Source organism: Citrobacter sp. Cy070 (assembly GCF_030332245.1).
Lineage (GTDB): Bacteria > Pseudomonadota > Gammaproteobacteria > Enterobacterales > Enterobacteriaceae > Citrobacter > Citrobacter youngae.
The window spans coordinates 57,672-108,365 of record NZ_JAOWIG010000035.1 but is presented as its reverse complement, the minus strand read 5'-3'; the positions used below and the strand labels follow the sequence as shown (position 1 = coordinate 108,365).

Sequence of the window (50,694 nt, the reverse complement as noted above, 5' to 3'; positions counted from 1 at the left end):
CAGCTGATAGAAACAGAAGCCACTGGAGCACCTCAAAAACACCATCATACACTAAATCAGTAAGTTGGCAGCATCACCTTTAACTGGACCTATTTATTGGGCAGTTATTCAGGATGTCGTACACAAAGATAAAGTGGGTAGCGTCGGTGGCGCCATGCATGGGCTGGCAAATATCTCCGGAATCATTGGCCCTCTGGTCACCGGATTTATTGTTCAGTTCAGCGGTAAATATGATTACGCATTCTATCTGGCTGGTGCTATTGCGATTGTTTCCAGCTGTCTGGTATTCGTATTTGTCAAAAATAAAGGATTAAAAACAAATGAAAGTCAAAGCTGTCTACATCAATAAACCTGGTGAAATTGAAACCCGTTGGGTTGATTATCCAGAAAAGAAAGATAATGAAGTATTAATAAAAGTTGATGCTGCTGGAATATGTGGCTCTGATATAGGTGCATTTCGCGGCACTAATCCCCTGGTGACCTATCCACGTATTATTGGACATGAAGTCACTGGTATTGTTATTAAACAAGGCAATGGCATGCCAGCAAATATTAAGGAAGGTGACCGCGTTATTGTTGATCCTTATATTTATTGTGGCCATTGCTACCCCTGTTCAGTGGGGAGAACAAATTGCTGTGAAAACCTGAAGGTAATTGGCGTACATATTGATGGTGCGATGCAGGAGGTGGTTGCTCACCCCGCGCATTTGATTCACAAAATCCCAGATGACGTCGCCACTGAGATGGCTCCGTTGGCTGAACCACTGACTATCGCACTGCATGCGCTACATCGCGCCAAACTGACGGCCGGGGAGCATATCGCCATTATTGGAGCCGGTGCGATTGGTCTGATGGCAGCATTGAGCGCATTGCGCTACGGTGCGACGCCAATTCTGATCGATATCGTGGACGAACGACTTCAGTACGCAAAATCACTGGGCGTGCCTTACGTCATCAATCCGTCGAACACTCAGGTTGTTGAGGCGATAAAAGATATCACACAGGGGACGATGGCACAGGTTGTCGTCGAAGCATCTGGTGCCAACAGTGCAATTCGCGAAACGCTGGATCTTGCTTCGTTTGCGGGTCGTATTGCTTTCACCGGCTGGCCAAAACAGGAGACATCGTTACCCACTAACCTGATCACGTTTAAAGAGTTGGATCTGCGCGGATCACGTACCAGTGCTGGCGAATTCGAAGAAGCGTTACAGATGCTGGCTACGCTGAACATTAATCCTGCGGATGTCGTAAGCAAGGTGGTGAATATTGATGATGTGCCTGACGCCGTGAAGGAACTCGATCAATACCCGGAACGCTATCTGAAGATCAATGTGACCTTTCATTAATTTTTCCAGGAGATAAAGCGATGGAACAAACCTGGCGTTGGTATGGCCCGAATGATCCCGTGTCGTTGTCCGATGTTCGTCAAGCCGGTGCAACGGGTGTGGTAACTGCGCTGCACCATATTCCAAACGGTGAAGTCTGGTCCGTAGAAGAAATTCTCAAACGCAAAGCGATCGTGGAAAAAGCCGGTCTGGTCTGGTCGGTCGTGGAAAGCGTGCCGATCCATGAAGACATCAAGACCCACACGGGCCAGTACGATCTGTGGATCAAGAATTACCAGCAGACGCTGCGCAATCTCGCCCAATGCGGCATCTTTACCGTGTGCTACAACTTCATGCCGGTTCTGGACTGGACCCGTACCGACCTGGAATATGTGCTACCCGACGGTTCAAAGGCTCTGCGCTTTGACCAGATTGAGTTTGCCGCCTTTGAACTGCATATCCTCAAGCGTCCCGGTGCAGAAGCGGACTACAGCGCAGAGGAAATTGCACAGGCGCACCAGCGTTTTGTGAATATGAGCGAAGAGGACAAAGCTCGGCTGACGCGAAATATCATTGCAGGTCTGCCAGGTGCTGAGGAAGGCTATACGCTGGACCAATTCCGTAGCCACCTTGCAACCTATAAAGATATCGACAAAGCGGCCTTACGGGAAAATTTCGCCTGGTTCCTGAAAGCCATTATTCCGGTAGCGGAAGAAGTGGGTGTACGTATGGCGGTTCATCCGGACGATCCACCGCGCCCAATTCTTGGCCTGCCGCGCATCGTTTCTACTGTAGAAGATATGCAGTGGATGGTGGATACCGTAAACAGTACAGCCAACGGTTTTACGATGTGTACAGGCTCTTACGGCGTACGCGCAGACAACGATCTGGTTGATATGATCAAACAGTTCGGCCCACGGATTTACTTTACGCACCTGCGTTCCACACAACGTGAAGAGAATCCCAAAACCTTCCATGAGGCGGCACATCTCTCCGGGGATGTCGATATGTACAGCGTAGTGAAAGCGATAGTCGAAGAAGAACAGCGACGTAAAGCTGAAGGCAACGCCTCACTTATCCCCATGCGACCAGACCATGGTCATCAAATGCTTGATGATCTGAAAAAGAAAACCAACCCAGGGTATTCCGCTATTGGTCGCCTTAAGGGCCTGGCTGAAGTACGCGGCGTTGAACTGGCTATCCAACGCGCCTTCTTCAATCAGTAACCACATTGCCGCATGGTATCCCTGCCATGCGGTTTTTCACTTTCAGTCAGGACCGGTCTTTGATAGCGCATTATCAAAGAAGATCATCAATGACAGGAGTTTGTCATGGACAAGAATCTCTCCACCGCCCAGATTTCCACCCCACGACCACGCTGGGATCGTTCACGCCTCGTTTCGCGCATCGTACATCTTGGTTGCGGCGCTTTTCACCGCGCTCATCAGGCGCTCTATACACATCATTTGCTGGAAAGCAGTGACAGCGACTGGGGTATCTGTGAGGTCAACCTGATGCCCGGAAACGATGCCACACTGATTCAAAACCTGAAGGCGCAGGATCTGCTGTACACCGTTGCCGAGCGCGGAGCACAAACGACAGAGCTTAAAATCATTGGCGCGATGAAAGAAGCGCTGCATCCTGAATTTGACGGCTGTGAAGCCATTATCCACGCAATGGCACGTCCCGAAACGGCCATCGTTTCGCTGACCATCACCGAAAAAGGATATTGCACAGATGCCGCCAGCGGCGAGCTGGATCTGAATCATCCGTTTATCCAGCACGACATTGCTCACCCACAGTCCCCCAAATCAGCAATGGGTTATATCGTCGAAGCCCTCGCGCTACGCCGTCAGCAGGGATTGAAGGCTTTTACTGTGCTGTCCTGCGATAACGTACGAGAAAATGGCCACGTCGCAAAAACCGCTGTCCTGGGTTTAGCCGCCGAGCGCGATCCGCAGTTGGCTGAGTGGATTGCCGAACAGGCAACGTTCCCATGCACGATGGTAGACCGCATCGTTCCGGCAGCGACAGAAGAGACGTTAGCGCAAATAGCAGAACAGCTTGGGGTAGATGATCCCTGTGCCATTGCCTGTGAGCCATTCCGTCAGTGGGTGATTGAAGATAACTTTGTCAATGGACGCCCGGACTGGGATCGCGTGGGCGTACAGTTTGTAGCAGATGTGGTGCCATTTGAGATGATGAAGTTACGCATGCTCAACGGCAGCCACTCTTTCCTGGCCTACCTTGGTTATCTGGGCGGTTATGAAACGATTGCCGATACGATGACCAACCCGGCGTATCGCAACGCTGCGCGTGCTTTGATGCTCAATGAACAAGCGCCGACACTGTCGATGCCGGAAGGAACAGACCTTGCGGCTTATGCAGAGCTGCTGATTGCGCGCTTTACTAATCCATCACTGAAGCACCGAACCTGGCAAATTGCGATGGATGGCAGCCAGAAACTACCACAACGCTTGCTGGACCCCATTCGACTCCATCTGAAAAAAGGCGAAGATGCTCGCCATCTGATGTTGGGAGTCGCCGGTTGGATGCGCTACATCAGCGGTGTGGATGAACAAGGTCATCCGATTGAGGTGATAGATCCGCTGTCAGCACAGTATCAGGCTATTTATCAACAGTATCCATCAATAGAAGAACGTGTCCGGGCGCTGTTAGCAATTGACACTATCTTTGGGCGAGACCTTTGCGAGAACACAGACTTTATCGAACGCGTAACCGCTGCCTGTCAGCAATTGCACAGCGTAGGCGCACGTGCAGCGGTAGCCGCTCTGAGCCAATAGCGTGGTGTTATTAAAGACCCACGATCTGTCTGACATAGGCCAGATGTTCCAGCGATTTTTGGTAAGCACCGTCAGCATCAGCCTGGCGGATCGCATCCACAATCGCTTTATGCTGTGTATTCATGCTGGTTAATACATCCCGATTGCCGGAACGTTTGTCCAGTCCGGCATACGGGATGTTAACGCGCTGTTCCCACAGCATTCGCGACATATCAAGCAGTACGCGGTTCTGGCTGGCTTCTGATACTGTTAGATGGAATTGCTTATCGAGGGAATAAAAACCATGCACATTGTTTTCGCTAATGGCCTTTTCCATGCTGAGATGCAGTGCTTCAAGCTGGCTAATTAGATCTTCTTTCCCGGCCTGAGCAGCAAGACGCGCACAATGGCTGTCGACCAACTCACGCGAATAGAGGATTTCTTCAATCGTATAATCACTGGTGGAATGCTTTTTATCAGCAACAATCACACCATTACCTGACTGGATGGTGATCCATCCGGAAATCTCCAGCACAATCAGCGCTTCTCTGAGCGATGCGCGACTTACACCGAGTTGCTTCGCCAGCTCACGTTCGGGTGGTAAGAAGCTTCCCGGCGGAAAAATACCATCATTGATGAGCTTAATGATGAGATTGGCTATCTTTTGATAGAGCCGCTCCTGTTTTACCTCAGGAATAACCATGTGTCTCCCGTTCTCTTATCTGTGCGATTTTTAACTGATTTATCATATCATTCCTGGAGTTAAGAAACGCACGTCAGAGTCAGTTCATGTATCACACATCACTATGATATTTTTTCTTATTGTGTGCAGACAGAGTCTTTCACTTATTCAGACATCAAATCCTGTGCACATGCCCAGGCGCTCGACCACGCCCACTGGAAGTTATACCCACCCAACCAGCCGGTGACATCCATCACTTCACCAATAAAGTACAGCCCTGGCACTTTGCGGGCTTCCATCGTGCGCGAAGACAGTTCGTTGGTATCCACGCCTCCCAGCGTGACTTCCGCTGTACGATACCCTTCGGTACCGTTCGGCTGCACCCGCCATTCGGTCAGCGTTTCGACCAGCGATTGCTGGTCGCGCACGTTAAGTTGTTTCAGCGTCACATCCGGGATTTGCCCTAATTGCTGCAGGCATTCCACCAGACGTTTCGGCAACTGCATCGCTAACGTGTTCTTTAAGCTCTGATTTGGATGTGCGCTTCGTTGTTCATCGAGGAAGCTCGCAAGGTCAACATCCGGCAACAAATTAATGCTGACAAATTCGCCGGGCTGCCAAAAACTGGAAATTTGCAAAACGGCCGGGCCTGAAAGCCCACGGTGCGTAAAGAGCAGGTTTTCACGAAATACGGTGCCGTCTTCAGCGGTGATAACGGAAGGAACAGACACGCCTGAGAGTACCTGAAGCTGCTCCAACAGTGGCTTATGCAGCGTGAAAGGCACCAAACCGGCACGGGTCGGCAGAACCTTCAGACCAAACTGTTCGGCAATTTTATAACCAAACGGCGTTGCTCCCAGACCCGGCATGGAAAGCCCACCGGAGGCAATAACCAATTTCTTCGCACCGACCGTCATCCCGTTCAGTTCCAGAATGAAGCCATCATCATCCTGTGCGACGCTCAGGACTTCGCTACGTAAACGCATCGTAACGTTACCTTTTTCGCATTCGGCCACCAGCATATCGACGATTTGTTGGGCCGAATCATCGCAGAACAGCTGGCCGAGCGTTTTTTCATGCCAGGCAATGCCGTGTTTACCCACCAAATCGATAAAGTCCCACTGCGTATAGCGAGCCAGCGCCGATTTGCAAAAATGCGGGTTTTGACTCAAATATGCAGCCGGTTCCACATAAAGATTGGTAAAGTTACAGCGCCCTCCGCCGGACATGAGGATCTTACGTCCAGGCTTTTTACCATTATCAATCAGCAGTACTTGACTGCCTGCTTGCCCTGCCTGCGCGGCACAGAACATACCCGCTGCGCCAGCGCCTATAATAACGGTATCAAACCTTTCCACGTTGCGATCCTCTCTAAAAAGCGGGCGTGAATTGTAAAGATTCCTCAGTGGTCGCACCAGCACCAAACTATCAATAATAGGTATTTACCTGAATTCTATAGGATAATTCTTTAGTGGTGTAAAACAAAGCAGGAGACAAATCAAAAAAACTCTATATTTCACTTTGCCCGCGCCGCCAAAGTCACTGATAATGCGCCGCGTTCATGTCCTCAAAATGGCGTAACGTCCTATGCTACATTTGTTTGCTGGCCTGGATTTACATACCGGGCTTTTATTATTGCTTGCTCTGGCTTTTGTGCTGTTCTACGAAGCAATTAACGGCTTCCACGATACAGCCAATGCTGTCGCAACCGTGATCTATACCCGTGCAATGCGTTCGCAATTGGCGGTGGTCATGGCTGCGTTGTTCAACTTCTTTGGTGTTTTGCTGGGTGGTCTCAGCGTAGCTTATGCCATCGTGCATATGCTACCAACGGATCTGCTGCTCAACATGGGTTCTTCACATGGCCTCGCCATGGTGTTCTCCATGCTACTGGCGGCAATTATCTGGAACCTCGGTACCTGGTACTTTGGTCTGCCTGCATCCAGCTCCCACACGCTGATTGGCGCGATCATTGGTATTGGTTTAACCAATGCGTTGATGAACGGGACTTCAGTGGTGGATGCACTTAACATCCCGAAAGTGCTCAATATTTTCGGTTCGCTGATCATTTCCCCTATTGTCGGCCTGGTGTTCGCTGGCGGTCTGATCTTCTTGCTGCGTCGTTACTGGAACGGCACCAAGAAGCGGGCACGTATTCACCTGACGCCAGCAGAGCGTGAAAAGAAAGACGGTAAGAAAAAGCCGCCGTTCTGGACGCGTATCGCGCTGATCCTCTCCGCTATCGGTGTGGCGTTTTCTCATGGCGCTAACGATGGGCAGAAAGGTATTGGTCTGGTAATGCTGGTACTGATTGGCGTAGCGCCTGCAGGCTTCGTGGTGAATATGAATGCTTCTGGTTACGAAATTACGCGTACCCGTGATGCTATCAATAACGTCGAAACCTACTTCCAGCAGCGTCCTGATCTGCTCAAACAGGCGACCGGCGTTGATCAGTTGGTTCCGTCTCCGACGGAAACGGCGACAACAACACCGGCAGAGTTCCATTGTCACCCGGCAAATACCATCAACGCGCTTGAGCGTGCAAAAGGTATGCTGGCGAACCTGGAAACCTACGACAAGTTAAGCGTTGAGCAGCGTAGCCAGCTGCGTCGCATTATGCTGTGCATCTCTGATACCACCGATAAAGTCGTGAAACTGCCTGGCGTAAGCAGCGACGATCAGCGACTGCTGAAGAAACTGAAAACCGACATGCTGAGCACCATTGAGTACGCACCCGTCTGGATTATCATGGCTGTTGCTCTGGCTCTGGGCTGCGGTACGATGATTGGCTGGCGTCGCGTGGCGACCACTATTGGTGAGAAAATCGGTAAGAAAGGCATGACCTATGCTCAGGGGATGTCGGCACAGATGACTGCCGCAGTCTCTATCGGTCTCGCCAGTTACACCGGTATGCCTGTTTCCACCACTCACGTTCTCTCCTCTTCTGTTGCAGGGACGATGGTTGTTGACGGTGGCGGTTTGCAGCGTAAAACGGTAACCAGCATTCTGATGGCCTGGGTCTTCACCCTGCCAGCAGCGATTATCCTTTCCGGGGTCCTGTACTGGCTCTCCCTGAAGTTAATCTAAATGCATGCACAGTAAAAAAGCGGGTCAGGAAACTGACCCGCTTTTTTTATATCTGTCGTAGAAATCAGTGCCAGATAATCAGCGCGACCATACTGATTAACACCAGCCCACATAACGCGCTGGTAAGGATGAACTGACCGCGAACCCGCTCACAGCGGCGAATAAACTCATCGTCATGATGATCACGGTAACGCTGAGCGTAGATATACCACACCAGACGCATCTGCTTGTTAGGTTGCCCATGCGAGGTAAAAAAGCCGCCCCCATCGACATACTGGTAAAGTAATGGATCGCAACCACGAAGTACCACTAACAGTGCGCGTAGCGAAGAAAAATAACGCGCCATATTAACAATGCAAACGACACATAAAGCCCAGAATAACGCAATGGTGCTTATCATATCTCCTCCCCGGCGACCCGCCCACGGAACGCCTTTCCGGGACTACCGCTCCCCAATACCCTGCCAAACCATTCAGTGAAGAGTACAACCGAAACCGCTCGTGTTAGTGTCACGCATCCGAGCGCCTCTCTAAATAGTGTAGGAGATTAGTTAATTTTTTTGCCAGAAGGTTAATCACTATCAATGCAATTAACTAAAAAATTTGTTTAACTACTTGGCAAGCAAGGCGGATTGACGGATTATCCCGGTCGCTATAATGTAAGGATAGTCCTTAAAAGGTACGTTTTTACGACTGGGCTAGCCCCGCGCATAAAGTTCGCAGGACGCGGATGACGCGGCGGCAAATGAACGCCAGCAGGCTAGTCATCGACAACTTATGGAAGGAGTAACACTATGGCTTATAAACACATTCTTATCGCGGTTGATCTTTCTCCAGAAAGCAAAGTTCTGGTTGAAAAAGCGGTCTCTATGGCACGGCCTTACAATGCGAAAGTCTCCCTTATCCACGTTGACGTAAACTATTCCGACCTGTACACCGGGCTAATCGACGTGAATCTGGGCGACATGCAGAAACGCATTTCTGAAGAAACCCACCACGCGTTAACCGAGCTGTCCACCAACGCAGGCTACCCTATCACCGAAACCCTGAGCGGTAGCGGCGACCTGGGTCAGGTTCTGGTTGATGCCATCAAAAAATACGACATGGATCTGGTCGTTTGTGGTCATCACCAGGATTTCTGGAGCAAACTGATGTCCTCCGCGCGTCAACTGATCAACACTGTTCACGTCGACATGTTGATTGTTCCGCTGCGTGACGACGAAGAAGCATAAAACGCTGGCCGTCGGGAGATAACCCGGCGCGCTGCAAGTCGTTAAGCCTGTAAACGCCCGCCTGCGCGGGCGTTTTTGTTTTTATCATTCAGACACAATTAGTACATCAATCCAACAAATAAATCATAATTAGTGTGATCAACTAATTGGATCGAAAACTATCTCTATAATAATCTACCCTTACGGCTAATCGCCGCAGTCTATAACAAAATAAGACTTTTTCGGCGCGTTTAAGCATACGCGTTCATACTTTTCGGGATGGCTTTGAAAGGCGAAGGAATATGAATACTACTGCACCTACGGGCTTGCTGCAGCAACCTCGTCCGTTCTTCATGATCTTCTTTGTGGAATTATGGGAACGATTTGGCTATTACGGCGTTCAGGGCATCCTGGCGGTATTTTTTGTTAAGCAACTCGGATTTTCTCAGGAACAGGCATTTGTCACCTTTGGCGCGTTTGCGGCATTGGTATACGGCCTGATATCCATCGGCGGCTACGTCGGCGACCATCTCTTAGGGACCAAACGCACGCTGGTACTCGGCGCCATTGTGCTGGCGATCGGCTACTTCATGACCGGGATGTCACTGCTTAAGCCCGACCTGATTTTTATTGCTTTGGGTACCATTGCCGTCGGTAACGGGCTGTTTAAAGCCAACCCGGCAAGCCTGCTGTCAAAATGCTATCCGCCGAAAGACGCCCGTCTGGACGGTGCTTTCACCCTGTTTTATATGTCGATTAACATCGGTTCGCTGCTGTCACTGTCACTGGCGCCGGTGATTGCCGATAAGTTTGGCTACGCAGTGACCTACAACCTGTGCGGAGCCGGGCTTATCGTTGCACTACTGGTCTACTTTGCCTGTCGTGGCATGGTGAAGAATATCGGTTCAGAGCCGGACCATAAGCCGCTGAATTTCCGTAACCTGCTCTATGTGCTGGCCGGTACGGTTGTGATGGTCTTTATCTGCGCCTGGCTGATGCACAATGTACAGGTTGCCAACCTGGTGCTGATCGTCCTGTCGATTGCCGTAACTATCATCTTCTTCCGCCAGGCATTCAAACTGGATAAAACCGGGCGCAACAAGATGTTCGTGGCCTTTATCCTGATGCTGGAAGCGGTGGTGTTCTACGTGCTGTACGCGCAGATGCCAACTTCGCTGAACTTCTTTGCTATCAATAACGTGCACCATAAAATTCTTGGTTTCGCCATCAACCCGGTAAGCTTCCAGGCGCTGAACCCGTTCTGGGTGGTACTGGCGAGTCCGGTGCTGGCCGCTATCTATACCCGTCTGGGAAACAAAGGCAAAGACCTGACCATGCCGATGAAGTTTACGCTTGGCATGTTCCTGTGCTCACTAGGCTTCCTGACTGCCGCCGCAGCCGGGATGTGGTTTGCCGATGCTCAGGGGCTGACGTCGCCGTGGTTTATCGTGCTGGTGTATCTGTTCCAGAGCCTGGGTGAACTGCTGATTAGCGCCCTGGGGCTGGCTATGGTCGCCGCGCTGGTGCCACAACACCTGATGGGCTTTATTCTTGGGATGTGGTTCCTGACGCAGGCAGCAGCCTTCCTGATGGGGGGTTACGTCGCAACGTTTACCGCAGTACCGGAAAACATTACCGACCCACTCCAGACGCTACCTATTTATACTAACGTGTTCAGTAAGATAGGCCTGGTGACCCTGGCGGTAACGGTTGTAATGGCGATTATGGTGCCATGGCTGAACCGCATGATTAATACACCGAGCACCGAGCAATAACCTTCAGTGCCGGATGGCGGCTATTGCCCTATCCGGCCTACATTCAATATGCCCGATCGCCTTGCGCTATCGGGCATTTTAACTCGCTATCCTTTGCGAGCATCAATCCACTCCTGTACTTCCACCACGAAGGTATCTGGCGCTTTGCGGTACATTTTGCGCGCCAAGTCCAGAATCGTATGCTGGCCAAGCGCTTCTTCCATGCGCTGCTGCGCCATGTCCATGACCGAGCGCACACCGCAAATACCTTCACAAGCCCACTGGGGCGGATGCTCCTCAAAAACGGCTAAACGCTGGCGAATTTCACGACATTCAAAAATACGCTTATCGCCATCTATGGCATTGACCACATCCAGCACGGTGATGTCTTCCGCGGGTTTGGCCAACTGGAACCCGCCGCCCTTACCCTCGATACTGCGCACCAGACCTGCTTTCGACAGACGGGTGAAGATTTTTGCCAGATAGTCATACGGCACGCTTTGTAGTTCGGCAATTTCCCGCACGCTCATATCCCGCGCGTCGCCTTTGCTATCGACCATACACATCAGGCTATGGATGCCGTACTCAACCCCGGAACTGTAAAATGCCATTTTTTATCTCAGCCAAAATGAATCTGAGTTTATTGTAGCTTTTTCATCTAAGGCATTCCAGATAACAGAGCAACCCCGCATGAACATAAAAATATAAATAGATATTTATCAAACAGATAATAAAACACCCTGGCGTAATACTGAAAAAAGGATCAGGATCGCATTGCAATCCTTAACTACGACAAATAAAATCCGAGTAAATGATTCGTAGTCACCAGTGAGAAAAAACCAATGCATAAACAAATTCTGATCGTGGGCGCCGGCTTTGCCGGTATGTGGGCAGCACTAAGCGCCGCGCGACTGGCGGACAAACACCAGCAGACCATTGATATTACGGTGATTGCGCCACAGCCAGAGCTGCGTGTCCGCCCGCGCTTTTATGAAAGCGCCGTGCAAACCCTGGTCGCACCACTGCAACCGCTGTTTGACGTTACTGGCGTCAACTTCCTGCAAGGTCACGTCGAGCAGATCCTCCCGGACTCTAAAGAGGTGAGCTGGAAAGATGCCAACGGTGACATTCATCTGCGCCGCTACGACCGCCTGGTGCTCGCCAGCGGCAGCCACGTAAACCGCGATATCGTTGCCGGTGCCGCCGAGCACGCGTTTGACCTTGACCAACTTGAAAGCGCCGCCGTCCTGGAGCAGCACATTAACGATCTGGCATTACAACCGGAAAGTGAGGCTCGCAATACGGTAGTGGTCTGCGGCGGCGGCTTTACCGGCATTGAAATGGCGCTGGAATTACCAGGTCGTTTGCGAGAAATATTGGGCGCTGATGCTAAGACCAGAATTGTCGTAGTTGAACGCGGCGCTCAGCCAGGCGGACGCTGGAGCCAGGAATTACGCGACGTGATTATCGAAGCCTCCGCTGAACTGGGCGTTGAATGGCGGGTGAATACGGAAGTGGAGTGCGTAGATGCGTCCGGCGTAACGCTGAAAGATGGGCAGACCATTGCCTCACAGACCGTTATCTGGACGGTTGGCGTACAGGCAAACGGGTTAACGGCGCAAATTGACGCACCGCGCGATCGTCAGGGCCGTCTGCATGTAAATGCCAATCTGCAGGTTGTAGGTCACGATGATATATACGCCACTGGCGATGTGGCTTACGCCGCCACCGATGATAAAGGTAATCACGCGCTGATGACCTGCCAGCACGCTATTTTGCTGGGCAAATTTGCCGGAAATAACGCGGCAGCCAGCTTGCTAAACGTTGCGCCACTGCCGTACCGTCAGGAAAACTACGTCACCTGTCTGGATCTTGGCGCATGGGGTGCGGTGTATACCGAAGGATGGGATCAGCAGGTGAAACTGACGCGTGCAGAAGCGAAAAAGCTGAAGGTATCTATTGTCAGCGAGCTGATTTACCCGCCGAAGGCGGACCGCGCGGTAGCGTTTGAGATTGCCGATCCGCTGGCTCCATTCGTGTAGTCGAATCGCCGGATGCGGCTACCGCCTTATCCGGCCTACTAACGGCACCGAACTGTAGGCCTGATAAGCGCAGCGCCATCGGGCACTATAGCTCACCATCTGGCCTATGCCGTTCCCGCATAAATATCAAACCGATGCCCTTTCGTGACTACCGCATTGGGTGTCGCCACATCAGCGAGCGGCGGCGCGTAATCCGGGCGCTTCACCACGACACGTTTAGTCGCCAGCTGACGTGCTGGCGCCAACAAACCATCGGCATCTAAGTCTGGCCCCACCAGCGACTGAAACACGCGCATCTCTTTTTTCACCAGCGCGCTTTTCTGCTTATGTGGAAACATCGGGTCGAGATACACCACCTGCGGGCGCGGCGTAATATCCGTTAACGCCGTCAGGCTTGAGGCGTGAATCAACTGCAAACGCGCCTGCAACCACGGGCCAATTTCCGGGTCGGCATAGCCGCGCGCCAGGCCATCGTCGAGCAGTGCCGCAACCACCGGATTACGTTCCAGCATCCGTACATGGCAGCCCACCGAGGCCAGTACAAACGCATCGCGTCCCAGCCCGGCGGTCGCATCGACCACGTCCGGCAGGTAATCGCCTTTAATGCCGACCGCCTTCGCCACCGCTTCACCGCGGCCACCGCCAAATTTGCGCCGATGGGCCATCGCACCGCCGACAAAATCAACGAAAATGCCGCCGAGTTTCGGCTCATCACGCTTGCGCAGCTCCAGGTGTTCCGGCGTCATTACCAGCGCCATCAGGTTATCTTCATCGTGTTCCAGCCCCCAGCGGGCGGCCAGAACAGATAAGGCGCCGTCTCCGGCGCCTGTTTCATCAATTAAGCAGATTTTCAATTCCGCTTTACCCTAAATAATTCGAGTTGCATCAAGACAACAAGTGAAGGAATCCCTGGGAACGTACAAATAGTACGTGACCAGGGTGAGTGAGCGCAGTTGCCGAAGAGGCAGCTTGAAGTATGACGGGTAAATCAGCCTTTAATCCCGTAATGCTCAAGCATCGCATCAAGCTGTGGTTCACGACCACGGAAGCGTTTGAACAGCGCCATAGGCTCCTCAGAACCCCCACGGGTAAGGATGTTATCGAGGAACGATTGTCCGGTTTCGCGGTTGAAAATCCCTTCATCTTCAAAGCGAGAGAACGCGTCCGCCGCCAGGACATCAGCCCACAGATAGCTGTAGTAGCCTGCTGCGTAGCCGCCCGCAAAAATATGGCTGAAGGCATGTGGGAAACGGCCCCATGTCGGCCCTGGCACCACAGCAACCTGCTTTTTAATCTCTGCCAGGGTTTCAAGGATTTTCGCCCCCTGCTGCGGGTTAAATTCCGCGTGCAGACGGAAATCAAACAGGCCGAATTCCAGCTGACGCAGAATAAACAGCGCCGCCTGGTAGTTTTTCGCTGCCAGCATTTTATCCAGCAGTTCCTTCGGCAGCGGTTCACCGGTCTCAAAGTGACCAGAGATAAACGCCAACGCTTCCGGCTCCCAACACCAGTTTTCCATAAACTGGCTCGGCAGTTCGACCGCATCCCATGGCACACCGTTAATACCGGAAACGCCCGCGGTTTCGATACGGGTCAGCATATGGTGCAGACCGTGGCCGAACTCGTGGAACAGGGTAATCACTTCATCGTGGGTAAACAGCGCAGGTTTGCCGTTCACAGGACGGTTAAAGTTACAGGTCAGGTAGGCGACCGGTTTTTGCAACGAGCCGTCACTTTTACGCATCTGGCCGACGCAGTCGTCCATCCACGCCCCGCCGCGTTTATGTTCACGGGCATACAGGTCGAGGTAGAAGCTGCCGCGCAGCTCGTTGTTTTCGTCGTACAGCTCGAAGAAACGAACTTCCGGGTGCCAGACGTCAACATCGGTGCGCTCTTTGGCAGTGATGCCATAAATACGTTTAACCACTTCAAACAGGCCGTTAACCGCTTTGTTTTCCGGGAAATATGGGCGCAGCTGCTCGTCGCTGATGCTGTAGAGGTGCTGTTTTTGTTTCTCGCTGTAGTAAGCGATATCCCACGGCTGCAGCTCATCAACACCAAATTCCGCTTTCGCGAAGGCGCGCAACTGAGCCAGCTCTTTCTCCCCCTGCGGACGGGCACGTTTCGCCAGATCGGTCAGGAAGTCGAGGACCTGCTGCGGGTTTTCCGCCATTTTGGTAGCCAGAGATTTAAAGGCGTAGCTTTCAAAGCCCAGCAGCTGTGCCAGTTCGTGGCGCAGCGCGAGGATCTCTTCCATTATCGGGCTGTTGTCCCATTTGCCCGCATTCGGCCCCTGGTCAGACGCGCGCGTGGAGTAAGCGCGATACATCTCTTCACGCAGCCCCTGGTTGTCACAGTAGGTCATCACCGGCAGGTAGCTTGGGATATCCAGCGTTAACAGATAGCCTTCCTGCTCTTTGGCTTGCGCCTGAGCCTTCGCCGCAGCCAGCGCGCTTTCCGGCATACCAGCCAGCTCGGCTTCATCGGTGACTAACTTCGTCCAGCCCATCGTGGCATCCAGCACGTTATTGCTGTACAAGTTGCCGAGCTCAGACAGGCGGGTGGCGATCTCACCATAGCGCTGCTGTTTTTCCTTCGGCAGACCAATACCAGAAAGCTCAAAATCGCGCAGCGCGTTATCGACCGCTTTTTTCTGCGCGGTGTTCAGGGTGGCGTAATGATCGCCATCACGCAGGTCGCGGTACGCTTTGTACAGGCCTTCATGTTGTCCAACCCAGGTGCTGTATTCAGACAGCAGCGGCAGCGTTTGTTCGTAGGCTTCGCGCAGTTCCGGGCTGTTTTTCACCGAGTTCAGATGGCTGACCGGAGAGAAAATACGCCCCAGCACGTCGTCAACTTCCGCCAGAGGCTGGCAGAGATTTTCCCAGGTGTACGGCGCGCCCTGCGCAACCACGCGTTCAACGTTTTCGCGGCAATCGTTCAGCGCCTTAGTGACGGCAGGCACAACGTGCTCAGGCTGAATTTTAGAAAACGGCGGCAGTTCGAAGGGAGTCAGCAATGGATTGGTCATTAGCGCGGTCCTGTTGAAAAGAGTGAATGAAGCGCGTATCCGGCGCTGTGCATATTAATTTGTACAATGGGGTTAAGTGTAGAGGATTTCAATGCTAACCGTGACGGAAAGACGCCCGGTGGTGCTGCGCTTACCGGGCCTACGGGTAATCTGTGCCGATCTGCTGTAAACTGTGGCAAATCGTCATTTCAGCGGAATTTCATTACCCATGCTCAGTTATCGCCACAGTTATCACGCAGGCAACCACGCCGACGTCCTGAAACACACCGTCCAGAGCCTGATCATCGAGTCGCTCAAAGAGAAAGAAAAACCGTTTCTCTATCTGGATACCCATGCTGGCGCTGGCCGTTATCAGCTGAGCAGTGAGCATGCCGAACGTACCGGTGAATATCTGGAAGGGATCGCCCGTATCTGGCAGCAGGACGATTTGCCAGCCGAACTGGAACCCTACATTGGCGTGGTGCAGCACTTCAACCGCAGCGGTCAGTTGCGCTACTACCCTGGCTCTCCGCTGATTGCCCGCCAGTTGTTGCGTGAGCAGGACAGCCTGCAGTTAACTGAACTGCACCCGAGCGACTTTCCTCTGCTGCGCGGCGAATTCCAGAAAGATGAGCGCGCGCGCGTGGCCAAAGCCGATGGTTATCTGCAGTTAAAAGCGAAATTACCGCCGGTTTCCCGTCGCGGGCTGATCCTTATCGATCCACCCTACGAAATCAAAAGCGACTACCAGGCGGTGGTCACCGGTATTAACGAAGGCTACAAGCGTTTCGCGACCGGCACCTATGCGCTGTGGTATCCGGTGGTTCTGCGCCAACAAATCAAGCGCATGATCCACGATCTCGAAGACACCGGCATCCGCAAAATTCTGCAAATTGAACTGGCGGTGCGCCCGGACAGCGATCAGCGCGGTATGACAGCGTCCGGCATGATTGTGATTAACCCGCCGTGGAAGCTGGAGCAGCAGATGAACAACGTCCTGCCGTGGTTGCACAGCAAACTGGTTCCGGCAGGAACCGGTCATACCTCGGTAAGCTGGATCGTGCCGGAGTAATCGCAGCCATCGGTGGAACCTTTTAATATCAGGTATACAATCGCGAATATTTTGGCGGATGGCGTAACGCTTCTCCGCCCTACAATGAACATGAAGGAGCGGTCATGACCAAGCACTATGATTACATCGCTATTGGCGGCGGCAGCGGCGGTATTGCCTCCATTAACCGTGCGGCAATGTACGGCCAGAAATGCGCGCTGATTGAAGCCAAAGAGCTGGGCGGCACCTGCGTTAACGTTGGCTGCGTACCGAAGAAAGTGATGTGGCATGCCGCACAAATCCGCGAAGCGATCCATATGTACGGCCCGGATTACGGTTTCGACACCACCATCAATAAGTTCGACTGGGATAAACTGATCGCCAGCCGTACCGCCTATATCGATCGCATTCATACCTCGTACGACAACGTGCTGGGTAAAAATAACGTCGATGTCATTAAAGGTTTTGCCCGCTTCGTGGACGCTAAAACCATTGAAGTGAACGGTGAAACCATTACTGCCGATCATATTTTGATTGCTACCGGCGGTCGCCCGAGCCATCCGAACATTCCGGGTGTGGAATACGGGATCGACTCCGACGGTTTCTTTGAGCTGCCCGCGCTGCCGAAGCGCGTTGCGGTCGTCGGCGCAGGTTACATCGCTGTTGAACTGGCAGGCGTGATTAACGGCCTGGGTGCCCAAACGCATCTGTTCGTGCGTAAACACGCGCCGCTGCGTAGCTTTGACCCGATGATTGTCGAAACCCTGGTTGAGGTGATGAACACTGAAGGCCCGACCCTGCATACTCACGCGATTCCGAAAGCGGTCGTTAAAAACGCTGACGGCAGCCTGACCTTGCAACTGGAAGATGGTCGTAGCGAAACGGTAGATTGCCTGATTTGGGCAATTGGTCGTGAACCAGCCACCGATAACTTCAACCTGGCAGTTACTGGCGTAAAAACCAACGAAAAAGGCTACATCGTCGTGGATAAATTCCAGAACACCAGCGTGCCGGGTATTTATGCCGTCGGCGATAATACCGGCGCCGTTGAGCTGACGCCGGTTGCCGTTGCCGCGGGCCGTCGCCTGTCTGAGCGTCTGTTTAACAACAAACCGGAAGAACATCTGGACTACAGCAACATCCCGACCGTGGTCTTCAGCCATCCGCCAATTGGCACCGTAGGCCTGACCGAGCAGCAGGCTCGTGAACAGCACGGCGATGACCAGGTGAAAGTGTATAAATCATCGTTTACCGCGATGTACACCGCCGTCACCTCACATCGTCAGCCGTGCCGCATGAAGCTGGTTTGCGTCGGTCCGGAAGAGAAGATTGTCGGTATTCACGGTATTGGTTTTGGAATGGACGAAATGCTGCAAGGCTTCGCGGTCGCACTGAAAATGGGCGCAACCAAGAAAGACTTTGATAACACCGTTGCGATTCACCCAACGGCAGCAGAAGAGTTCGTTACCATGCGTTAATCGCACTTCATGAGTGTTAAAGGGCAAAGAGGGGTTAGCTCTTTGCCCTTAGTTACGTTTCCGCTATCAGTTCAAAAGTTGCAGCAGATAGCGGATCAGCTCCAGCAACGCGATTAACGCACCCAGAACGATGATTGCTTTATCAATCACCCGTTTTCTCCATCAGATGGAGTGAGAATGCACCCACTTACTCATCCATTGCCTGTCACGGGGCATGCTCCATTGTTAGATGATAACTATCTCACTCCGGCCAGAGCATCGGCCAACGGCACCACCCGTTTCGCCGATCAGGACTTAGAAAGCGTTTAGCGCGCGTCCGGAAGGGATAAGTTACAGAGCCAACTGGATAAGTATACAGTTCTTTTAATCGTAACTGCCAGCGCATTCTTGCAATAGTACCGTTAAGGTAATAGGATTGAAGCGTTAGATGATAACTATCTCACTTCGGCCAGAGCCACCAACTCGGGCTGAAGCGTAAAAAAACCGACGTGAAGTCGGTTTTTTTACGTCCGAATCAGGACCAGGGCAAAGTCTATTTACCCTGCATATACGGCGTATACACCCCGTTCAGACTCTCAAGGAACGCCACGATATCGTCAATATCTTCCTGCGGCAGTTCTTTACCCACCTGATAACGCAGCATCAGTTTTACCGCACCATCAAGTGTTGGCACATCACCGCGATGGAAATAAGGTGCAGTCAGCGCAACATTACGCAAGCCAGGGACTTTTTGACGCAGCTTGTCACGTAATTCATTAGTGACGTTCATGCGGCCAATATCTGCGGCAGTGACCTCGCCGAAGTTAAAGTCCTTTTTCAAACCCAATGGTTCAAATGAACGTCCGCCTAAAATAATACCGCCATGACAGGTTGCGCACTTATTATCTTTAAACAACTGATAGCCATGTTTCTGCTGGGCAGTTAACGCCGCTTCATCACCACGTAGCCATTTATCAAACGGCGAATTTGGCGTAATCAGCGTTTTCTCAAACTCAGCAATCGCATCGGTAATATTATCTCCGCTGAATCCCTGCGGATAAACCGCGATAAACTCTTGTTTGAGTTGCGGATCCTTATCCAGTTTCTGGATAATTTCATCCCAGGATTTAGACGCCATCTCGATAGGGTTCAACGGCGGGCCGCCTGCCTGCGCCTGCAATGTTGGTGCTCGACCATCCCAGAATTGTTCCACATTGAAGACCGAGTTAAATACCGTCGGCGCATTGATAGGGCCAACCGCGCCGCCTACGCCGATTGACGTTTTGCGGCCATCCACGCCGCCTGCGTTCAGGGCGTGGCAGTGCGCGCAAGAAATCGTGCTGTCACCGGAAATACGCGGGTCGTGGTAAAGCGTAAAGCCCAGCGCCACTTTGCGGGCATCGGTCGGGATATTTTCCGGTATCGGCTGCACAGGCTCATTACGATGCTGCGCAGCGGTATCGTTACTGGCGTAATACTGCTCGCGTTGTTTTGCAATCCAGCCCAGGATCTCTGCTCGCTCCGTATCGCTTACCTTGCCAGCCCAGTGCAGCGCGGTATAACGCGTTGGCGGCATGGTGTCGTACTGCATCACCCATTCAATTTTATTCAGATCGCTTTGCGAAACGGGTTTATCCGCGACCAGTGCCGCACGCACGGCTTCAAGATTGAAGGATTTATATCCCAGTTGAATATCGTAATTCATCAACTGTTTAGCGACAGGAAAAGAAGAATAGAAAGGTAATTCCGCTGAAGGGGTATGACAATAATCGCATCCTTTTTCGCGTAAAAACCCTAATACTTTATTATTTTCTTCCAGCGTAGAGGCCTGAACATCAGCCTGTTTACTCCGTTGATTATCGTGATACCACACATAACCGGATAATCCAAAATAACAAATCACGACGCCAGCTATAGCTATCGCGGTAAGACGGGTAATGATTTTCATTATTTTACCCTCACCGTTGTGAGTTATTGTGACCCAGAAAAATTAGAATAATGAGTGCATAGTCTTTATCAGACTTAACCATCATAGAAAGTAAGGGATTTATTATTTTGATAAGTATCAAGCAATTACATGGGGGATAACTATCAATAGAATAGCCTGTGCCTATTACGGAGATAAGCTGTTATGGTTTTCCGTTCACAACTCGTTGCAATCGAATGTTCTGAAAATGAAATATCTTCAGGTCACGCAGGATTATGAATTCTTCATTATATTCATTGGGATAGTCTTATTTTCTAAATAATATGCAGCACTAAAATGTGATCAACCGCACGCTTTACTCACCAGACACCGAAGCGAATGTCTACGCTTAACTGACGACCGGGCAATAGCCTTAATCTTTCAACGTCCATCGGAGGTCTTTCTCATTATGCTCAACCAGAAACTACCCCACGCCCCTTCAGAAGAAATGACGATCGATATCGATCTGCTTTATGAAATGGATCCGTGCGAGTTAAAGCTGGATGAAATGATTGAGGCAGAGCCAGAGCCGGAGATGATTGCAGGGTTACCCGCGTCAGATGCGTTAACCCCCGCCGATCGTTACCTCGAGCTGTTTGAACACGTCCAGTCATCCAAACTATTTGCTGATAGCAAAACCTTCCCTGATTGTGCGCCCAAAATGGACCCACTGGACATTTTAATCCGCTATCGCAAAGTTAAACGCCACCGCGACTTTGACCTGCGACGCTTTGTCGAGAACCATTTCTGGCTGCCGGAAACCCCCACCAGCGAATATGTGTCCGATCCGGCAAGCTCGCTGAAAGAACATATCGATCAACTGTGGCCTGTGCTGACGCGCGAGCCGCAGGATCATATTCCCTGGTCTTCGCTGCTGGCGTTACCGCAGTCATATATTGTGCCCGGTGGACGTTTTAGCGAAACCTACTACTGGGATTCCTACTTTACCATGCTGGGTCTGGCAGAGAGCGGCCGCGAAGATCTGCTGAAGTGTATGGCGGATAACTTTGCCTGGATGATTGAAAACTATGGTCACATCCCCAACGGTAACCGTACCTACTACCTGAGCCGTTCGCAGCCGCCGGTCTTTGCGCTGATGGTGGAACTGTTTGAAGAAGATGGCGTGCGCGGCGCGCGTCGCTACCTTGAACATCTAAAAATGGAATACGCATTCTGGATGGATGGCGCCGATTCCCTGGTGCTCAACCAGGCCTACCGTCACGTGATCAGAATGTCGGACGGCTCTCTGCTCAACCGCTATTGGGACGATCGTGATACGCCGCGCGATGAGTCCTGGCTTGAAGACGTAGAAACGGCTAAGCATTCAGGCCGACCACCTAATGAGGTATATCGGGATTTGCGCGCGGGCGCGGCCTCCGGCTGGGATTATTCCTCGCGCTGGCTACGCGATGCAGGCCGCCTTGCCAGCATACGCACCACTCAGTTCATCCCGATTGATCTGAACGCCTTCCTCTACAAGCTGGAAAGCACCATCGCCAATATTTCCGCGCTGAAAGGCGACAAAGAAACGGAAGCGCAGTTTCGCCAGAAAGCCAGTGACCGCCGCGATGCGGTGAACCGCTATCTGTGGGACGATGAAAACGGCTGCTATCGCGATTACGACTGGCGGCGCGAACAAATGGCCCTTTTCTCTGCCGCCAGTATTGTGCCGCTGTATGTCGGTATGGCAACACATGAACAAGCCGACCGACTCGCCAACACGGTACGCAGCCGCTTACTCACGCCAGGCGGGATTTTAGCAACCGAGTATGAAACCGGCGAGCAGTGGGATAAACCCAACGGCTGGGCACCGCTGCAGTGGATGGCGATTCAGGGGTTTAAACTGTATGGCGATGACCATCTCGGTGATGAAATTGCCCGTAACTGGCTGAAAACAGTTAATGTTTTTTATCATGAACACCACAAGCTAATTGAAAAGTACCATATCGCTGACGGCACGCCGCGCGAAGGCGGCGGCGGGGAATATCCGCTGCAGGACGGATTTGGCTGGACGAATGGCGTGGTGCGCCGATTAATCGGTTTGTACGGTGAACCGTAAATGTCTGACGGCCTGATGCCACGAAATGCATCGGGCCGTTAGTTAATGGCATCGTACAGCGCGGTGTGGATTTTCTGCCATTTTTTGTTCTCTGCATTTGGATCTGCGCGCACACGCAGTTGGGCCTGTTCCATATCATACTGCTGACGAGCAACGACCTCCGGTGTCGAGCAGAAACTTTGTAGGTAGCTTTTATGCAGTGACGTCAGTGATGCGCCATTCGACATGGCATGACTGAGCGTAGTCATAAACTGCTGGCAGGGTTTAGCCTCATCCATCTGTGAGGGATACCGCAGCAGCAGCTTCAGAACTGCGGTGTTCCCCGCGGAAAATGCCTGCTCCGTCCACGCCAGCTTCCAGTCCATACCTCCTTGCAGGAACAGCGACGTGACGCGGGTATCGTTGCGATCGATAGCCGCCCGCATATTAAAGGTATCCCATGTAATGCCCATCCGGGTCACCGATTCTCGCGCAGAAGGCGCATCACGCCGCGGCTCTTCCTGCACTATCTCAACAGTTTGCCCTGAAGATGCTTGCGGTGCAGGTGCATTGAATAGCCAGAAAGCGCCCAGCGAGATCGCCAGAACCATAACACCGACAGCCACCCACAACATGCCGGAAATCAGCTGTTCGCGCTCTTCGGCCGTACGCTGCGCTCGCTTCTCAGGAGGATCGATACTGTCAGCAATTTCCTTTTTATCGCCTCCAGCCTGCTCGTCTTTTTGCCTTGCCGTTTCCCAGAATTGACGAACCGTCGACTCATCAGATTCCAGATACGATGCAGGATTGATACGCGTTCGGCGCTCTTCAAACGCTCGCTGCACAGAATGCGTAATTTGTTGGTACTGGTAATTTAACAGCATCAGCTGTACTGACGTCAGCGGTTGCTGAGCAATGACAGCGTTTCGCGCCTGTCGGCAATCATCCAGAAACATTCGCAGCGTTAAGCGCGGTTCGACAAACAGCATCAACACTGACGTATCATTAAAAATCTGCGTAAAGTGGCGAACAAATAGTTTCTTATCGACCACCATCAACGCCAGTTCGCTAAACAACATGCCGTCCAGCGCATCACGTCCTTCGCCCAGCTTTAACCAGCGACGCAAGCGTTCGGCACCAAAGTGCTGCTTCAGAAAACTGTTTAGCGGATGCTGATCTGGCCATACCCGTGCGACGAGGGCTTTGAGCGTTAACTCTATTGCGCGAAGCTGACGCTGCGCCCGCATCTGCGCATCCTGCCCCCCGATGTCGATATCGGTTTGATAGTTCAGGAGCGGCTGTTGCTGGCGTAATTGCTCCAGTGCTGCTACAAAACGCAGCGCGGAAATCAGCTGGTTTTCACTGACATCCTGACCGCTTTCATACTGAGGCACACTCTGTTGAAGATGGCGTAAACGCAACGTGAACTGGCTGAGTTGCGCATCATTCATCTGCAAGCGTCTGGCGACAGCCCCCCAACCGCCCAGATTCAGTCGGGCCTGATCGAGTTGCTCCAGAAACCAACGCGGATCTTTGCCCTCTGCCACATGTACGCCTAACAGCAGCAAAATTTCCACCGACGCCTGACGGATGATCCCCAAACAGTGTTCAAATGGCGCACATGTCGCCTGTAACGCGCTATTGGTCATTATCTTCCCTAAAAGAGCCCAGAAAGGTGCGGCCTCACGATGTATTTCGTTATCTTTTTATAAACGTGGCACAGCGCAGAATTATGCCGCTGTAGACTAGAACACATTCATATAACAAATAAATGCGTTTTGCAGTGACAACGGCAAAATCATTGAAATTTATTCTGGAGATAAATCCGTGTCGGTGTTGAAAACAGCGCGACTACCCCTCAATGACGGGGGGTGACTGGTTATGCCTGGCGATACGCAATAGCATATCGGGAAAAGTGCCTGAGATGACAGGATGTTTAGCCGGTTACAACGTGAATGCCGCCCCTTAAGTCGTAAGGCGTTTATGGCCAAAAATGGCCATATGGCAACTACGTCTGCTGATAATTATCTTTATACTGTTTTTCTTTTAAGAGAAATCATTATGCCGCATCGCGCCGCTCACTTTACCTCCGCCGGTATTGCATTTATCAAGCAATGGCAGGGCCTGTCGCTGGAAAAGTATCAGGATAAAAATGGTGTATGGGTCATTGGCTACGGGCATGAAATTACACCCGATGAAACCTTTATTGCCCCCATTTCAATGGCGCAGGCAGAATCCCTGCTGCTCACAGATCTGGATATCTGCCAAGCATTAATACGCACAAATAAACCTCAGCTTAACGACCCGTTTCAACAAGAAGTCTTTATTGCGTGGATGCTAAGTGTTGGGATAACGCGCTTTTGTCACGCAGAAAGGTGGCCGGTTAATATTTCACAGCCAGATAGCGTCTGACCGTGAAATAAATATCAATTATAGAAATTCATTTAACATCATTGCCGCCTGAGTACGGTTTTTAACTTCCAGGCGCTGATAAAGTGACTCAAGGTGGGCTTTTACCGTTCCGGTACTGATATTTAACAGCCGACCAATTTGTTTATTTGACTCACCAGCCGCCAGCATGGTCAGGATCTCCCGCTGGCGGGCGCTTAATGTTTTTATATTTTGCCGACTGCTATCGTTTGTCGCTAAGTGATCCCTGGGAAGAAACATCATGCCCATCGCAACGCTGTTAAGCGCCAGAGTAAAGGTTTCTGCATCAGAGTCACGCGGCACAATGGCCAGCACGTTTAATTGCGTCACATCCTGCAGCCATTTCTTACTGCAATCAGTGGCAGAGATCAGCACCTTCACCGTTGAAAAAGAGTGTGCAATCTGTTGCAGCAAGCTGCAGCAAAACTCACCGTCGAGATCACCGTCCAGCATGAGCAGCGCATCTGGGGTATTTTCCAGTTTTTGCCAAAGGTCATCTGCCTGACTGACACCCTGAACATTCACTCCTGGAATTCGTTGCTGCAAACTTATATTCATTCCATGAATAAATATTGACTGCCTGTCAAACATTATTACCTGCATTATTAACTCTCCGTCTAAAAAATAGTAGTCTTGAGACGCGAAAGGGTATTCTTCACGAGGAAAAATAATAACTCACCATTTGGCAGGGGTCATTCTACCGATAAGCGAAGAATAAAAAAGCAAGAGTTATGAAAAGTTACAGCTCAAGAAAAAGGATTACACAAAGCGGGCAGAACAGGATAGATTTCTGAGACATTCCTCATTTATCGAGGGGCAGAATTCCTTATTAATATTAATTTTCAGAGAATACATTTTTAGCTGAAAATAAGATATCCTGAAAAAATAATAAATATGTTACAAATTACAATATAGCATTAAGTGCTCATTCAACAGCTACCGCAGCCTATTGAATAAGCACGTTGCACGTTACAGGAACATCCCGCCAGATACCTCAATACGCTGTGCAGTCATCCAGGCGAGTTCATCGCTGAGCAACGCGGCGATGGCATCACCGATATCATCCGGTAACCCGACGCGTCCCAGCGCCGTTTGCGAGGCAATATATGCATTCAGTTGCGCGTTATCACGCACATTCCCACCGCCGAAATCAGTTTCAATCGCGCCCGGCGCAATAATATTTGCCGTAATACCGCGTTCCCCCAACTCTTTAGCCTGATACCGGGTAAGCACTTCCATCGCCCCTTTCATGGCGGCATAGGCGCTGTAGCCCGGTAGAGCAAAACGCGCCAGGCCGGTCGAGACATTGAGGATCCTTCCCCCCTTGTTCATCAGCGGAAGAAGACTCTGCGTCAGGAAAAATGGCCCCTTAAACTGGATGCTCAGCAATTGGTCAAATTGCGCTTCGGTGAATGCAGAGTACGGCGCAGTAATGCCGATTCCGGCGTTGTTCAATAAATAATCAAACCCTTCGCTTTGCCACTGTGCCTTTAAGGTGTGCTTCATCTGTTCAACGAAGGATGGGAAAGTTGAAATATCCCCGACATTTAACGGTAATGCCGCTGCTTTTCCACCAGATTGCCGAATTTCATCCACAACCTGCTGCGCCTCTTTTTCATTGCTGTTCCACGTCAGGACGATACCTATTCCTTTGTTCGCCAGCTTAAGTGCCGCGTTTTTACCGAGCCCACGACCGCCACCGGTCACTAATGCGATACGTTGCGTCATAAGAAACCTCATTTCAGATGTTGTGATGATTGAGACAAAGCTTATTAGGTGGTAGAAGAACAATAAATATCGCTAATTGCGCATTACTGTTTCATTCAGAACAACAATAGGGCATGGGAATGGATAAAATTCACGCAATGCAGTTGTTCATCCGCGTCGCAGAACTGGAGAGTTTTTCGCGTGCGGCAGACACCCTTGGACTTCCTAAAGGTAGCGTATCGCGCCAAATCCAGGCCCTGGAAAATCATCTGGGTACGCAGCTTCTGCACCGCACTACCCGCCGCGTTCAGCTCACACAAGACGGCATGATCTATTACGAACGTGCAAAAGATCTGTTGAGCAATCTGGATGAACTGGATGGGTTGTTCCATCACGATCCAGCCAGTATCAGCGGTAAGCTGCGCGTCGATATGCCGGTTGGCGTGGCGAGAAATCTGGTCATGCCCCGCCTGCCCGTCTTTTTGCATCAGTATCCAGGGCTGGAGCTTGAACTCAGCAGCAGTGACCGCCTGGTAGACTTAATTCGTGAGGGTTTCGACTGCGTCGTACGCGTTGGCACACTGAAAGATTCGGGGCTGATTGCCCGACCGCTGGGGAAACTCACGCAGATTAACTGTGCCAGTCCACAGTATCTGGCCCGCTTTGGTTATCCGGAAAGCCTGGAGGATTTGGCCTCACATGCCGTGGTGCATTATTCGGTCAATTTGGGAACACGCGCACAGGGCTTCGAGGTGGCTACAGACAATGGGACTGCATGGGTAAAAACGGGCGGCATGCTGACCGTGAACAGCACAGAAACCTATCATGCGGCATGTCTTGCCGGGCTGGGCATTATTCAGGTACCACGCGTCGGGGTGCGTGAAGCCCTTCGCGCCGGTACGCTGGTTGAAGTGTTACCGCAATATCGGGCCGAACCCATGCCCGTTTCTTTGCTCTATCCACATCGCCGGAACCTTTCCCGCCGGGTACATCTGTTCATGGAATGGTTGACCGGTGTGATGAAAGACTATGTGGATTAGCCCATTTTTCGGGAAGTGGGTCTGAGCGGCTATAATGTCATGAGTAAACAAAATAAGGACTACCGATCGGATGACGCAGGAACACGACGCAAAGCACCCTACGCCTGAACAACAGCAAACCGCCACAACGCCGGTGAAAAACGCCACAGCGAACCAGGCGCTGAAAACAGTCATAACCTTCGCAGATAAAATTCAACGTCAACCTGTTATCGCCCACCTGATCCGCGCAGCAGAGCGTTTTAATGACCGAATGGGAAATCAGTTTGGCGCAGCCATCACGTATTTCTCGTTCCTGTCGATGATCCCTATCCTGATGGTGTCGTTTGCGGCGGCCGGTTTTATTCTCGCCTCACACCCCACGTTATTACAGGATATCTTCAGCAAAATATTGCTCAACGTTAGCGATCCGACGCTGGCCTCGACGCTGAAAAACACCATCAATACTGCCGTTCAGCAACGTACCACCGTGGGTCTGGTGGGGCTTGGAATCGCCCTCTACTCTGGTATTAACTGGATGGGAAACCTGCGCGAAGCTATTCGTGCACAGTCGCGGGACCTCTGGGAACGCACACCGCAGGATCAGGAAAAAATATGGGTTAAATACCTGCGTGATTTTGTCTCATTGATTGGATTGCTGATTGCGCTGATCGTTACGCTGTCGATTACCTCCATTGCCGGTTCTGCCCAGCAAATGATCATCTCGGCACTGTATCTCGACGGTATTGAGTGGCTGAAACCCGCGTGGCGATTGATTGGTCTGGCGATCTCCATTTTCGCCAACTATTTGCTGTTCTTCTGGATTTTCTGGCGGCTACCGCGTCACCGACCGCGTAAGAAGGCGCTGATTCGCGGAACATTTATTGCGGCTATTGGCTTTGAGGTGATTAAGATCGTCATGACCTACACGCTGCCATCGTTGGTAAAATCCCCCTCCGGCGCGGCGTTTGGTTCGGTGCTTGGGCTGATGGCATTCTTTTACTTCTTCGCGCGTTTGACCCTGTTCTGCGCCGCCTGGATTGCCACAGCGGAATACAAAGACGACCCGCGTATGCCGGGGAAAACGCAATAGCCACCGCCGGATTAGTTGTGAATTGCCGGATAAGCGCAGCGCCATCCGGCAATTATAATGCCGCCTGCTCTCACCGATTTAGTGAATAAATCCAGAACGTAACTTTTATTTAACCAAAAACCAGTTTTATCAACTAAGTTTTAAATTGTGTGAAGCATTTCATGGAAGTGAAATCTCAAGCCTAAAAATTATCCCCTTTTTGCTCCATTTTTGACCGATCTCAAAGTTTGTTACAGATTGAAATGTCTCTTTTGCTGTGCGTAATATGGCCTTTCGTTCGACCCAAAATAAGAAAATATTATGCAAGCAACCGCCACAACACTCGATAACGAACAAGAACACGCCCCGGTCAATTCGCGCAATAAAGTCGTCGTCGCTTCGCTCATCGGCACTGCCATTGAGTTCTTCGACTTCTATATTTACGCGACCGCGGCGGTGATCGTGTTCCCCCACATCTTCTTCCCGCAGGGTGACCCCACGGCGGCCACACTACAGTCGCTGGCTACCTTTGCTATCGCCTTCGTGGCCCGCCCGATCGGCTCCGCCGTATTCGGCCATTTCGGCGATCGTGTTGGACGTAAAGTCACGCTGGTTGCTTCACTGCTCACCATGGGGATTTCAACGGTTGTGATTGGCCTGCTGCCGGGCTATGAAACAATCGGCATTTTCGCCCCCTTGCTGCTGGCGCTGGCGCGTTTTGGTCAGGGTTTAGGTCTGGGCGGTGAATGGGGCGGCGCGGCGTTGCTGGCAACGGAAAACGCACCACCGCGTAAACGCGCGCTGTACGGTTCATTCCCGCAGTTGGGTGCGCCTATCGGTTTCTTCTTCGCTAACGGCACGTTCCTGTTGCTCTCCTGGCTGTTGACCGACGAACAGTTTATGAGCTGGGGCTGGCGCGTGCCGTTTATCTTCTCTGCCGTACTGGTCATTATCGGTCTCTACGTCCGTGTTTCTCTCCACGAATCGCCGGTATTTGCCAAAGTCGCCGCAGCGAAAAAACAGGTGAAAATCCCGCTGGGTACTCTGCTGACAAAACATGTTCGTGTGACGATCCTTGGCACATTCATCATGCTGGCGACCTATACACTGTTTTATATCATGACCGTCTATTCGATGACGTTCAGCACTGCCGCAGCCCCCGTAGGGCTTGGCCTGCCGCGTAATGAAGTGTTGTGGATGCTGATGATGGCGGTTATTGGCTTTGGCGTTATGGTACCAGTGGCTGGCCTGCTGGCCGATGCGTTTGGTCGTCGCAAGAGCATGCTCATCATCACCACGCTTATCATTCTGTTTGCGCTGTTTGCCTTTAAACCGCTGCTCGGTTCTGGCAATCCGGTGTTGGTGTTCGCTTTCCTGTTGCTTGGCCTGAGCCTGATGGGTCTGACATTCGGCCCGATGGGGGCACTGCTGCCGGAGTTGTTCCCGACTGAAGTGCGCTATACGGGAGCGTCGTTCTCATACAACGTCTCGTCAATTCTCGGTGCCTCTGTTGCCCCTTATATTGCCGCATGGCTGCAGGGGAACTACGGTCTGGCGGCGGTCGGTACGTATCTGGCATCGATGGCGGCTTTAACGCTGATTGCGCTGCTGTTAACCCATGAGACACGGCATCAATCGCTGTAATTTGATTGCCTGATGGCGCTATGCTTATCAGGCCTACAGACTGCAATCCCCCGTAAGCCGGATAAGGTGTTTACACCGCATCCGGCGCGCTCATCACTTCTTCATCTGCGACAGGATCGTCCGGCACTGATTCGTTTCGTTTTCAGACGGAGAAATTAGCGCCAGCAGCGCCGCCGCTGGCGTAACCAGCGTTGCCAGCGCGGCAGCCACCGCACCGCGTGCAATCAGCGGCCCGGCCTTCACGCCAGCCTGTGGATTTTTAAAGGTCCCACGGACATACAGCGGCGAACGCAGGGTAATAATACGAATGCCTTTGCTCTCCGGGTCGATGGTTAAATCCAGTTGCTCAGATGCAAAGCTTGCAGTCCCGGTCACGTTGATCACCGCGTTTTCCGTGTCGAACGCGAAAATTTGTGGGCGCGCGATGCCATTGACGATATCCAGATTTGCCACTGCGCAGTTCACCCGTACTTCGTCATCACCGAATATTTGTCCGACGATATAGTTACCCAGATTCAACCCAACGATCTCCATCAGATTGCGACTGACCAATCCATCATTCATCAATAGCTTCAGGTTACCGTTGCTGTTACCCAGCAGCGCAGCCACTGAATTTCCGCTACCGCTCAACCTGGCGTCACCGTTCATCTCACCGAGCGTTTTCTGCATCAACTCCACGTCCGGCATCAGTGCTTTTAGCTTCAGGCGGCGAGCCTGAATATCCGCCTGCCCCCGCATCGGCTTTTTATCCCCTTCCAGATGAATGCTGGAAACAATACTGCCCCCTGCGAGGCCAAATTTCAGTGGCTGCAGGCGCAAGTCAGCTTTTTTCAGGAGGATATGGGTGGAGAGATCGCTGATTGGCAGGCTACTGCCGTGTTCGATACGCCGTCCTTTGAAACGCACATCAGCATCCATTACGTTCCATTTGTCGGTTTCAAAACGGTCATACGGCAACACCTTGTCAGCAGGCTGAACGCTCTTCTCACCTTTGCGCTGTTCAGATTGTTTTGCCCGTTCTGCCCCTTTGCCTGAATCCACACCGATCAGCGGCCCCAAATCCGCCAGCCTCAGCTGGCGTGATTCCACATCGCCCTTCAGCATGGGTCGCGGCTTGCCGGTGGTGTAGGCCAGCGTCCCGTGAATATCGCTATCGCCAATGCGACCATTAAAATGGCGGTATTCAAAAAGAGAGGACTTTTCCGGATCGATTTTCGCCACCAGACGCCCGTCCGTTTCAAACGGTGGTGTATCCGGTAACAGCACACCGGTCAAATCGTATAAATCCCCAAGTGAATCCCCAGAGAATTTAAGCCGTAGATCGACACCGCCCATATTCATCGGGTCATTTATCGTGCCGCTAAATACCACGCGCGTGTTGCCCGAGCGAAAGTCTGCCTGTATCGGAAAAGGGGTACCTTCGCCACGTAACGCCAACATCCCGCCAATTTTTCCCGTTCCGGTTAGCGGCTCACCGTTGTAGCGGCCCTGGGCTTTCAGACCAAAAATGTAATCCTCAACGCTGGCGCCCCCTTCTTTGCTGTTGGTGCCTGTCACTTCGCTAAACGGTAACGGCTTGCCTAGTGGATCGACCAGGATCTCAAGCTCCGACTTCGTCACCTTATCATTAACAGCGATACGCCCTTGATCGAACAGAATGTTATCCAGCCTGAAAGACCACGCGGGTGGCGGCGCATTGGGATCGCGTTTTTCATCCCCGGCGAAGTTAAAGGTCCAGTTGTTGTTTTTCTCCGACAACCGAATGAGCCGCGCATCGGGTTTCACCATCTTGACCCACGGGAGCCAGACGGTTTTTGTCAGCAGTGCCAGTGGGGCGAGCGTAGCTTCAACACGCGGGAGATGCACCATGGTAACGTCGGGAATATCTGGCGGGTTGCCGAGGATGATATCTTCAGCATGAACATGCGGCCACGGAACCCAACTGCGCCAGCCGGTTTCCTGCTTCTGGCGTTCCCAGACGACGCCCAGATCACCGCGTATGGCGAATGGACGGTTGAGTTCAGTAGAGACTTTCTGGTTGATGGTCGGTTTGAGCCGGTTCCAGTCAAATGTCGCAATCACAATGATGAGCACGACGATCAGCAACAAGAAAAACCCTACTACGGATGCGGCTATTTTGCTTGTTTTCGTCACGTTTTCCTCCTGACCTCCTCCCTTGCCTGTCCTAAAGATAGTCCAGCAGGGCGAAAAGGAGGCACGCTACATCCGCATCAAAGCGACAGAATCACCTCTTCCAGGGTACTCAGTGGCACCGGACGAGAGAGGAAATAGCCCTGAGCAGCAAAAGCCGGTGAGTTTTGCACATCGCGCCACTCTTCCAGGGTTTCAACACCTTCGACAATCACGCCACGGCAATAGCGGTTCATAAGCTGGAGCAGCAAAGTGAAGAGGTTACGGCCTTCCGGCGTCTGACGCAGCATGACAAACAGATCCCGCGCCACTTTGATGTAGTCGTAACTCACTTCGCTAAGGGCCGAGAAATTGGCCATCCCGGTACCAAAATCATCCAGCCAGAGCGGGCCGAACTCGCACATCGAGGCAAACGACGATCCCTTCGGTAAGCGGATATGCTCAACCAACTCAAAGCGTAACCAGGGCAGGCATTCAATGATTTTCAGGATCTCGGGGTCCTGGCGCATCGCAATGAGCGTCGGGCCATCGACATTGACGGAGGCCAGCAGATCGTGGGCTCTGAAAAAATCACTTTTCAGTTCAAGTTGTTCAAGCTGCTCTTTCACTACCTCAACGCGATGCCGAACAGCAACTTCAGCAAAATAACGGTCTGGCGCAATGCGTTGAGCAGGGTTATCAGGATGGCTCACGACGGTTAGCAGCTCTACGGCCATCAGCCGACCATTGGTCTGGTAAATGGGCTGATAAGTGTAAGCACGCTCGCACTGCAGCCAATAGCGTCGCTCCTGCAAGCATTCGATACTCGCATCTGGCGTAATTAGCTGCTGGGTGACCTGCTTTATCATCTGAGGTGTCCTGTAAATAAGAGTGTGACTGACCGGACTCGTCAAAGGTTATCGGCGCTCAGGCGCAGAACTTTACGTTCAGCAGTACGCAAAATAAAAACAGCGGTAAAAACGACACAGAACACGTTCTGGCTCAAAAAAATAATGGAACGTTGTTTTAATATAGTTGACCACTTAACACCCACAGCGCACACTAACGCTAATTTTTTTCAGAGCAGGTTACGACTATGTCCAGGAAGATTGCCGTGATTGGCGAATGCATGATTGAGCTGTCACAGAAAGGCGCCGACGTTCAGCGCGGATTCGGTGGCGACACGTTGAATACATCCGTTTATATTGCCCGTCAGGTCGATTCTGCGGCCCTTTCCGTACATTACGTCACGGCGCTGGGCACTGACAGTTTCAGCCAGCAAATGCTGGAATCCTGGCAGGGAGAAAACGTCGATACGTCATTAACCCAGCGTATGGAAAACCGTCTGCCGGGTCTCTATTACATTGAGACTGACAGTACTGGCGAGCGCACCTTCTATTACTGGCGTAATGAAGCGGCGGCAAAATTCTGGCTGGAGAGCGAACAATCCGGCGCCATTTGCAAAACGCTGGCGACATTCGACTACCTGTACCTGAGCGGAATCAGCCTGGCGATTTTAAGCCCGGCCAGCCGTGACAAACTGCTGTCGCTGCTGCGCGAGTGTCGCGCCAACGGCGGCAAGGTCATTTTTGACAACAACTACCGCCCGCGTCTGTGGAGCAGCAAAGAAGAAACTCAGCAGGTGTATCAGCAGATGCTGGAGTGCACCAATATTGCGTTCCTGACGCTGGACGATGAAGACGCGCTGTGGGGTGAAAAACCCGTAGAGGACGTAATTGCCCGGACTCACGCAGCTGGCGTACAGGAAGTGGTTGTGAAGCGCGGCGCAGACTCTTGCCTGGTGTCCATCGAGGGTGAAGGACTTATCGATGTACCGGCTGTAAAATTACCGAAAGAAAAAGTGATCGATACCACGGCGGCAGGAGACTCCTTCAGTGCCGGGTATCTGGCAGTGCGTTTAACCGGTGGCGATGCCGCTGAAGCCGCAAAACGTGGCCACCTGACAGCAAGCACCGTTATTCAGCATCGCGGGGCGATTATCCCACGCGATGCCATGCCGCAGTAACGTCGATTATCCGGTCTGCATACCGTAGGCCGGACAAGCAAAGCGCCCCCGGCATCTCCAATGCCGGATAGCGGCGTAACCCCCTTATCCGGCCTACAGGTTACTGTACTGGCGGGATATCCGTCACTTCAGGATGTGATTCATCCGTTTCAGCCGACGTTGCCGCTGCGGTAACCGGCGCCATTATGCTATCCCATGTCGCCTGCAGATCCTTCATGTTGAACTCAGGTTCCCCTTTCGGCTGAAGAAGAATGAGAGCCATATCCTGCGATAGCTGCTGACGCAAATCCTGATTCAGCATCTCAACGGTCAGGCCATTAAGGAAGTTCTGCCGTAAACGCTGATACTGTTCTGGCGCGATATCCACCACCTGGTTTTGCAACGAGCGCAAACGCTGGCTGATCAAAATATCGGTATCGGTGCGGCCGTAGGTGGCAAACAGTTTCTGCAATTCCAGATTTTTTTGCGCTACCAGCGCATTGAACTCTTCTTCCGGCAGGCCCTTGTCCCGCACTTTCGCCAGTTCACGAGCCACCGTGCCCAGGTTCGCATTCAGCTTATCGTTCGGCGATTCAACGTTAATAGCGCACTGTGCACGCAGGAACAGCACCCGACAGTCAAAGCCGAGGCCGATGTCTTTCGCGTTGTTCCTGGATAACGTCTGCTGGATATGCCAGAACAGCGCTTCACGGGCTAAATCGGCACGCCAGTAGCGTAACAACGCGGCGGATTCACGAATAGGTTGCCACGGCGCGTCCCACATGATGGAAAGACGATCCTGGCGTACCGCATCGGTCATAATGCTTACCGCTTCCGCACGCAGTGGAGAGAGCGTAGGCACCGGAGCCGGCGTTTCACGTTTTCCTTTTAACTCGCCAAAGGTTTTATTGATTTGCTCAGCCACGCTACGCGCATCAACGTTACCGACGATAATCAGCGTCATCGCATCCGGGGTATACCATTTCTGGTAGAACGACTGAATTTTTGCTGCATCAATCGGCTTTTTCAGCGGATCGGCAGGATCGTGCCCTAACAGCGTGGAGCCTTTCAGACGATAACGCCACCATCCCTCTTTGGTATCTGACGGCCAGGTTGCCACCATATCTTCGCTGCTCAGTGCATGGTTAACCGTTTCAGGGGTAATGGTCAGCTTGCCGGAAATATTCGCCAGGTAAGAAAGTGACTCTTTCAGTAGATCGTTACGGCTGTTTGGCAGACTGAGGTTGTACAACGTGGAATCATAGGAAACGATAACGGGCGGCATGGGGCGTTTAGGATCGAACCCCTGCTGCCACAATGAACGGGCTTGCGTGGCATCAAGGCCACCGCTTTGCGTCAGCGCGATACGTGGGATCGCATGGCTGAAACCACTCTGTTGCGTACTTTCGGTGAGTGAACCGGTATTAACCAGCAGGCGAACCTCAATACGGTCGCTGGGGCGCTGGGGAGTGGCTAACACTTGCCACTGGAGACCATTTGCCAGCGTGCCCTGTTGCCACGCCGGGTCAGGCTGGAGCGCATCTGCCTGCACATAGCCGGCAGTGGCCATCATCAGCAAGCCGCCCGCTAAAAGTCGAATTTTTGTGCCCTGCATGTGAACCCCTGATCAACTATCCTGGAAATAAAAAGACAGCCCTGAGAAGGACCCTCTGAATATGACGTTAAAAACACTTCGTGTTAGACCGCAAGAACATAAAAATGTCACGGAAGAAGTGAAAAAATCCCGAAACCGTCGAACAGACAGTTTCAGGCACAGGGGGTAATTATGCGCAAACGCCCGCAGTCCTGGAAGGGACTACGGGCATAAGTGGAGAGATTAAGAGGATATTTCGTGCGTTTTGCCATCCGGCGCACGATTATTCAGCACATCATCAAGCTTTTTGTGGTCCAGTTCTTTCACCCACTTAGCCACAACGACCGTTGCCACCCCGTTACCGACCAGGTTAGTCAGCGCACGCGCTTCAGACATAAAGCGGTCAATACCCAGGATGAGCGCCAGACCCGCTACCGGCAGATGCCCTACTGCGGAAATTGTCGCTGCCAGCACGATAAAGCCACTTCCGGTCACGCCCGCTGCGCCTTTCGAGGAGAGCAGCAGCACCACCAACAGGGTTATCTGATGGAAGATATCCATATGACTATTGGTGGCCTGCGCGATAAACACCGCCGCCATAGTCAGATATATCGATGTCCCATCAAGGTTAAACGAGTAGCCCGTGGGTATAACCAACCCGACAACCGACTTCCGGCAGCCCAGTTTTTCCATCTTATCAAGCATACGCGGCAGCGCGGATTCAGAAGAAGACGTACCCAGTACGATCAGCAGTTCTTCACGGATATAGCGGATGAATTTGAAAATGCTGAAGCCGGTTGCGCGAGCAATGGAGCCCAGAACCACGACCACAAACAGGATACAGGTAATGTAGAAGCAGATAATCAACTGACCCAGTTGCACCAGCGTTCCGACGCCATACTTACCGATGGTAAAGGCCATGGCACCGAAAGCACCTATCGGCGCAAGGCGCATGATCATGTTGATAATGCCGAAAATAACCTGCGAGAAACTTTCAATTACGTTGAAAATCATCTGGCCTTTGCTGCCCAGACGGTGCAGAGCAAAACCAAACATCACCGCGAACAACAATACCTGCAGGATGTTGCCGCTGGCGAACGCGCCAATGACGCTACCCGGGATAATATCCATCAGGAAGCCCACGATCCCCTGGTCTTTTGCCTGCTCGGCGTAGATCGCTACCGCTTTGGCATCCAGCGTTGCCGGATCGACGTTCATCCCGGCGCCGGGTTGCACCACGTTGACAATGATAAGACCAATGATCAGCGCAATCGTACTAACCACTTCAAAATAAAGCAGTGCAACCGCACCTGTGCGGCCAACTGCTTTCATACTTTCCATACCTGCAATGCCGGTAACGACAGTACAGAAGATAACAGGTGCGATGACCATCTTAATGAGCTTAACGAACGCGTCGCCAAGCGGTTTCATTTGGGCGCCTAATTCAGGGTAGTAATGGCCAAGGAGGATACCAATGGCAATTGCTGTCAGGACCTGAAAGTAAAGGCTTTTGAAGATAGAGGTTTTCATAGGGTGTCCTTAAAGTAAAAACCACAGGTCTTGTAAGGTTTTGTTTAACCTGCGGCCTTAAAGTAACACCCACACAACATGACAGAAATGCACCTGGATCATAATTGATACAAATTTGTTAAAAATTTTGAACTGGCTCGCACAAGCGCTACCTTTTTTAACTTTTGTAATCAGCTGATTCCTTCGCTAAATAGCGTTCTTCGAAGATATCTGCCGGAACCGGACGGGCAAACAGGAATCCTTGCGCGACGTCCACCCCTGCCTGTGATAACCAGTCGCGTTGCGCTTCGGTTTCAACGCCTTCCGCAATCATTTGCAAATTGAGACTGTGAGCCAGCTGAATAATGGCAGAAATCATACTGCTATCTTCTGGCAGGCCTTCAACAAACATCTTATCGATTTTGAGCACATCAACTGGCAGTGACTTCATATGCTGCAACTGTCGCAGACCCGCATAGCCCATACCAAAGTCATCCAACGCAATGCGTACCCCCGCATTGCGCAGTGGGCGCAGGATAGCGACAGCGGCGTTTGGATCATCTATATGCCGGCTTTCGGTAACTTCCAGAATCAAGGTACCGGGCTTAATGCGATATCGGTTTAACAACTCCAGCAGATCCGACACCATACTGGGGTGCATGAGCTGTAGCGCAGACAGATTCACCGACAGCGGTAACATCAGACCACGTTCCTGCCAGGCCGCAAGCTGGCGACAAGACTCCTCCAGCACCCAATATCCAACCGTCACCATCAGACCGCAGGATTCAATCCTGTCGATTAACCCTTCCGGTAATTCCCAGCTTCCGTCTGCCTGCTGCATCCGCAATAAAGCTTCAGCACTCAACATCTTGCCGCTGGCGATCTCTACCTGCGGCTGCATCCACAGCGCAAATTGCTGGTGATCAAGCGCGGTCAGAATGTCGTTCTCTTCGGTCAAACGCTGCTGTGCTTCTTCCATTTGCTGCGGATCAAAGAATTGGATCTGATTTTTACCCTTGCGACGCGAGGTTAGCACTGCCGATAGCGCGCGACTGTATAGCTGTTCCGCCGTCAAATCGCCGTAGTACATCGCCACCCCAATGTTGCAGCTCGGGCGAAGCTGAATACCCTGAATGGGCAACCGTTCATTCATGATAGTAAGTACTTGCTGACCTAATGTGATTGCATGCCAGGGTTCCTTCACACCGTGCGCGATAATCGCGAAGTCATAGCCGCTCACCTGAGTAAGCACCATTCTGGGCGCCAGCACCGATCTCAGTTTCTCAACCAGCGTCAACAGCAGGATTTCCCGCTGGGTCTCGGTCAATACACCGGCGGTATCACGCAGGGTTTCGCAGGTGACAATCATCAACGCAGTTGTTTGCGGGCCAGTAACAATCTGCTCAAGTAGCCCCATTAAGAACGTCTTATTTGGCAGTTCAGAGACCGGAAAGCGCATCGAATTGTCGTTCTGCTCTTCACTGTGGCGCAGGACCAGTTGCTGATTCAGGTTGTAGCTACGCACCAGCATCCCAATCTCATCATCCTGATGCATAGGCGGTAATGCCAGTTGATAGCCGATCAGCTCCTGCTGCGGAATATCGTTCAGTTCGCGAGCAATTTTGCGTAACGGGTGCACAATCAGGCGGTTAATACACCAGGAGATGGCTACCGACAGGATTAACGACAAAAGTAAGTAAATGGTCACTAACGTTGAAAGCGTGCTCGTCACGAATTTGTACATGCGGTATGAATCCGCCTGTAACACCAGATACGCCAGCGGCTGTGGGTTGGCAGAGCGCTCAAGAGAATAGACCGGGAGCGAAATCTGCACCGGCAGTTCAAACAGTCGGGTCACCGTAACCGGAACGGGGCGTTCAGGGATAAAGCTCATCCGCAATGCCTGAAACTGGTTGGGCAGTACCACATCCGCGCGACTGACCACACCAGCGGGCTGGATACGGCTTAAAATCATTTCTGCTTCGGGGATATCCCCCTTCAGGATGGCAGCCGACAGAGGTTCACGGACGGAGCGAGCGATGCTTTCCAGTTGCGTAGCCGTGTTATAGCGGTTCTGCTGGACCAAATGGAACAACAAAACGGTGCAAAAAATAAAAACAAACACCATGACAACGGCCGCAACCATCGCCATCTGCTTAATTGTTAACGAGCGACTGACACGCAAACTGACTCTCCACGGATAGACGAAACTGCCGTCAGAGTATACCCGATCGTAGCGGTATTAAGAGAGGCGGTATCTGAAAACTTCCCAGCGTGCATTATCGCGACAGGATAGGCACCTGGCGACGAGATTTATCTGCATTTAAGCCGAAAAAGGCCGCAAGGTTAACCCCTGCGGCCTGGTTCGGGCGCATGTTGCCATTACGGCAGGCAGACACCCATAGAGCACATTACTTCCGGTTATGTAGCCAGTTCACAATCAGGCTGGCGATAATGCCAGCGATGATCGGCGCTGCCAGATCGTGCCAGAAGGCTGTGCCCAGTTGCATGAGCGTCATATAGCCGCCTGTGTTGCAATGGCAACTGTTCGCGGCTATTCTTGAGTTGTTGAGGTTCAAGTTAGCCCCCGTTTTGTTGCCAGGTTTATACCGAACAACGTGCGGGGGTTTTCTCTTTCCAGCAACCTATGCCGCCGGGGATCAAGCCCCCGCAACATTGCGCCTCACCGGGTAAACCCGGCTTGCTGCTGATTCTACGGTAACACTTCCGTCTCATCACCCCGGAGTGATCCAGTCTGCGTAAAGCCTCGCAATTACGGCTTAATAAATCCGCCAAGCCCTGGAAAGTTTCTTGCCAACTGGCAACTTTCCTGACGGCTACCCGCACGATAAAACCACTAACGTATTGATATCTATTAGTTTATTTTCTGGCACAGCGATTGCTATATGACTGTGAGCTGTTCTGTTCCGAATCAAAGGAGATATCATGTCTGACTGTCGTACTTACGGATTCAACACCCAGATCGTTCACGCGGGGCAACAACCCGACCCTTCAACTGGCGCGCTCAGTACGCCTATTTTCCAGACTTCAACGTTTGTTTTTGACAGCGCCGAACAAGGTGCCGCCCGCTTTGCGCTCGAAGAGTCCGGGTACATTTATACCCGTTTGGGCAACCCTACCACCGATGCGCTGGAGAAAAAGCTGGCGGTGCTGGAAAGAGGTGAAGCCGGGCTGGCTACCGCGTCCGGTATTTCTGCGATCACCACAACGCTGCTGACGCTGTGCCAGCAGGGCGACCATATCGTTTCCGCCAGCGCGATTTATGGTTGTACTCACGCATTTCTGTCGCACAGCATGCCGAAGTTCGGCATTAACGTGAGTTTTGTCGACGCCGCGAAACCGGAAGAAATCCGCGCCGCCATGCGCCCGGAAACCAAAGTTGTGTATATCGAAACGCCCGCTAACCCGACGCTGTCGCTGGTCGACATTGAAACGGTAGCCGGTATCGCCCATCAGCAAGGCGCATTGCTGGTGGTGGATAACACCTTTATGTCGCCGTACTGTCAGCAGCCTCTGCAATTGGGCGCAGACATCGTGGTGCATAGCGTCACTAAATATATCAACGGTCACGGAGACGTGATTGGCGGCATCATTGTCGGGAAACAGGAATTTATCGACCAGGCGCGGTTTGTCGGTTTGAAGGATATTACCGGTGGCTGTATGAGCCCTTTCAACGCCTGGCTGACGCTGCGCGGCGTTAAAACATTGGGCATTCGTATGGAACGTCACTGTGAAAACGCGCTAAAAATCGCCCGCTTCCTCGAAGGGCATCCGTCCATTACCCGCGTTTATTACCCTGGCCTGGCTTCGCACCCACAGTATGAACTGGGCCAACGGCAGATGAGCCTGCCAGGGGGAATTATCAGCTTCGAAATCGCCGGCGGCCTCGAGGCTGGCAGACGGATGATCAATTCTGTAGAATTGTGCCTCCTCGCGGTCAGTCTCGGTGATACCGAAACCCTCATTCAGCACCCAGCGTCTATGACACATTCGCCCGTTGCGCCAGAGGAACGGCTTAAAGCAGGTATTACCGACGGGCTTATCCGTCTTTCTGTGGGTCTTGAAGATCCAGAAGATATTATTAACGACCTTGAACACGCCATCAGAAAGGCAACATTCTGACCATTACGGCCTGAACCGACGACGCTCGGTTCAGGTCGTTGAGCATCAAGGCACAACAGTCTGGCTATACGCGCGCTCCTTTTTTGGGGAGAACGGGTATTTTGGGCAGGGGGTTCTATGCAGGACAACACAATACAATTAAGCAACAATACAGCAACCGCCGTACCATTCTCAAAGAAAATACCGTTTACAAAATACGATTTTGGCTGGGTATTACTCTGCATCGGCATGGCAATTGGTGCGGGTACAGTTCTGATGCCGGTACAAATTGGCTTAACCGGCATTTGGGTTTTTATTGTCGCCTTTATTATCGCTTACCCGGCAACGTACATTGTGCAGGACATTTATTTAAAAACATTATCCGAAAGTGAAACCTGCAATGACTACACCGATATTATAAGTCATTACCTTGGGAAAAACTGGGGTGTATTCCTCGGTGTGATTTACTTTTTGATGATTATTCATGGAATATTCATCTATTCATTATCGGTGGTTTTTGACAGCGCCTCGTATATCAAAACTTTTGGGCTAACCGATACCGACCTTTCGCAGTCAATCATCTACAAAGTGGCCATTTTTGCCGTACTGGTAGCCATTGCTTCCGGGGGAGAAAAGCTACTGTTCAAAATCTCCGGTCCGATGGTGGTGGTAAAAGTCGGCATTATCATCATCTTCGGCTTTGCGATGGTTCCGCACTGGAACTTCAGCAATATCAGCGCCTTTCCTGAAGCATCGGTGTTCTTTCGCGATGTGCTGCTGACTATCCCATTCTGCTTCTTCTCGGCGGTGTTTATTCAGGTGCTGAACCCCATGAACATTGCCTACCGCAAACGGGTGGCGGACCGGGTACTGGCCACACGTATGGCTATACGCACGCATCGGATCAGTTACATTACGCTGATTGCGGTCATCCTGTTTTTCTCCTTCTCTTTTACCTTTTCGATTAGCCATGAAGAGGCCGTGTCGGCCTTCGAACAGAATATTTCTGCACTGGCTCTGGCGGCGCAGGTTATTCCTGGTCAGATTATTCACATCACCTCAACGGTGTTAAATATCTTCGCTGTATTAACCGCATTCTTTGGTATTTATTTGGGATTCCACGAGGCGATTAAAGGAATTATTCTTAACGTTCTGAGCCGCGTTATTGACGTGGAGAAAATTAATCCTCTGGTGCTTACGCTGGGTATTTGCACATTTATCGTTATTACGCTGGTTATTTGGGTATCGTTTCGCGTATCGGTACTGGTGTTCTTCCAGTTAGGCAGCCCGCTGTACGGGATTGTGTCGTGTATTATTCCGTTTTTCCTGATCTATAAAGTCACACAGCTGGAAAAACTGCGCGGGCTGAAAACCTGGCTAATCCTGCTGTACGGGATCCTGCTATGCCTGTCGCCATTACTGAAGCTGATTGAATAACCCGCGTAAACTGCGCCGTCAACACCTGGCGGCGCTTAGCTCACACTCTCCAGTTGATAGCTGCGAATTTTATTCAGTACCGTGGTATGTGACACCCCCAGCGCTTTGGCGATATGCCGTGACGACACATTCTCCTCCACCATCTGTTCAATTAACTGACGCTCGGCGCACTGGACCTGCTCTTTAAAAGGACGTTCTGTCGGGCCTTGCTTAACGGCGGGAAAATTCACTATTCCTAATTCTTCCCGCGTTATGACATCGGACTCCGCCATTAGCATCAGGCGAATAATGGTATTTTCCAGTTCGCGCACATTTCCCGGCCAACTGTGATGATGCAGGGCATCAAAGCAAGCTTTATCCAGAATGATCCGCCGCTGGAACTCCTTCGCGTATTTCTGCACAAAGTGGCGAATCAACAGACTGATATCCTGCGGGCGCTCCCGCAAGGGTGGAATAGTCAGGGAAAGTACATTGATGCGGTAATAGAGATCGGCGCGCAGCAGGCGTTGCTCCACCATCTCTTCCAGATTGGCGTTGGTTGCCACAATAATGCGTACATTAACCGGAATAATTTGCGCCCCGCCAACGCGACGGATCCCGCCATCCTGCAGGACGCGCAATAATTTAGCCTGTAAGCCCAGCGACATTTCACCAAATTCATCGAGAAAAAGGGTGCCTTTCTCGGCCATTTCAAACAACCCTTTTTTACCTTTACAGTCTGCGCCGCTAAAAGCCCCTTTCTCATAGCCAAAGAATTCACTCTCCATCAACGACTCAGGTAGCGCAGAGCAGTTAACCGGAATAAACGGATAAAAACGCCGCTGACCGGAATTATGGATAGCCCGGGCCAGCAATTCTTTGCCAGTGCCCGTATCACCACGGATCAGAACGGTATATTTGCTGTCAGCAATTTTTATCGCCTTTTCGATAAGCGAGTGCATGCTCTGGCTGCTGCAAATAATGTCAGAGAAATAGCGCGGGCGTTCCGGCTCAGACATCGACAACTCGCTTATCTCTTCACATAGGTAAGCGACGTTAATAATATCGGCACGTCGGCTTAAACAGGATTGCACGCAGGAAATATCCTGTAACTGGCGACACCAGGATTTAATCAGGATCCGTCCAGGTGTGACTTTCATGGAGATGATATTGATATCACAACAGGAAAATTCCTTCAGGACATCCTCAACCATCGACAGACGATCAATTGTTTTAATATCCCAGCGTATCGTGACCACATTTGCTCCTGGTAGTTAGCAACTGCGAAGTAGATATTTCTGTGCCGTCCAAAAATCTGACTATATTCTAGACACTATGGAATAATGTTCTGCCAATGGACTCACATTGTGGGAGTAAAAACGAATTATAAAAAAACCGGAGCACAAGGCTCCGGTTATCGGGTCATAACCCACGTTTATTGCTGTGGGTTTTCGTCCTGGTCAACGGCGAAACAGGCTACCAGTTGACCACCATAGTCTTTTAACTGTGGCTGAAGCTGAGTACACGGACCAAAGCGACGACGGCAACGGGCGTTGAACGCACAGCCCGGTGGCGGATTCAGCGGGCTTGGCAGCTCACCAGTCAGCTTGATACGCTCGCGGCGATCGTCCGGGTTCAGGCGCGGCGTTGCGGAAAGCAGCGCCTGAGTGTACGGATGACGTGGATTATTGAAGATCTGATCCTTGGTTCCTTTTTCCACGCAGCGGCCCAAATACATCACCATCACTTCATCAGCAATGTGCTCTACCACCGACAGGTCGTGCGAGATAAAGACGTAGGACAGCCCCAGTTCCTGCTGCAAGTCCATCATCAGGTTCAGCACCTGCGCACGTACGGAAACGTCCAGCGCCGAGACCGGTTCGTCGGCAATCACCACATCCGGGTCAAGCATTAAACCGCGGGCAATGGCGATACGCTGACGCTGACCGCCGGAGAACATATGCGGATAGCGGTCGTAGTGCTCGGTTTTCAGTCCCACTTTCGCCATCATCGCCAGCGCTTTTTCACGACGCTCCTCTTTGCTGAGCGTCGTGTTGATCAGCAACGGCTCTTCCAGAATCTGCCCAACTTTCTTACGTGGGTTCAGGGAACCGTAGGGGTTCTGGAATACTATCTGGATTTTCTGCCGACGCAGCTTCTGCGCATGCGGGTCGTGCTTGAGTAAATCCTGTCCCTGGTAATACAGCTCACCGCCGGTCGGGATTTCAATCATCGTCAGCAGACGGCCAAGGGTGGATTTTCCACAGCCCGACTCACCGACCACCGCCAGCGTTTTACCGCGCTCCAGAGTAAAGGAAACACCATCCAGCGCTTTCACCAGGCGTTCCGGGGCGAACATGCCCTTTTTCACCGGGTAGTGTTTTTTCAGGTCAATGGCCTGCAACAGCGGCTGTTGCGCGGCGGCCTTTTGCGTACTCATAGCCCAGGCCTCCCGGCATCATCAAGTGGGTAGTGGCATTTCGACTGACGACCGCCTTCCAGCAGGTTCAGTTCAGGTTCTTCAGCGCGGCATTTGTCAGTCGCATAGGGGCAGCGCGGGTTCAACAGACAACCGTTCGGGCGGTCATATTTCCCTGGCACCACGCCCGGCAACGAGGCCAGACGCGCTTTATCCTGTGCAAACTCCGGCAACGCACGTAGCAATGCCTGGGTATACGGATGACGCGGCGCGCGGAAGATATCCTGCGCGGCCCCGGTTTCCACGACCTGCCCGGCGTACATCACGATGATTTTGTGCGCCGCTTCCGCCACCAGCGCCAGATCGTGGGTAATCAAGACCAGCGCCATGTTCTCTTTTTGCTGCAATTCCAGCAGTAGCTCGATGATCTGCGCCTGAATGGTCACATCCAGCGCCGTTGTCGGTTCATCGGCAATCAGCAGCTTCGGACGACAGGCAATCGCCATCGCGATCATCACGCGCTGACTCATCCCACCGGACAACTGGTGCGGATAGACATCCAGGCGCGAGGCCGGATCGGGGATCCCCACCAGCGTCAGCAGGTCAATTGCCCGCTGAATACGCGTTTTTTTGTTGCCGCCCTGGTGCACCTTGATGGCTTCCATAATCTGGTAGCCGACGGTGTAGCAGGGGTTAAGACTGGTCATCGGGTCCTGGAAGATCATTGCCACTTCCGCACCCACCAGTTGGCGACGCTCTTTCTCAGAGATGCGCTTCAGGTCGCGACCATTAAACTCCAGATTTTCGGCCATAACGCGGCCAGGGTAGTCAATCAGCCCCATAATCGCCAGCGAGCTGACGGACTTACCAGAACCAGACTCCCCAACAATGCCAACCACTTCACCCTGATTCACACTGTAGCTAATGCGGTCTACGGCGCGGAATTCGGAACCTACGTCGCCGAAATGCACCGATAATTTATCTACATTTAATAACGCCATCTCGAACCTCTTACTGCTTCAGTTTGGGATCGAGCGCGTCACGCAGACCGTCACCCATCAGGTTAAATGCCAGCACCGTCAGCAGGATCGCCAGACCCGGGAAGGTCACGACCCACCAGGCGCTTTGAGCGAACTGCAGCACGTCAGAGAGCATGGTGCCCCACTCTGGCGTCGGCGGCTGTGCGCCCATCCCCAGAAAGCCGAGGGCAGCCATATCGAGAATGGCGTTAGAGAAGCCAAGCGACGCCTGAACAATCAGCGGCGCAAGACAGTTAGGCAGAATATTGACGAACATCTGGCGCATCGCACCGGCTCCGGCCACGCGGGATGCGGTGACATAGTCGCGGTTCACCTCCACCAGTACGGCGGCACGCGTCAGACGCACATAGTGCGGCAATGCCACGAACGTCAGCGCCAGCGCGGCGTTGCCAATCGAGGGACCAAATACCGCCACCAGCACCAGCGCCAGTAACAGGCTCGGCAGCGCCAGCATGATATCAACCACGCGCATGATGACGTTATCGACAATCCCGCCAAAGTAACCGGCGATAAGCCCGAGAACCACGCCCATCAGCAGGGAAAGCACCACCACCAGACAGCCAACCAACAGCGACAGACGCGCCCCGTACATCAGGCGGGACAGCACATCGCGGCCCACATCATCAGTACCAAGCAGGTGCGCCATGGAACCGCCTTCCTGCCATGCCGGCGGAGCCAGCAGCGTATCGCGGAACTGGTCTGCCGGGTTGTACGGCGCGAGAACGTTGGCAAAGACCGCAATCAGGATCATCACCACCACGTACACCAGCCCAACGACCGCGCCTTTGTTGCGTTTAAAATAGTGCCAGAACTCCTGCAGCGGGGTCATGGGCACCGGTGCAGCAATAACTTTATTTTCAGTAACCTGTGACATGATGGCCCCTTACTTCTTATGCCGAATACGCGGGTTCACCACGCCGTACAGCAGGTCTACCAGCAGGTTGACGAGGATAATCATCGTCGCGACCAGCAGTACCCCACCCTGCACTACCGGATAATCACGGCGTTGCAGCGCATCTATCAGCCAGCGTCCCAGACCCGGCCACGAGAAGATAGTCTCGGTCAGGATCGCCCCTGCCAGCAGCGTGCCGACCTGCAGGCCGATAACGGTGACAACCGGCAGCATCGCGTTACGCAGAGCATGAATGATGATGACGCGCATGCGGGTCAAACCTTTAGCGCGCGCGGTGCGGATGTAATCCTCACCCAACACTTCCAGCATCGATGAACGGGTCATACGCACAATGACCGCCAGAGGTATAGTGCCCAGCACCATTGCCGGCAGAACCATATGCGCCAGCGCATCGATAAAATTGCCCTCTTCACCCCAGATGGCGGTGTCGATCAACATAAAACCGGTCAGCGGATTGGAATCATCAAGGAACACCATGTCGCTCACCCGACCGGAAACCGGCGTCAGGTTCCACTGTACGGACACCAGCATGATCAGCATCATGCCCCACCAGAAGATCGGCATGGAGTAACCGGTCAGCGCCAGGCCAACGGCGGTATGATCGAAAATGGAGCCGCGCTTAACGGCAGCAAGAACACCCACCGGGATACCTATTGCGACGGCGAAAATCATCGCGCAGACGCCGAGTTCCAGCGTCGCTTTGAAGCGAGGCACGAACTCTTCCCACACCGGTAAGCGGCTTTTCAGCGAGATACCTAAATCACCATGCATAACCCCCCAGATATAGTGGAGGTACTGCTGCCACATCGGCTTATCCAGACCGAGTTCAGCCAACAGTTGAGCATGACGCTCAGGGGAGATCCCACGTTCACCCGCCATGATCATAACCGGATCGCCGGGGATCATATGGACGAAGGCAAAGGTGAGAAGAGTGATACCGATAAACGTGGGGATGACGAGTCCCAAACGTCGGAGAATGAACTGCAACATAACCCGGATTCTCTCTAATGACGCACGGCCTGGAACCGTGAGTCTGTATTGCTCACAAATCTTATCCCACGCAAACTGCATCGTGGGTAAAGCATTACGCCGGAGGGCGCTGCGCTTATCCGGCCTACACAATACCGGGGCGCAGCGCTTCCTTGATTGCTTTTAATTATTCGACAGAGACGTTTTCGAAGTGGTGTTTGCCTAATGGATCAACCACATAGCCTTTTACTTCTTTACGCACTGGTTCATACACGGTGGAGTGAGCAACAATCAGAGCCGGGGCCTGATCGTGCATAACAACCTGAGCTTGCTTGTACAGTTCAATACGTTTGTTGTGATCGTCGGTCGCACGCGCCGGTTGGATCAGGTCTTCAAACGGTTTGTAGCACCAGCGAGAGTAGTTAGAACCGTCTTTCGCTGCCGCACAGCTGAACAGGGTGGCGAAGAAGTTGTCCGGATCCCCGTTATCACCGGTCCAGCCCATCATCACCGCCTGATGTTCACCCGCTTTGGCGCGTTTCAGATACTCGCCCCACTCGTAGGTCACAATCTTGGCCTGAACGCCAATTTTCGCCCAGTCAGCCTGAACCATTTCCGCCATACGACGGGCGTTCGGGTTATATGGACGCTGTACCGGCATAGCCCACAGCTCAACGGTAAAGCCTTTGTCCTGACCGGCTTCCTTCAGCAGTGCTTTGGCTTTCTCAGGATCGTAGGTGTAATCTTTAATGTCGTCGTTATAGCCCCACATGGTCGGTGGGATCAGGTTTTTCGCGGCAACGCCAGCACCCTGATAAACCGCTTTAATGATCGCGTCTTTGTTGACCGCGTAGGTCAGCGCCTGACGGACTTTCACGTCATCAAACGGTTTCTTCTCGGTGTTGAAAGAGAGGTAGCCAACGTTCAGACCGGCCTGCTCCATCAGATTGATGTTTTTATCCTGCTTCATGCGCGCGATGTCTGCCGGGTTCGGGTACGGCATCACCTGGCACTCGTTCTTCTGCAACTTGGCATAACGCACGGAAGCGTCAGGCGTAATGGAGAAGACCAGACGGTCGATCTGCGGCTTAGTGCCCCAGTAACCTTCGAATGCTTTATACAGAATACGGGAGTCTTTCTGGTACTGCTGCAGCTGGAACGGACCGGTACCGATTGGGTTCAGATCCACTTTCTCCGGGGAACCGGCTTTCAGCATGTTGTCCGCATATTCTTTGGAAAGAATAGAAGCGAAGTCCATCGCCAGGTCAGCCAGGAACGGTGCTTCCGGGCGAGTCAGCACGAACTGAACGGTTTTATCATCCACCTTTTTCACTTCGGAGATCAGATCCGGCAGGCCCATCCCTTCGAAGTATTCATAGCTGCCGCCAGAAACTTTGTGGTACGGGTTCTGGGCATTTTTCTGACGATCGAAAGAGAACACCACGTCATCGGCGTTGAAATCGCGCGTCGGTTTGAAATCTTTGTTGTCCTGCCACTTCACGCCAGGGCGAAGGTGGAAGGTATAGGTTTTACCGTCTTCGCTGATTTCCCACTTCTCAGCAAGTCCCGGGATCACTTCAGTTGTGCCGGTTTTGAACTCGACCAGGCGGTTATAGATCGGCACGGAGCTGGCATCATAGGTGGTACCAGAGGTGAAAAGCTGCGGGTTAAAGCCTTCAGGAGATCCTTCTGAACAATAAACCAGAGTTTTAGCCTGTACGCTTGCTGCGACGGTCATAGCCACCAGGCTCAGACCAAGCTTCAGCATCCCTGACTTCTTCAAGGAAATACTCATTCTTCTGCTCCAAATGTGATGTTTGTTGTTTTACCCTTTGCAGTGGGTTTGCACCGCCTGGCCTTTTTTGTTTTTTACCCGGCCGGGTCGGCGTTAAGAGGATGGGGATTCCGTTCACATAAGCGACTGAGTTGCAGCGCGGATTCTCCATGAAATGCCCCTCATGCCCTACAATCTGTCAACAGAATGTGAAAACGTCAATACAGGTAACCGCGATTTACACCAACGGTGAGAATTGGCAAACAAAGATTAAAAAAAGTGCAGGCGGGTATTTTCAGCAGGGAAATTTGTGCTACGCGCACTATGCCAGAATAAATATCTTCATATTCAGAAACATTTGGTGATTAACATTTATGCAAATTATGAAAATTTTCTCAACACATGCTGCATATCTGAGCGATTAATACCATGAACGTTAAAACGCACAGCGGAAAATGCTGGGTTCAGCCATAAGTAACGCAAAAAAAGATTCAAGCAAATATAAAAAAAGGCAATGGAATATGTCACA

Annotated in this window: 42 protein-coding genes and 1 pseudogene (1 of these 43 cut by a window edge); 19 read left to right on the top strand and 24 right to left on the bottom strand. The window is 52.1% G+C overall.

What is annotated here, in order from left to right; translation table 11 throughout:
- Nucleotides 1-79: 79 nt before the first annotated feature.
- The 4 genes and pseudogenes from OGY19_RS02865 to OGY19_RS02850 form a co-directional block, all read left to right on the top strand.
- Nucleotides 80-349 (top strand): annotated as a pseudogene (locus OGY19_RS02865) (MFS transporter); the annotation flags it as partial.
- Nucleotides 321-1,346 carry a zinc-binding dehydrogenase gene (locus OGY19_RS02860; protein WP_101742790.1) on the top strand — a complete coding sequence of 342 codons (1,026 nt, stop codon included), beginning with the start codon at nucleotides 321-323 and terminating at the stop codon, nucleotides 1,344-1,346. The pseudogene OGY19_RS02865 and the gene OGY19_RS02860, both read left to right, overlap by 29 nt.
- A 20-nt stretch (nucleotides 1,347-1,366) precedes the next feature.
- Complete coding sequence (gene uxuA / locus OGY19_RS02855; RefSeq protein WP_048213621.1) at nucleotides 1,367-2,551, top strand: mannonate dehydratase; 1,185 nt, start codon at nucleotides 1,367-1,369, stop codon at nucleotides 2,549-2,551.
- A 105-nt stretch (nucleotides 2,552-2,656) separates the two neighbouring features.
- A complete protein-coding gene (locus OGY19_RS02850; RefSeq protein ID WP_115601339.1) occupies nucleotides 2,657-4,129 on the top strand; it encodes a fructuronate reductase in 1,473 nt (490 codons plus the stop codon).
- A gap of 10 nt (nucleotides 4,130-4,139) precedes the next feature.
- Here OGY19_RS02850 and OGY19_RS02845 read toward each other — a convergent pair whose 3' ends face one another.
- Together OGY19_RS02845 and OGY19_RS02840 are read right to left on the bottom strand one after the other, a co-directional pair.
- The gene (locus OGY19_RS02845) at nucleotides 4,140-4,811 is read right to left on the bottom strand and encodes a FadR/GntR family transcriptional regulator (RefSeq protein WP_048213623.1); all 672 of its coding nucleotides are present in this window, start codon (nucleotides 4,809-4,811) and stop codon (nucleotides 4,140-4,142) included.
- A gap of 143 nt (nucleotides 4,812-4,954) precedes the next feature.
- Nucleotides 4,955-6,148 (bottom strand): BaiN/RdsA family NAD(P)/FAD-dependent oxidoreductase, encoded by a 1,194-nt coding sequence (locus OGY19_RS02840; RefSeq protein WP_115601338.1) that lies wholly within the window; start codon nucleotides 6,146-6,148, stop codon nucleotides 4,955-4,957.
- Between the two features lie 229 nt (nucleotides 6,149-6,377).
- On the opposite strand from OGY19_RS02840, the gene pitA reads away from it, so the two are divergent.
- Entirely contained in the window at nucleotides 6,378-7,877 is a 1,500-nt protein-coding gene (gene pitA / locus OGY19_RS02835; RefSeq protein ID WP_048213627.1) for an inorganic phosphate transporter PitA, read from the top strand.
- Nucleotides 7,878-7,941: 64 nt separating this feature from the next.
- Here the strand turns inward: pitA and uspB are convergent, their stop codons facing one another.
- Entirely contained in the window at nucleotides 7,942-8,277 is a 336-nt protein-coding gene (uspB, locus tag OGY19_RS02830) for a universal stress protein UspB (protein ID WP_003023371.1), read from the bottom strand.
- A 393-nt stretch (nucleotides 8,278-8,670) separates the two neighbouring features.
- Here uspB and uspA point away from each other — a divergent pair, with 393 nt between their 5' ends.
- Entirely contained in the window at nucleotides 8,671-9,108 is a 438-nt protein-coding gene (gene uspA / locus OGY19_RS02825; RefSeq protein ID WP_003023368.1) for a universal stress protein UspA, read from the top strand.
- Between the two features lie 281 nt (nucleotides 9,109-9,389).
- Nucleotides 9,390-10,862 carry a dipeptide/tripeptide permease DtpB gene (gene dtpB / locus OGY19_RS02820; RefSeq protein WP_115601337.1) on the top strand — a complete coding sequence of 491 codons (1,473 nt, stop codon included), beginning with the start codon at nucleotides 9,390-9,392 and terminating at the stop codon, nucleotides 10,860-10,862.
- An 86-nt stretch (nucleotides 10,863-10,948) separates the two neighbouring features.
- Here dtpB and OGY19_RS02815 read toward each other — a convergent pair whose 3' ends face one another.
- Entirely contained in the window at nucleotides 10,949-11,452 is a 504-nt protein-coding gene (locus tag OGY19_RS02815; protein WP_048213629.1) for an RrF2 family transcriptional regulator, read from the bottom strand.
- Between the two features lie 231 nt (nucleotides 11,453-11,683).
- Between OGY19_RS02815 and OGY19_RS02810 the strand changes: the two genes are divergently transcribed.
- The gene (locus OGY19_RS02810; protein ID WP_286596221.1) at nucleotides 11,684-12,883 is read left to right on the top strand and encodes an NAD(P)/FAD-dependent oxidoreductase; all 1,200 of its coding nucleotides are present in this window, start codon (nucleotides 11,684-11,686) and stop codon (nucleotides 12,881-12,883) included.
- Between the two features lie 104 nt (nucleotides 12,884-12,987).
- On the opposite strand, the gene rsmJ is transcribed toward OGY19_RS02810, so the two are convergent.
- Together rsmJ and prlC are read right to left on the bottom strand one after the other, a co-directional pair.
- Nucleotides 12,988-13,737 carry a 16S rRNA (guanine(1516)-N(2))-methyltransferase RsmJ gene (gene rsmJ / locus OGY19_RS02805; RefSeq protein WP_101742792.1) on the bottom strand — a complete coding sequence of 250 codons (750 nt, stop codon included), beginning with the start codon at nucleotides 13,735-13,737 and terminating at the stop codon, nucleotides 12,988-12,990.
- A 134-nt stretch (nucleotides 13,738-13,871) separates the two neighbouring features.
- A complete protein-coding gene (gene prlC / locus OGY19_RS02800; protein WP_115601335.1) occupies nucleotides 13,872-15,914 on the bottom strand; it encodes an oligopeptidase A in 2,043 nt (680 codons plus the stop codon).
- 208 nt (nucleotides 15,915-16,122) lie between these two features.
- Here prlC and OGY19_RS02795 point away from each other — a divergent pair, with 208 nt between their 5' ends.
- The gene (locus OGY19_RS02795) at nucleotides 16,123-16,965 is read left to right on the top strand and encodes a 23S rRNA (adenine(2030)-N(6))-methyltransferase RlmJ (protein ID WP_115601334.1); all 843 of its coding nucleotides are present in this window, start codon (nucleotides 16,123-16,125) and stop codon (nucleotides 16,963-16,965) included.
- Nucleotides 16,966-17,069: 104 nt separating this feature from the next.
- Entirely contained in the window at nucleotides 17,070-18,422 is a 1,353-nt protein-coding gene (gorA, locus tag OGY19_RS02790; RefSeq protein ID WP_115601333.1) for a glutathione-disulfide reductase, read from the top strand.
- Nucleotides 18,423-18,488: 66 nt separating this feature from the next.
- Here gorA and dinQ read toward each other — a convergent pair whose 3' ends face one another.
- A complete protein-coding gene (gene dinQ, locus OGY19_RS02785; protein WP_003837776.1) occupies nucleotides 18,489-18,572 on the bottom strand; it encodes a damage-inducible type I toxin DinQ in 84 nt (27 codons plus the stop codon).
- Between the two features lie 27 nt (nucleotides 18,573-18,599).
- Here dinQ and OGY19_RS02780 point away from each other — a divergent pair, with 27 nt between their 5' ends.
- A complete protein-coding gene (locus OGY19_RS02780) occupies nucleotides 18,600-18,731 on the top strand; it encodes a hypothetical protein (protein ID WP_005122496.1) in 132 nt (43 codons plus the stop codon).
- 223 nt (nucleotides 18,732-18,954) lie between these two features.
- On the opposite strand, the gene OGY19_RS02775 is transcribed toward OGY19_RS02780, so the two are convergent.
- The gene (locus OGY19_RS02775) at nucleotides 18,955-20,349 is read right to left on the bottom strand and encodes a cytochrome-c peroxidase (protein WP_061066775.1); all 1,395 of its coding nucleotides are present in this window, start codon (nucleotides 20,347-20,349) and stop codon (nucleotides 18,955-18,957) included.
- A 427-nt stretch (nucleotides 20,350-20,776) separates the two neighbouring features.
- On the opposite strand from OGY19_RS02775, the gene OGY19_RS02770 reads away from it, so the two are divergent.
- Nucleotides 20,777-22,426: an alpha,alpha-trehalase gene (locus OGY19_RS02770; RefSeq protein ID WP_115601332.1), complete on the top strand. Its 1,650-nt coding sequence runs from the start codon at nucleotides 20,777-20,779 to the stop codon at nucleotides 22,424-22,426.
- 38 nt (nucleotides 22,427-22,464) lie between these two features.
- Here the strand turns inward: OGY19_RS02770 and OGY19_RS02765 are convergent, their stop codons facing one another.
- Entirely contained in the window at nucleotides 22,465-24,054 is a 1,590-nt protein-coding gene (locus OGY19_RS02765; protein ID WP_101742795.1) for an STY4199 family HEPN domain-containing protein, read from the bottom strand.
- A gap of 412 nt (nucleotides 24,055-24,466) precedes the next feature.
- Here OGY19_RS02765 and OGY19_RS02760 point away from each other — a divergent pair, with 412 nt between their 5' ends.
- The gene (locus tag OGY19_RS02760; protein ID WP_115602372.1) at nucleotides 24,467-24,817 is read left to right on the top strand and encodes a glycoside hydrolase family protein; all 351 of its coding nucleotides are present in this window, start codon (nucleotides 24,467-24,469) and stop codon (nucleotides 24,815-24,817) included.
- An 18-nt stretch (nucleotides 24,818-24,835) separates the two neighbouring features.
- Here OGY19_RS02760 and OGY19_RS02755 read toward each other — a convergent pair whose 3' ends face one another.
- Together OGY19_RS02755 and OGY19_RS02750 are read right to left on the bottom strand one after the other, a co-directional pair.
- Nucleotides 24,836-25,438, bottom strand: coding sequence for a helix-turn-helix transcriptional regulator (locus OGY19_RS02755; protein WP_061066778.1), 603 nt, complete (start codon nucleotides 25,436-25,438; stop codon nucleotides 24,836-24,838).
- 366 nt (nucleotides 25,439-25,804) lie between these two features.
- Entirely contained in the window at nucleotides 25,805-26,563 is a 759-nt protein-coding gene (locus OGY19_RS02750) for an SDR family NAD(P)-dependent oxidoreductase (protein WP_048213637.1), read from the bottom strand.
- A gap of 119 nt (nucleotides 26,564-26,682) precedes the next feature.
- Here OGY19_RS02750 and OGY19_RS02745 point away from each other — a divergent pair, with 119 nt between their 5' ends.
- The 3 genes from OGY19_RS02745 (at nucleotide 26,683) to OGY19_RS02735 (ending at nucleotide 30,274) form a co-directional block, all read left to right on the top strand.
- Nucleotides 26,683-27,582, top strand: a complete 900-nt coding sequence (locus OGY19_RS02745; protein WP_061068776.1) for a LysR family transcriptional regulator — start codon at nucleotides 26,683-26,685, stop codon at nucleotides 27,580-27,582.
- Between the two features lie 70 nt (nucleotides 27,583-27,652).
- On the top strand, nucleotides 27,653-28,651 hold the full coding sequence (gene yhjD / locus OGY19_RS02740) for an inner membrane protein YhjD (RefSeq protein ID WP_048213638.1): 999 nt from the start codon (nucleotides 27,653-27,655) through the stop codon (nucleotides 28,649-28,651).
- Nucleotides 28,652-28,951: 300 nt separating this feature from the next.
- A complete protein-coding gene (locus OGY19_RS02735; protein WP_048213639.1) occupies nucleotides 28,952-30,274 on the top strand; it encodes an MFS transporter in 1,323 nt (440 codons plus the stop codon).
- Between the two features lie 93 nt (nucleotides 30,275-30,367).
- On the opposite strand, the gene OGY19_RS02730 is transcribed toward OGY19_RS02735, so the two are convergent.
- On the bottom strand, nucleotides 30,368-32,428 hold the full coding sequence (locus tag OGY19_RS02730; RefSeq protein WP_286596220.1) for an AsmA family protein: 2,061 nt from the start codon (nucleotides 32,426-32,428) through the stop codon (nucleotides 30,368-30,370).
- A 77-nt stretch (nucleotides 32,429-32,505) separates the two neighbouring features.
- Nucleotides 32,506-33,273 carry a cyclic-guanylate-specific phosphodiesterase gene (gene pdeH, locus OGY19_RS02725; protein ID WP_005133851.1) on the bottom strand — a complete coding sequence of 256 codons (768 nt, stop codon included), beginning with the start codon at nucleotides 33,271-33,273 and terminating at the stop codon, nucleotides 32,506-32,508.
- A 227-nt stretch (nucleotides 33,274-33,500) separates the two neighbouring features.
- Between pdeH and kdgK the strand changes: the two genes are divergently transcribed.
- Nucleotides 33,501-34,430, top strand: coding sequence for a 2-dehydro-3-deoxygluconokinase (gene kdgK / locus OGY19_RS02720; RefSeq protein ID WP_048213641.1), 930 nt, complete (start codon nucleotides 33,501-33,503; stop codon nucleotides 34,428-34,430).
- A gap of 100 nt (nucleotides 34,431-34,530) precedes the next feature.
- On the opposite strand, the gene OGY19_RS02715 is transcribed toward kdgK, so the two are convergent.
- From OGY19_RS02715 to OGY19_RS02700, 4 genes are all read right to left on the bottom strand, one after another.
- The gene (locus OGY19_RS02715; protein WP_115601329.1) at nucleotides 34,531-36,024 is read right to left on the bottom strand and encodes a M16 family metallopeptidase; all 1,494 of its coding nucleotides are present in this window, start codon (nucleotides 36,022-36,024) and stop codon (nucleotides 34,531-34,533) included.
- A gap of 222 nt (nucleotides 36,025-36,246) precedes the next feature.
- Nucleotides 36,247-37,533, bottom strand: a complete 1,287-nt coding sequence (dctA, locus tag OGY19_RS02710; protein WP_115601328.1) for a C4-dicarboxylate transporter DctC — start codon at nucleotides 37,531-37,533, stop codon at nucleotides 36,247-36,249.
- 157 nt (nucleotides 37,534-37,690) lie between these two features.
- Complete coding sequence (gene hmsP, locus OGY19_RS02705) at nucleotides 37,691-39,697, bottom strand: biofilm formation regulator HmsP (RefSeq protein WP_061066782.1); 2,007 nt, start codon at nucleotides 39,695-39,697, stop codon at nucleotides 37,691-37,693.
- Between the two features lie 226 nt (nucleotides 39,698-39,923).
- A complete protein-coding gene (locus OGY19_RS02700; RefSeq protein WP_040231637.1) occupies nucleotides 39,924-40,031 on the bottom strand; it encodes a type I toxin-antitoxin system toxin Ldr family protein in 108 nt (35 codons plus the stop codon).
- Between the two features lie 427 nt (nucleotides 40,032-40,458).
- Between OGY19_RS02700 and megL the strand changes: the two genes are divergently transcribed.
- Together megL and OGY19_RS02690 are read left to right on the top strand one after the other, a co-directional pair.
- Complete coding sequence (gene megL / locus OGY19_RS02695; protein WP_061066783.1) at nucleotides 40,459-41,655, top strand: methionine gamma-lyase; 1,197 nt, start codon at nucleotides 40,459-40,461, stop codon at nucleotides 41,653-41,655.
- A gap of 117 nt (nucleotides 41,656-41,772) precedes the next feature.
- Complete coding sequence (locus tag OGY19_RS02690) at nucleotides 41,773-43,071, top strand: aromatic amino acid transport family protein (RefSeq protein ID WP_048213647.1); 1,299 nt, start codon at nucleotides 41,773-41,775, stop codon at nucleotides 43,069-43,071.
- Between the two features lie 35 nt (nucleotides 43,072-43,106).
- Here the strand turns inward: OGY19_RS02690 and OGY19_RS02685 are convergent, their stop codons facing one another.
- From OGY19_RS02685 to OGY19_RS02655, 7 genes are all read right to left on the bottom strand, one after another.
- Nucleotides 43,107-44,309: a sigma-54 interaction domain-containing protein gene (locus OGY19_RS02685; RefSeq protein ID WP_048213648.1), complete on the bottom strand. Its 1,203-nt coding sequence runs from the start codon at nucleotides 44,307-44,309 to the stop codon at nucleotides 43,107-43,109.
- Nucleotides 44,310-44,485: 176 nt separating this feature from the next.
- Nucleotides 44,486-45,490 carry a dipeptide ABC transporter ATP-binding subunit DppF gene (gene dppF / locus OGY19_RS02680; RefSeq protein ID WP_115601327.1) on the bottom strand — a complete coding sequence of 335 codons (1,005 nt, stop codon included), beginning with the start codon at nucleotides 45,488-45,490 and terminating at the stop codon, nucleotides 44,486-44,488.
- Nucleotides 45,487-46,470 (bottom strand): dipeptide ABC transporter ATP-binding protein, encoded by a 984-nt coding sequence (dppD, locus tag OGY19_RS02675; protein ID WP_005133837.1) that lies wholly within the window; start codon nucleotides 46,468-46,470, stop codon nucleotides 45,487-45,489. The genes dppF and dppD overlap by 4 nt, the downstream gene beginning before the upstream one ends.
- Nucleotides 46,471-46,480: 10 nt before the next feature.
- The gene (gene dppC / locus OGY19_RS02670; RefSeq protein WP_061066786.1) at nucleotides 46,481-47,383 is read right to left on the bottom strand and encodes a dipeptide ABC transporter permease DppC; all 903 of its coding nucleotides are present in this window, start codon (nucleotides 47,381-47,383) and stop codon (nucleotides 46,481-46,483) included.
- Between the two features lie 9 nt (nucleotides 47,384-47,392).
- Nucleotides 47,393-48,412 (bottom strand): dipeptide ABC transporter permease DppB, encoded by a 1,020-nt coding sequence (gene dppB / locus OGY19_RS02665; RefSeq protein ID WP_115601326.1) that lies wholly within the window; start codon nucleotides 48,410-48,412, stop codon nucleotides 47,393-47,395.
- Between the two features lie 166 nt (nucleotides 48,413-48,578).
- The gene (gene dppA / locus OGY19_RS02660; protein WP_048213650.1) at nucleotides 48,579-50,186 is read right to left on the bottom strand and encodes a dipeptide ABC transporter periplasmic-binding protein DppA; all 1,608 of its coding nucleotides are present in this window, start codon (nucleotides 50,184-50,186) and stop codon (nucleotides 48,579-48,581) included.
- Between the two features lie 360 nt (nucleotides 50,187-50,546).
- A protein-coding gene (locus tag OGY19_RS02655; protein WP_048213651.1) for a hypothetical protein crosses the window boundary here: on the bottom strand, nucleotides 50,547-50,694 show its final stretch. Its footprint extends 149 nt past the window's final position; the window shows 148 of its 297 coding nt (coding positions 150-297); its start codon lies beyond the right edge, outside the window; the stop codon is at nucleotides 50,547-50,549.

Excerpts from the sequence above, each read along its gene's own strand:
- OGY19_RS02795 (WP_115601334.1), top strand. The coding sequence starts at position 16,123 with ATGCTCAGTTATCGCCACAGTTATCACGCAGGCAACCACGCCGACGTC.
- pdeH (WP_005133851.1), bottom strand. The coding sequence starts at position 33,273 with ATGATAAAGCAGGTCACCCAGCAGCTAATTACGCCAGATGCGAGTATC.
- dppF (WP_115601327.1), bottom strand. The coding sequence starts at position 45,490 with ATGAGTACGCAAAAGGCCGCCGCGCAACAGCCGCTGTTGCAGGCCATT.
- OGY19_RS02850 (WP_115601339.1), top strand. The coding sequence starts at position 2,657 with ATGGACAAGAATCTCTCCACCGCCCAGATTTCCACCCCACGACCACGC.
- OGY19_RS02775 (WP_061066775.1), bottom strand. The coding sequence starts at position 20,349 with ATGAAAATCATTACCCGTCTTACCGCGATAGCTATAGCTGGCGTCGTG.
- OGY19_RS02770 (WP_115601332.1), top strand. The coding sequence starts at position 20,777 with ATGCTCAACCAGAAACTACCCCACGCCCCTTCAGAAGAAATGACGATC.
- dppA (WP_048213650.1), bottom strand. The coding sequence starts at position 50,186 with ATGAGTATTTCCTTGAAGAAGTCAGGGATGCTGAAGCTTGGTCTGAGC.
- dctA (WP_115601328.1), bottom strand. The coding sequence starts at position 37,533 with ATGAAAACCTCTATCTTCAAAAGCCTTTACTTTCAGGTCCTGACAGCA.
- OGY19_RS02735 (WP_048213639.1), top strand. The coding sequence starts at position 28,952 with ATGCAAGCAACCGCCACAACACTCGATAACGAACAAGAACACGCCCCG.
- OGY19_RS02745 (WP_061068776.1), top strand. The coding sequence starts at position 26,683 with ATGGATAAAATTCACGCAATGCAGTTGTTCATCCGCGTCGCAGAACTG.
- OGY19_RS02780 (WP_005122496.1), top strand. The coding sequence starts at position 18,600 with ATGCACCCACTTACTCATCCATTGCCTGTCACGGGGCATGCTCCATTG.
- OGY19_RS02760 (WP_115602372.1), top strand. The coding sequence starts at position 24,467 with ATGCCGCATCGCGCCGCTCACTTTACCTCCGCCGGTATTGCATTTATC.
- OGY19_RS02860 (WP_101742790.1), top strand. The coding sequence starts at position 321 with ATGAAAGTCAAAGCTGTCTACATCAATAAACCTGGTGAAATTGAAACC.
- uxuA (WP_048213621.1), top strand. The coding sequence starts at position 1,367 with ATGGAACAAACCTGGCGTTGGTATGGCCCGAATGATCCCGTGTCGTTG.
- OGY19_RS02755 (WP_061066778.1), bottom strand. The coding sequence starts at position 25,438 with ATGCAGGTAATAATGTTTGACAGGCAGTCAATATTTATTCATGGAATG.
- OGY19_RS02715 (WP_115601329.1), bottom strand. The coding sequence starts at position 36,024 with ATGCAGGGCACAAAAATTCGACTTTTAGCGGGCGGCTTGCTGATGATG.
- uspA (WP_003023368.1), top strand. The coding sequence starts at position 8,671 with ATGGCTTATAAACACATTCTTATCGCGGTTGATCTTTCTCCAGAAAGC.
- OGY19_RS02765 (WP_101742795.1), bottom strand. The coding sequence starts at position 24,054 with ATGACCAATAGCGCGTTACAGGCGACATGTGCGCCATTTGAACACTGT.
- dppC (WP_061066786.1), bottom strand. The coding sequence starts at position 47,383 with ATGTCACAGGTTACTGAAAATAAAGTTATTGCTGCACCGGTGCCCATG.
- OGY19_RS02750 (WP_048213637.1), bottom strand. The coding sequence starts at position 26,563 with ATGACGCAACGTATCGCATTAGTGACCGGTGGCGGTCGTGGGCTCGGT.
- dppD (WP_005133837.1), bottom strand. The coding sequence starts at position 46,470 with ATGGCGTTATTAAATGTAGATAAATTATCGGTGCATTTCGGCGACGTA.
- OGY19_RS02810 (WP_286596221.1), top strand. The coding sequence starts at position 11,684 with ATGCATAAACAAATTCTGATCGTGGGCGCCGGCTTTGCCGGTATGTGG.
- OGY19_RS02845 (WP_048213623.1), bottom strand. The coding sequence starts at position 4,811 with ATGGTTATTCCTGAGGTAAAACAGGAGCGGCTCTATCAAAAGATAGCC.
- dppB (WP_115601326.1), bottom strand. The coding sequence starts at position 48,412 with ATGTTGCAGTTCATTCTCCGACGTTTGGGACTCGTCATCCCCACGTTT.
- prlC (WP_115601335.1), bottom strand. The coding sequence starts at position 15,914 with ATGACCAATCCATTGCTGACTCCCTTCGAACTGCCGCCGTTTTCTAAA.
- megL (WP_061066783.1), top strand. The coding sequence starts at position 40,459 with ATGTCTGACTGTCGTACTTACGGATTCAACACCCAGATCGTTCACGCG.
- yhjD (WP_048213638.1), top strand. The coding sequence starts at position 27,653 with ATGACGCAGGAACACGACGCAAAGCACCCTACGCCTGAACAACAGCAA.
- pitA (WP_048213627.1), top strand. The coding sequence starts at position 6,378 with ATGCTACATTTGTTTGCTGGCCTGGATTTACATACCGGGCTTTTATTA.
- kdgK (WP_048213641.1), top strand. The coding sequence starts at position 33,501 with ATGTCCAGGAAGATTGCCGTGATTGGCGAATGCATGATTGAGCTGTCA.
- gorA (WP_115601333.1), top strand. The coding sequence starts at position 17,070 with ATGACCAAGCACTATGATTACATCGCTATTGGCGGCGGCAGCGGCGGT.
- OGY19_RS02815 (WP_048213629.1), bottom strand. The coding sequence starts at position 11,452 with ATGGCATTTTACAGTTCCGGGGTTGAGTACGGCATCCATAGCCTGATG.
- OGY19_RS02690 (WP_048213647.1), top strand. The coding sequence starts at position 41,773 with ATGCAGGACAACACAATACAATTAAGCAACAATACAGCAACCGCCGTA.
- uspB (WP_003023371.1), bottom strand. The coding sequence starts at position 8,277 with ATGATAAGCACCATTGCGTTATTCTGGGCTTTATGTGTCGTTTGCATT.
- OGY19_RS02700 (WP_040231637.1), bottom strand. The coding sequence starts at position 40,031 with ATGACGCTCATGCAACTGGGCACAGCCTTCTGGCACGATCTGGCAGCG.
- dtpB (WP_115601337.1), top strand. The coding sequence starts at position 9,390 with ATGAATACTACTGCACCTACGGGCTTGCTGCAGCAACCTCGTCCGTTC.